This is a genomic window from Shewanella electrodiphila, from assembly GCF_023283985.1.
Taxonomy (GTDB): Bacteria; Pseudomonadota; Gammaproteobacteria; order Enterobacterales; family Shewanellaceae; genus Shewanella; species Shewanella electrodiphila.
Map to the genome: position 1 here is coordinate 288358 of NZ_JAKIKU010000005.1, position 57671 is coordinate 346028.

Annotated in this window: 41 protein-coding genes and 1 tRNA gene (2 of these 42 only partly in view); 27 read left to right on the forward strand and 15 right to left on the reverse strand. The window is 39.6% G+C overall.

What is annotated here, in order from left to right:
• Positions 1 to 791: the beginning of a TonB-dependent receptor gene (locus L2737_RS11705; RefSeq protein ID WP_229369522.1), read on the reverse strand. The gene continues 1930 nt to the left of window position 1, outside the view; only the first 791 of its 2721 coding nucleotides appear in the window; its start codon is at positions 789 to 791; its stop codon lies beyond the left edge, outside the window.
• A gap of 500 nt (positions 792 to 1291) precedes the next feature.
• Between L2737_RS11705 and L2737_RS11710 the strand changes: the two genes are divergently transcribed.
• The 4 genes from L2737_RS11710 to L2737_RS11725 all read left to right on the forward strand — a co-directional run bounded on the left by L2737_RS11710 (position 1292) and on the right by L2737_RS11725 (position 8297).
• Positions 1292 to 2920, forward strand: coding sequence for an alpha-glucosidase family protein (locus L2737_RS11710; protein ID WP_248955816.1), 1629 nt, complete (start codon positions 1292 to 1294; stop codon positions 2918 to 2920).
• A 112-nt stretch (positions 2921 to 3032) separates the two neighbouring features.
• The gene (locus L2737_RS11715; protein WP_102526197.1) at positions 3033 to 4298 is read left to right on the forward strand and encodes a sugar MFS transporter; all 1266 of its coding nucleotides are present in this window, start codon (positions 3033 to 3035) and stop codon (positions 4296 to 4298) included.
• A 183-nt stretch (positions 4299 to 4481) separates the two neighbouring features.
• Positions 4482 to 5699, forward strand: a complete 1218-nt coding sequence (locus L2737_RS11720; protein WP_248955817.1) for an RsmB/NOP family class I SAM-dependent RNA methyltransferase — start codon at positions 4482 to 4484, stop codon at positions 5697 to 5699.
• Positions 5700 to 6044: 345 nt separating this feature from the next.
• The gene (locus tag L2737_RS11725; RefSeq protein WP_248955818.1) at positions 6045 to 8297 is read left to right on the forward strand and encodes a sensor domain-containing phosphodiesterase; all 2253 of its coding nucleotides are present in this window, start codon (positions 6045 to 6047) and stop codon (positions 8295 to 8297) included.
• An 8-nt stretch (positions 8298 to 8305) separates the two neighbouring features.
• Here the strand turns inward: L2737_RS11725 and L2737_RS11730 are convergent, their stop codons facing one another.
• Both L2737_RS11730 and ald read right to left on the reverse strand, forming a co-directional pair.
• The gene (locus L2737_RS11730) at positions 8306 to 8725 is read right to left on the reverse strand and encodes a secondary thiamine-phosphate synthase enzyme YjbQ (protein WP_248955819.1); all 420 of its coding nucleotides are present in this window, start codon (positions 8723 to 8725) and stop codon (positions 8306 to 8308) included.
• Between the two features lie 451 nt (positions 8726 to 9176).
• Complete coding sequence (gene ald / locus L2737_RS11735; RefSeq protein ID WP_248955820.1) at positions 9177 to 10292, reverse strand: alanine dehydrogenase; 1116 nt, start codon at positions 10290 to 10292, stop codon at positions 9177 to 9179.
• A gap of 179 nt (positions 10293 to 10471) precedes the next feature.
• Between ald and lrp the strand changes: the two genes are divergently transcribed.
• The 7 genes from lrp (at position 10472) to L2737_RS11770 (ending at position 18675) form a co-directional block, all read left to right on the forward strand.
• The gene (gene lrp / locus L2737_RS11740) at positions 10472 to 10978 is read left to right on the forward strand and encodes a leucine-responsive transcriptional regulator Lrp (RefSeq protein WP_055026025.1); all 507 of its coding nucleotides are present in this window, start codon (positions 10472 to 10474) and stop codon (positions 10976 to 10978) included.
• Positions 10979 to 11231: 253 nt separating this feature from the next.
• Positions 11232 to 14081, forward strand: coding sequence for a DNA translocase FtsK (locus L2737_RS11745; RefSeq protein WP_248955821.1), 2850 nt, complete (start codon positions 11232 to 11234; stop codon positions 14079 to 14081).
• 104 nt (positions 14082 to 14185) lie between these two features.
• Entirely contained in the window at positions 14186 to 14824 is a 639-nt protein-coding gene (gene lolA, locus L2737_RS11750; RefSeq protein ID WP_248955822.1) for an outer membrane lipoprotein periplasmic chaperone LolA, read from the forward strand.
• Positions 14825 to 14832: 8 nt separating this feature from the next.
• On the forward strand, positions 14833 to 16164 hold the full coding sequence (locus L2737_RS11755; RefSeq protein WP_248955823.1) for a replication-associated recombination protein A: 1332 nt from the start codon (positions 14833 to 14835) through the stop codon (positions 16162 to 16164).
• Positions 16157 to 16543, forward strand: a complete 387-nt coding sequence (crcB, locus tag L2737_RS11760; RefSeq protein WP_371997797.1) for a fluoride efflux transporter CrcB — start codon at positions 16157 to 16159, stop codon at positions 16541 to 16543. Before L2737_RS11755 ends, crcB begins: the two co-directional genes overlap by 8 nt.
• 18 nt (positions 16544 to 16561) lie before the next feature.
• Positions 16562 to 17848 (forward strand): serine--tRNA ligase, encoded by a 1287-nt coding sequence (serS, locus tag L2737_RS11765; protein ID WP_248955824.1) that lies wholly within the window; start codon positions 16562 to 16564, stop codon positions 17846 to 17848.
• Between the two features lie 146 nt (positions 17849 to 17994).
• On the forward strand, positions 17995 to 18675 hold the full coding sequence (locus L2737_RS11770) for a hypothetical protein (protein WP_248955825.1): 681 nt from the start codon (positions 17995 to 17997) through the stop codon (positions 18673 to 18675).
• Positions 18676 to 18859: 184 nt separating this feature from the next.
• Here L2737_RS11770 and L2737_RS11775 read toward each other — a convergent pair whose 3' ends face one another.
• From L2737_RS11775 to punR, 6 genes are all read right to left on the reverse strand, one after another.
• Positions 18860 to 19198, reverse strand: coding sequence for a TusE/DsrC/DsvC family sulfur relay protein (locus L2737_RS11775; RefSeq protein WP_102526187.1), 339 nt, complete (start codon positions 19196 to 19198; stop codon positions 18860 to 18862).
• Entirely contained in the window at positions 19192 to 19482 is a 291-nt protein-coding gene (gene tusB, locus L2737_RS11780) for a sulfurtransferase complex subunit TusB (protein ID WP_248955826.1), read from the reverse strand. The genes L2737_RS11775 and tusB overlap by 7 nt, the downstream gene beginning before the upstream one ends.
• A gap of 2 nt (positions 19483 to 19484) precedes the next feature.
• Positions 19485 to 19841, reverse strand: coding sequence for a sulfurtransferase complex subunit TusC (tusC, locus tag L2737_RS11785; RefSeq protein WP_102526185.1), 357 nt, complete (start codon positions 19839 to 19841; stop codon positions 19485 to 19487).
• A gap of 37 nt (positions 19842 to 19878) precedes the next feature.
• Positions 19879 to 20268, reverse strand: a complete 390-nt coding sequence (gene tusD / locus L2737_RS11790) for a sulfurtransferase complex subunit TusD (RefSeq protein ID WP_102526184.1) — start codon at positions 20266 to 20268, stop codon at positions 19879 to 19881.
• A gap of 97 nt (positions 20269 to 20365) precedes the next feature.
• On the reverse strand, positions 20366 to 21028 hold the full coding sequence (locus tag L2737_RS11795) for a Bax inhibitor-1 family protein (RefSeq protein ID WP_102526183.1): 663 nt from the start codon (positions 21026 to 21028) through the stop codon (positions 20366 to 20368).
• A gap of 354 nt (positions 21029 to 21382) precedes the next feature.
• Positions 21383 to 22285 carry a DNA-binding transcriptional activator PunR gene (gene punR / locus L2737_RS11800; RefSeq protein ID WP_102526182.1) on the reverse strand — a complete coding sequence of 301 codons (903 nt, stop codon included), beginning with the start codon at positions 22283 to 22285 and terminating at the stop codon, positions 21383 to 21385.
• Between the two features lie 126 nt (positions 22286 to 22411).
• On the opposite strand from punR, the gene punC reads away from it, so the two are divergent.
• From punC to L2737_RS11815, 3 genes are all read left to right on the forward strand, one after another.
• A complete protein-coding gene (punC, locus tag L2737_RS11805) occupies positions 22412 to 23689 on the forward strand; it encodes a purine nucleoside transporter PunC (RefSeq protein ID WP_248955827.1) in 1278 nt (425 codons plus the stop codon).
• Between the two features lie 81 nt (positions 23690 to 23770).
• Positions 23771 to 23861: transfer RNA gene (locus tag L2737_RS11810), tRNA-Ser, on the forward strand.
• 1082 nt (positions 23862 to 24943) lie between these two features.
• Positions 24944 to 25270 (forward strand): site-specific integrase, encoded by a 327-nt coding sequence (locus tag L2737_RS11815; protein WP_248955828.1) that lies wholly within the window; start codon positions 24944 to 24946, stop codon positions 25268 to 25270.
• Positions 25271 to 25311: 41 nt separating this feature from the next.
• On the opposite strand, the gene L2737_RS11820 is transcribed toward L2737_RS11815, so the two are convergent.
• Both L2737_RS11820 and L2737_RS11825 read right to left on the reverse strand, forming a co-directional pair.
• Entirely contained in the window at positions 25312 to 26751 is a 1440-nt protein-coding gene (locus L2737_RS11820) for a sulfatase-like hydrolase/transferase (protein WP_248955829.1), read from the reverse strand.
• 111 nt (positions 26752 to 26862) lie between these two features.
• Positions 26863 to 28857 (reverse strand): CRTAC1 family protein, encoded by a 1995-nt coding sequence (locus L2737_RS11825; protein ID WP_248955830.1) that lies wholly within the window; start codon positions 28855 to 28857, stop codon positions 26863 to 26865.
• Positions 28858 to 29095: 238 nt separating this feature from the next.
• Here L2737_RS11825 and L2737_RS11830 point away from each other — a divergent pair, with 238 nt between their 5' ends.
• From L2737_RS11830 to L2737_RS11865, 8 genes are all read left to right on the forward strand, one after another.
• Positions 29096 to 30205, forward strand: a complete 1110-nt coding sequence (locus L2737_RS11830; RefSeq protein WP_248955831.1) for a mandelate racemase/muconate lactonizing enzyme family protein — start codon at positions 29096 to 29098, stop codon at positions 30203 to 30205.
• A gap of 10 nt (positions 30206 to 30215) precedes the next feature.
• Positions 30216 to 31247 carry a zinc-dependent alcohol dehydrogenase gene (locus tag L2737_RS11835; protein ID WP_102435832.1) on the forward strand — a complete coding sequence of 344 codons (1032 nt, stop codon included), beginning with the start codon at positions 30216 to 30218 and terminating at the stop codon, positions 31245 to 31247.
• A 12-nt stretch (positions 31248 to 31259) separates the two neighbouring features.
• Entirely contained in the window at positions 31260 to 32024 is a 765-nt protein-coding gene (locus tag L2737_RS11840; RefSeq protein ID WP_248955832.1) for an SDR family NAD(P)-dependent oxidoreductase, read from the forward strand.
• Positions 32025 to 32028: 4 nt separating this feature from the next.
• On the forward strand, positions 32029 to 33480 hold the full coding sequence (gene aldA / locus L2737_RS11845) for an aldehyde dehydrogenase (RefSeq protein ID WP_248955833.1): 1452 nt from the start codon (positions 32029 to 32031) through the stop codon (positions 33478 to 33480).
• A gap of 222 nt (positions 33481 to 33702) precedes the next feature.
• Entirely contained in the window at positions 33703 to 36123 is a 2421-nt protein-coding gene (locus tag L2737_RS11850; protein ID WP_248955834.1) for an agarase, read from the forward strand.
• A gap of 301 nt (positions 36124 to 36424) precedes the next feature.
• Positions 36425 to 39208, forward strand: coding sequence for a TonB-dependent receptor (locus L2737_RS11855; protein WP_248955868.1), 2784 nt, complete (start codon positions 36425 to 36427; stop codon positions 39206 to 39208).
• A 152-nt stretch (positions 39209 to 39360) separates the two neighbouring features.
• On the forward strand, positions 39361 to 40995 hold the full coding sequence (locus L2737_RS11860; RefSeq protein WP_248955835.1) for a tryptophan halogenase family protein: 1635 nt from the start codon (positions 39361 to 39363) through the stop codon (positions 40993 to 40995).
• Positions 40996 to 41008: 13 nt separating this feature from the next.
• On the forward strand, positions 41009 to 41761 hold the full coding sequence (locus L2737_RS11865) for a SapC family protein (protein WP_248955836.1): 753 nt from the start codon (positions 41009 to 41011) through the stop codon (positions 41759 to 41761).
• Positions 41762 to 42200: 439 nt separating this feature from the next.
• Here the strand turns inward: L2737_RS11865 and L2737_RS11870 are convergent, their stop codons facing one another.
• From L2737_RS11870 to L2737_RS11885, 4 genes are all read right to left on the reverse strand, one after another.
• The gene (locus L2737_RS11870; RefSeq protein ID WP_248955837.1) at positions 42201 to 43574 is read right to left on the reverse strand and encodes an RICIN domain-containing protein; all 1374 of its coding nucleotides are present in this window, start codon (positions 43572 to 43574) and stop codon (positions 42201 to 42203) included.
• A 175-nt stretch (positions 43575 to 43749) separates the two neighbouring features.
• Positions 43750 to 46179, reverse strand: a complete 2430-nt coding sequence (locus L2737_RS11875) for a hypothetical protein (RefSeq protein WP_248955838.1) — start codon at positions 46177 to 46179, stop codon at positions 43750 to 43752.
• 652 nt (positions 46180 to 46831) lie between these two features.
• Positions 46832 to 47449 (reverse strand): GntR family transcriptional regulator, encoded by a 618-nt coding sequence (locus L2737_RS11880; protein WP_102519598.1) that lies wholly within the window; start codon positions 47447 to 47449, stop codon positions 46832 to 46834.
• Positions 47450 to 47785: 336 nt separating this feature from the next.
• Positions 47786 to 50155 carry a beta-galactosidase gene (locus L2737_RS11885; RefSeq protein ID WP_248955839.1) on the reverse strand — a complete coding sequence of 790 codons (2370 nt, stop codon included), beginning with the start codon at positions 50153 to 50155 and terminating at the stop codon, positions 47786 to 47788.
• A gap of 408 nt (positions 50156 to 50563) precedes the next feature.
• Between L2737_RS11885 and L2737_RS11890 the strand changes: the two genes are divergently transcribed.
• The 5 genes from L2737_RS11890 to L2737_RS11910 form a co-directional block, all read left to right on the forward strand.
• Positions 50564 to 52168: a sugar porter family MFS transporter gene (locus L2737_RS11890; protein WP_248955840.1), complete on the forward strand. Its 1605-nt coding sequence runs from the start codon at positions 50564 to 50566 to the stop codon at positions 52166 to 52168.
• A 2-nt stretch (positions 52169 to 52170) separates the two neighbouring features.
• Entirely contained in the window at positions 52171 to 53124 is a 954-nt protein-coding gene (locus tag L2737_RS11895) for a sugar kinase (RefSeq protein WP_248955841.1), read from the forward strand.
• A gap of 122 nt (positions 53125 to 53246) precedes the next feature.
• Positions 53247 to 54365, forward strand: a complete 1119-nt coding sequence (locus L2737_RS11900) for a glycoside hydrolase family 117 protein (RefSeq protein ID WP_102519602.1) — start codon at positions 53247 to 53249, stop codon at positions 54363 to 54365.
• 193 nt (positions 54366 to 54558) lie between these two features.
• Complete coding sequence (locus L2737_RS11905; RefSeq protein WP_248955842.1) at positions 54559 to 56931, forward strand: alkaline phosphatase D family protein; 2373 nt, start codon at positions 54559 to 54561, stop codon at positions 56929 to 56931.
• Positions 56932 to 57446: 515 nt separating this feature from the next.
• Positions 57447 to 57671: the start of a TonB-dependent receptor gene (locus L2737_RS11910; RefSeq protein WP_248955843.1), read on the forward strand. 3237 nt of this gene lie beyond the right edge of the window; the window shows 225 of its 3462 coding nt (coding positions 1-225); it begins with the start codon at positions 57447 to 57449; the stop codon falls past the right edge of the window.

Genomic DNA, 57671 nt, shown 5'->3' on the forward strand with positions numbered 1-57671 from the left:
ACGCCATCACGTTCAAGCTCAGAAGAACGAACAAATGGTTTAGCACCACCTAAAACACTGTCACCAGCATCATTTTCAGGGTAACCCCATGCTTGCCAGCGCTCTTCTTGGTTTGGAGACTGCATACGAGCATAACCAAGTGCAATACCAATTGTGTCATCAGCGAATTGGTCGATATATGAAATGCTGCCACGGTAACCCGTGTCTTCAGAACCACTGTTTAACGCGCCAAGGTCATTCATTTCGCCACGTAAACCAATAGCGAATGTTTGCTCGCCGTGTGCTAAAGGACTAATGGTTTGCATATCAACGGTACCACCAATGGCTTGAGCCATCACTGATGCATCCGGAGTCTTATATACCACGACACGGTTTAATAATTCAGAAGGGTATTGGTCAAATTCAACACCACGGTTGTCGTTAACTGAAGCCTGTTCACGACCATTTAATGTCGCAGTTGTAAAGTCAGGCCCCATGCCTCGAATAGAGATGACGTTTGCACGACCATCTAGACGTTGAGCTGATACACCAGGTAGACGCGCTAGTGATTCTGCAATACTAACATCGGGTAACTTACCGATATCTTCTGCTGAGATAGCTTCGACAATTGATGATGATGACATCTTCAAAGATTGAGACTCTTGCAAGCTACGGCGAATACCGGTGACTTTTAGTACTTCAATTGATTCATCTGCAGTAACAGTATCTTCTGCTTCAGCTGCGTAGCCGTACATGCTTGTACTGGCAGCAACCATTGCTAACGTCAGTAAGCTTGGTTTAAATAGCGACATCCATCTTTCCCCTTCTGAATGGCCAACAGCTCTTATAAGTAAGGTAGAGCTGTTAGATTTCTATTATTTATAATTACAGTCTTTATAGTATTTTTCTTCAGCTTGCTTAATTGACTGCATAAGCGCTGAGGTATATTTCCGTTTTGTTGCGGAACAGTGAAGATACTACTCCTAGCATTCTTTGCTCGACAACGTTATGCATACGTATTCAAAGATTGGATAGGCAAAAAAAGACCTTTTTTTTACTTTTAATTAACATTCGAAAGTCATGTTACCGGCTATTTAAGTATCTGAATTATAGCACTAAACTCTCTAGTGTGTATTTTTGAAAAATGTATTAATTCTTTGCATACGTATGCAGCTCTATTGAACCTCATTTCCATATTCACGTATCCTCGAGTCAATTAAATAATAACGACGACCTGTTACTGGGTCGCAACAAAGAGTTAACTGTAGCAAGGTTGTTTTGTAGTTAATTCGCTTATTACAGAGGGTGTGCGATGAGTCAGTTATCATGGTGGCGTGGCGGAGTGATATATCAGGTATATCCACGAAGCTTAATGGATTCCAATGGAGATGGAGTAGGGGATCTACAAGGGATCATTACTAAACTTGATTACATTGCTAGTTTGAACGTCGATGCTATTTGGATTTCGCCATTCTTTAAATCACCAATGAAAGACTTTGGCTATGACATCAGTGATTACCTCGACGTTGATCCTATGTTTGGCACAATGAAAGACTTTGATGAACTTATTGCTAAAGCACATAAGCTGAATATTAAAGTTGTCATCGATCAGGTGTTAAGCCATACCTCTGACGAGCACGCTTGGTTTAAGCAAAGCAAATTAAGTCGTGATAACGATAAAGCAGATTGGTATGTATGGGCTGATCCGCAAGAAGATGGTACTGCACCAAATAATTGGTTAGCCATATTTGGTGGCTGTGCATGGGAGTGGGAGCCACGTCGTCAACAATACTATTTACACAACTTCTTAAAAAGCCAACCAGATTTAAACTTTCACAATCCTGAAGTAAGGGCTGCGGTATTAGATAACGTTGATTTCTGGCTGAAAAAGGGCGTCGATGGTTTTAGGTTAGATGCGATTACGTTCTGTTACCACGACGAACAGTTACGTGATAACCCAGCGAAACCAAAAGATCAGCGTCAAGGTCGTGGTTTTAGTGAAGATAATCCGTACGCTTACCAATATCACTATTTCAATAATACTCGACCACAAACCGTCGGTTTTATTGAAGATTTACGTGCCTTAATCAATAAATATCCTGGTGCTGTGACGTTAGGTGAAGTGTCATCTGAAGATTCTTTGGCGACGATGGCTGAATATACTCAAGGTGACGAACGCTTACATATGGCTTATAGCTTTGAATTATTAACTAACGATTTTAGCGCTGCTTATATACGTCAAACCGTAGAAGAGCTAGAAGCCAGTATTGGCGACGGCTGGCCATGTTGGGCTATTGGGAACCACGATGTACAGCGGGTTGCAACTCGTTGGGGCAAAGGTGAAACCAATTCAGATCTTGTTAAGATGCTAAATGGCTTACTGTGTTCATTACGTGGCAGTGTTTGTAGCTATCAAGGGGAAGAGCTGGGATTAACAGAAGCCCCGATTGAGTTTGAACAACTACAAGATCCATTCGGTATCGCCTTTTGGCCGATGTTCAAAGGACGTGATGGCTGTAGAACGCCTATTCCTTGGGTAAAAGATCATCTTCAAGCAGGCTTTAGCGAAGCTAATAAACCTTGGCTACCGATACCTGACGAACATAAAGCTTTATCGGTTGATGCTCAGGAAAATGATACTGATTCTACATTAAATGCCTATCGTCACTTTTTGGCATGGCGCAAACAATACCCAGCATTAGTGGCAGGCGACATTAAATTTATCGATACTGATGAACCTGTTTTAGCTTTTACACGTCATTTTGAAACTCAAACTTTGTTAGTGGTGTTTAACCTGGCAAATACCACTAACCAGTTTGATGTTTCAAACCTTAATATTAAACAAGTTATTGATAACCATGGCTTAGCAAGCGCTGAACTCGTTAATGACAGTGTGCTAAATTTTGATGGGTTTAATAGCTTTTTTGCCATCATCGACTAAGTTGATATTACAGCAACCCTCGGGTTGCTGTTTTAGTTTATAAGCTTGACTCATTATTCAAGCCGATAACTCAGTATAAGTTTCTTAATACAATAACAAGAGTACCTAAATTATGGCCTCAACAATTTCAAGCGGAACCGCAACCGTCAGCCATTCAGGCGATGGGAAATATCGTTTTGCACTCGTATCGCTCACATCATTATTTTTTATGTGGGGTTTTATTACTTGCTTAAATGACATCCTTATTCCGCATTTAAAAGCAGTATTTTCGTTAAGTTATACCGAAGCAATGTTGATTCAATTTTGTTTCTTTGGTGCTTACTTTTTAGTGTCTCTCCCTGCTGGAAAACTCGTTAAAAAATTGGGCTATCAGCGCGGGATTGTCACAGGGCTTGTTATTGCTAGTTTTGGTTGCGCGTTGTTTTATCCTGCTGCTGATTTTGCTGTTTACGGATTGTTTTTAGGGGCACTATTTGTGCTGGCGTCGGGTATTACTATTTTACAAGTCGCTGCCAATCCATACGTTAATGCGCTGGGTAGTGAAGAAACGGCATCAAGCCGCCTTAATTTAACCCAGGCTTTTAATGCTTTAGGTACAACAGTTGCGCCATACTTTGGCGCAATCTTAATTCTGTCAGTTGCCACTGGCGCAGTGGGTGAATTAAGCCATGCACAAGCAGAAGCTGAAGTCGTTAAAATGCCGTACTTGTTTCTTGCTGCTACTTTAGCTGTGTTAGCCGTGATATTCGCGAAACTTAAACTGCCGGTGATTGAAGCACATGTTGAACCAGATTCAACAGGTGAAGTGACTTATAAAGGCAAAAGCAGTGCACTACAAAGCACTCATTTAGTCTTGGGAGCTATTGGTATTTTTGTTTATGTTGGCGCAGAAGTATCAATTGGTAGTTTTTTAGTTAACTTTTTAGGCGAAGAGCATATTGTAGGACTTAAAGAAGCCGATGCTGCTAAATATATTACTTATTACTGGGGCGGAGCTATGGTTGGACGCTTTATTGGCTCCGCTGTGATGCAAAAGATTTCTGCTGGTAAAGTGCTGGCTTTTAATGGCCTGATGGCGGCTGCATTAGTGTTAGTTGCAATGTACACCAGCGGTCAAGTAGCGATGTATGCGATTTTGGCAGTTGGTTTATTTAACTCGATTATGTTCCCAACGATTTTCAGTTTAGCATTAAGAGATCTTGGCCCTCACACTTCACAGGGCAGCGGTGTGCTTTGCCTAGCGATTGTTGGCGGTGCAATTATTCCTTTATTGCAAGGTGTGATGGCCGACAGTATGGGAATACAACCTGCATTTATTTTGCCTGTAGTTTGTTACGCATTCATTATATTTTATGGTGCTAAAGGCTCAAGAATCTAATCTTTAGACCCTATAATCATCTGTACTTATACGAAAGCAGCCAGTTGGCTGCTTTTTGTTTTTAGTTTATTGGATTTTAGCGCTGATTTATAAGAATCTACACTTGCGCTAGCGTCCGTTAGCTCCTATGATCCAATCGCTTTTCTGTATTAACTTCTTTTTCTTTACTCTGTGAGATCCCCAATGCTGACTTTCCCACTTTCTGGCAGTTCATCTGAACTGGTAATTGATGTGCTAACCATGGTGTTAACTGATGGTAAACCATTAGACAGAGCATATTCTCACAACTTTTCTGGTATGCAATTTCCGCCTGCAGAACTTGCTCGTATCACTACAGTAACGGGTGATATTCTTCGTCGTTTGAATTTATATTGCTACTTAGTTGATATGAAAGCAGATGATATCGAAAGAATGGGGTCAAAGTTACTCAATGGATGGCATTTATTCCATGAACTTGAAATACCTAAGATGGAATATGCATTACAAGTTGATGCAGACGATTTTGCCGCGCGTATCGCAGAAGCTAAAACGCAGCCAGCATTATGGGACGGTTGTCCTGAGTGGTTAGATACTTTAGGTGCTGAGCAATTAGGTGATAAATGGCCAGCAGAAAGAGCAGCGTTAGCAGCAGTACCTAAACGTTATATCCGAGCTAATTCTTTAAAAGGGACTAGAGAAGAATTAAAGCAACGTTTAACCAAAGAATTAGTCGCAACAGCAGAAGTTGAAGGGGTAGAAAGTGCCCTTGAAGTTCGCTCTGACTCTGCTTTATTTAAAACAAAAGCATTTAAAGAAGGTTACTTTGAGCAGCAAGACGCTGGCTCACAACTTGTCGCAGCCGCTGTTGATGCAAAACCGGGTATGCGAGTTGTAGATGCATGTGCAGGGGCAGGTGGTAAGACATTACATATTGCAGCGCAAATGAAAGGTAAAGGCCGTTTGTTAGCGATGGATGTTGAGCAGTGGAAACTCGACAATTTAAAGACTCGTGCTCGTAGAGCCGGTGCGCATAATGTTGAGACACGCATTATTGCCAGCAGTAAAACCATTAAACGCTTAAAACTTACCGCAGATCGAGTGCTACTTGATGTGCCTTGTTCTGGTCTTGGGGTGCTTAAACGTAATCCAGATTCAAAATGGCGTGACACGCCAGAACGCCTGCCGGTATTAATTGAGCTACAAAAAGATATTTTACAAAGCTACAGCCGTATGGTGAAAGTCGGTGGGATGCTTGTGTACGCAACTTGCTCGATTATGCCGGATGAAAACCGTAACCAAGTTGATGCATTTATTGCTGCAAATCCTCATTTTAAATTAATCGATGATGAAGAAATTTTGGTTTCAGAACATGGTTTTGATGGTTTTTATTTAGCCCGTATGGAACGTGTAAGCGAAGCCTAACTTTTGAGTTAGTTGTTGTTTGAATATTTTCAGTTATCTTGGAGTAAGTACTCAGTAAAATTCTAAAGAATTGTTTCAAATAAAATCTAACGATAAACACATCATTAAAAGCAGTATTGTCAGCAGACAATACTGCTTTTGTTATTTTTAGAGCATAAAAATAGCTAATTCTCATTCAAACCAGATTAATCAAATGTTTGTCCTTTTTGCAAAGAGTACACTTGTTGGTCACTTGTAATGCTTTTGTTGATTTTATCTTTAAATATGCATAATCTTCATAATATATATGATGCAGTCAAACTGTCATAAACAGTTCGCACTAGGTTTTTAAATCGTAGGAGCTCTATGGATAGCGCGCAGTATAAAGTGAATGATTTTGTGAGTAGCGATGTTTTAACACATCGCTCTTCAAGCATTGAGCGTTATAGCACGATTTTATCTATGGTACTGGAAGGCTCACCACTTCGCGAAATACTCCATTCTTTAGTTTTATCCATTGAAGCACAAAAAATAGGTACCAAAGCCTCGGTTTTATTAATCAGTAATGATAAAAAGCGTTTACTTAATGGTGCAGCACCTAGTTTGCCAGAAGAGTACAACCAAGCTATTCATGGGGTTGAAATTGGCCCTGAGATTGGTTCATGTGGCGCAGCAGCTGCCACAGGTAAGCGGGTTATCGTTGAGGATATTGAAACCTCTCCTAATTGGGCAGCCTTTAAAGAATTACCCCTAAAAGCGGGACTAAAGGCCTGTTGGTCAGAGCCTATTATTGATTCAAATGGTGACGTTTTAGGAACGTTTGCCATGTATTATGATACCAAGAAATCTCCCTCAGCATTAGATCTCGAATTAATTCAAGAAGCGGCCAAGTTAGCCAGTTTATCAATAGAGCGTAGCCAGGCTTTACACTTACAACAACTAACCAGTCGAATATTTAGTAAGTTACCTATGGGATTAGTGATCACAACAGATTCCCATTCCTTATTACTTGTAAACCCAATGTTCAAAACCATTACTCGAGATTTTACTGCGGACAAATCTGTATTTGAGCCAGAAGTCTTTTTTGAAAGATCTGATGAAAAAGCATTAAGCTCGATGCTTAAAAATTTAACAAGAGGCAATACGTGGCAAGGGGAGTTGGTTGGTTATAAAAGAAATGGCCAAACATTTGATGCTGAAGTCACGGTGACTACGTTCAGAGATTATCATGGTGAGCAAAATTGTTTCTCTTGGTTAATAACAGATATTAGCGAACATAAAAGTGCGAATAAGCTGATTCACTTTCAAGCTAATAATGATGCATTAACCAGCCTTGCTAACCGAAGATGTTTTTTAGATAAAATATATGATTATGTCTGGCAGCATGAACGCACAAAACAAAATAATATTGCTTGTAGTGTGCTGCTAATGGACATAGATAACTTTAAGTTAATTAACGACAGCTTGGGTCATGAAAATGGTGACTTTTTGCTTAAAGAAGTGTCTGACCGTTTAAGTTTAATTTCGCCATCCAATAGTATGTTAGCAAGAATCGCTGGTGATGAATTTGGTTTGTTTATCCCAGGTCTAATCACCGATAATGAACTTATCGCACTCGCGAAACAGATTAACCAATCAGTTACGGAAGTTGTGGTTATTGAGCAGCAACAAATACATCCATCGATGAGTATCGGTATTGCGCGTTACCCTGAAGACTCAACCATTGTTGAATCACTGATTAATTTTGCTAGTCAAGCAATGTATGACGTTAAATTAAAAGGTCGTAACAGCTATCAATTCTTTAATAAAGAAATGCAAAAAAACGCTGAACGTACGGCTTACCTGCAAATGGAACTCAATAAAGCGTTAAACGAAGAAGCATTTGAACTGTATTTTCAGCCTATTGTTTCAGCCAAAACCTCGAAAATAGAAAAGGCTGAAATTCTATTACGCTGGCAATTAAATGGTGAGTTTATATCTCCTGAAGAGTTTATCCCAATCGCAGAGCAGTCAGGGCTGATTGTTCCTATTGGTAAATGGGTAAGACAACAGGCATTAATGATCATTGCAGAGTGCTGGCGACAGGGTGAACCGATTGCATTATCAGTAAATGTCTCTACTTGTGAATTTTTAACTGACGATTTGCAAAAACAGTTTCTCCAGTGTTTTGAAGAGTTCATGGACCAACAAACAGAATCTGACTTCCCATTATCATTGCTGACGCTTGAAATTACCGAGTCATTGATGATGGATCAGCACCAGAATATTGAGAGTCTATTGAATCAACTCAGAAGTTGCGGGATTAAAATTTCGGTAGATGATTTTGGTACTGGTTACTCATCGTTATCCTACCTTGCCAATTTTCCTGTGGATCAAATTAAGATTGATAAGGCTTTCATTCAAAAAATTGAACAAGGACCCCGTCATAGGGCACTTGTTGAAGCGATTGCAAGCATGAGTAATGCATTAGAACTTGCGGTAACGGCTGAAGGGGTAGAGACCCAAGCACAATTGGATTTCGTAAAAAACAATAAAGTTGATGCTATACAAGGTTACTTTTTTTACAAACCTATGCCGCAGCAAGCATTCTTCGACTTGATTAGCCAGAATAATTTATGACTTAAGCACTACTCACCTTGAATTGTAATCACCATATGTCGCTGACCGCCATGATTACGATGCTCGCCAAGATAGATCCCTTGCCACATTCCTACCGCTAATTGACCATCACTAATTGGAATCGACAGCTCACAACCTAATAGGCTCGATTTTAAATGTGCAGGCATGTCATCACTACCTTCATAGGTGTGCACATAGTAAGGCTCATTTTCAGCCGCAGTTATATTAAAGTAAGACTCAAAATCTTGCCTAACACTGGGATCGGCATTTTCATTAATTGTGATAGACGCTGAGGTGTGTTGTAAGAACACGTGCATTAGCCCGATTGAAAAATTCGATAATTCAGGGATCTGCTTTAATATTTCATCAGTCACTAAATGAAACCCACGTGGTTTAGCCGTTAAGGTTATTTGTTTTTGAAACCACATTTTCTTCTCTTTATTTCGTTAATTTAGGTTCAAATTGTAGAGATTTTTGGTGAAAACGCCAACAGTCAAAAACACTGCTATAAAAAATTTCAGCAGGATAAAACGCTATTGGCTGTTAAATTCTATTTTATAGTCCCTTTTATTGACTTGCATTAGCTGAAAGCCTTGTTGTATATGGGTTGTGAGTGGTGTTTGGGAATTCGTGTCATTTTACGATGATTTTTTTCGAGGTATTAAAAAAGTCCAAATTGACTGTCTGATTGTAGTAAAAAACTCAGCACACAGGTGTAAGCTGTGTGTAAAACGAACGATTGATACAAAGTGTTGCAATTGTTTGTGGTTGATTAATCTCAACTTTAGTTTAAAAGAAAAGAGGGTAGGCACAAAAAAACCGCTCTAAGAGCGGTTTTTAAACTAAAAATGGCGACGTTAATTAACGGCCTATTTAGTATTAACCAAGCATAATTTTTGGTTCAGTAAACTCAAGCTCTAATGCTTCAGCCACTTCTTTACAGACTAGTTTACCGTGAATAACGTTAAGGCCATTCAGTAAGTGCTGGTCAGCAAGTAGTGCTTTTTTATAGCCTAAATTAGCAAGTTTAAGAATGTATGGCAGGGTTGCATTGTTCAGTGCAAACGTTGATGTACGGGCTACAGCGCCCGGCATGTTAGCCACACAATAGTGAACAACATCATCAACAATGTACGTCGGCTCTTGGTGTGTTGTAGCGTAAGATGTTTCAACACAACCACCTTGGTCGATAGCCACATCAACAATAGCACTGCCAGGTTTCATGCGTGAAATCATGTCACGCGTCACCAATTTAGGCGCAGCTGCGCCAGGGACTAATACGCCGCCAATGACTAAGTCAGCATCAATTACATGACGTTCAATCGCATCTGCAGTTGAGTAAATTGCTTTAACTGACGAGCCAAATTGAACGTTTAAACGACGTAATGCATCAATGCTACGGTCAAGTACAACTACGTCTGCGCCCATGCCCACAGCCATTTGTGCAGCATTTGTACCTACCATGCCGCCGCCAATAATAACCACTTTGGCAGGTTCAACACCTGGCACACCGCCAAGCAACATACCACGGCCGCCTAATGACTTTTCAAGGGCGCGAGCACCAGCTTGAATTGACATACGACCAGCCACTTCTGACATTGGTGCAAGTAGTGGTAAGCCACCACGATCATCAGTCACTGTTTCATAAGCGATACATACTGATTTACTTTTAATTAAGTCTTCAGTTTGTGGCATATCAGGGGCTAAATGCAGGTATGTAAATAGGATCTGATCTTCTCGCAACATAGCGCGCTCAATGGCTTGAGGTTCTTTAACTTTTACAATCATGTCTGACTGAGCAAACACTTCTGCGGCAGTTTCTAGAATAGAAGCACCAGCGTCAATATAATCTTGATTGGTAAAACCAATGCCAATACCAGCATCGGATTGTACGAATACATCATGACCTTTAATCGTTAGTTCTCTAACGCTTGAAGGAACCATACCTACGCGATATTCGTGGTTTTTGATTTCAGTAGGGATACCAATAATCATTTTGTGCCTCTATTTAATCAGTTGTCGTTGTTGACAGTTCAATTGTTATTATAATCGTTCGCCTGAACGTGCTTATTTCAGGGAAGTCTAGTATAGTGCCCAAGACGCAGTTTATGCTGCTAAACTTTACACATTAAAAGATGAATATGTTGTTTTTGTGCTAAAGCAAGGTTAATAATATGGCAAATAATAAAAAAAATTCTGTAAAAGATTTAGATCGGATTGACCGTAATATCCTCAATGAACTTCAAGTTGATGGTCGCATATCAAACGTGGAGTTATCGAAACGAGTAGGGCTTAGTCCTACTCCTTGTTTAGAGCGAGTTAAGCGTCTTGAGAAACAAGGTTACATTAATGGCTACACTGCATTAGTTAACCCTCATTATCTTGGTGCATCTTTACTTGTATTTGTGGAAATCACGTTAACACGCGATACGCCTGATATTTTTGAGCGCTTCAACAAAGCGGTTCAATTACTCGATGATATTCAAGAATGTCATTTAGTATCTGGAGACTTTGATTATTTATTGAAGACTCGAGTATCTGATATGTCAGCATATCGTCGTTTATTAGGTGAGACACTACTTAAGTTGCCATCAGTTTCTGATACTCGTACTTATGTGGTCATGGAAGAAGTCAAACAAACTAATAAAGTCGCATTAAATTTATTAGCGGATAGCTACTAAACTTTCTGACCAATAAAAATAAAGGGCATTGCCCTTTATTTTTTTGTCCAAAATTTGTTCACACTTAAAAAATGTCACTTATCGGTGTAAAAGTAACCAAATGATTCATGGATAATTAAATTTTGGTTAAGCATCCATCTATCTGAAAACATTAGGTTGAGCTTGGCTTATTGCCATTGCATAATCACTGCAACATCAATGATATTCTGTTATTGTTATCATTCTTCTTAAATTCTTATTCGGGTGTTTTCGTTTGTCTCAGGGAAAAAGTCTTCAAACACTTAGTGGCCTTCAACGCCTTCTCGAAGGTGGATTGATTATATGTTGCATGACAGCAACCTACATTCTTCTTGCGCTCAGCAGTTTTGATCCTAGTGATCCTGGCTGGAGTCAGTCTCATTTCCAAGGTGAAATCAATAATCTTACAGGCGCAGTAGGGGCTTGGACTGCCGATGTGCTGTTTTATTTCTTTGGTTTTATTGCCTATTTAATTCCGGTCATCATAGCGGCCACTGGTTGGTTTATTTTTAATCGCACTCACAAATTATTTGAAATAGATTACTTTTCTGTGGGATTAAGGATCATTGGTTTTATGTTGATGGTGTTGGCATTAGCAGCGCTTGCGAGTATGAATGCCGATGATATGTACGTTTTTTCTGCAGGTGGTGTTGCTGGTGACGTTATTGGCCAAGCCATGTTGCCGTACTTTAACAACCTGGGGACCACATTACTGTTACTGTGCTTTATTGGTGCTGGTTTTACATTAACCACAGGGATCAGTTGGTTAACTGTGATTGAAGCGACAGGCTATGGCACCATATGGTGCGTGAAGAAACTGATCAGTCTTCCAAGTTATTTCAATGGTTCAAATGAAACTGAAGACACGCGTGGCTTTATGTCTGTGGTTGATAAGTTTAAGCAAGGCCGTGACAAAAATAGTGAAGAAGAGGATGTGATTGATGGTGAAGTGCAATCCTCAAATGAACAGCCTTCAAATAATGAAAAAGCACCGGAACGTCATTATGGCGGTAAGTTAGAACCGCAGTTTGATGTTGTATCTGACAACACTGACAATCACATAGCAGACGATGAGTACGAAGAAGAGCCTGCCAAACAATCTGTTTTTGCACGAATGAAGTCTAAAATCAATCCGCGCCGTGAAGAATCACAAGATGATGATCAAGATGCTGAAATTGATAGCGAAACTCAAACTCAAACTCAAACTCAAACTAGGGTAGAGCCTCAGGTTAGCATTAACAACACCGCAGATGAATCAAGCCAACCATGGGTTGCGTCAGGTGATGCGCCAGCAGTTGATTTAACAAATGCTAATCAATTAGATCCGCAGCAAATTAATGACGAAAGTATCGAGTTTGGCGATGAGTTTGAACGCACGACATCTATTGGTGCAACCGTGATGGCTGCGGCAGTTAAAAATCAGCAAAGTGATGACCAACAAAGTGAAAAGCAATTAACTGAGCAGCAGCAAACGAATGCGGCGCAATCTACAGCGCCAGTAGCTTCAGATAAACCGTATATAGCGGAAGGTATCGTGGTAATTCCAGGACAAGAGCCACAGGTTGTTATGAGTCAGCCACGTGTTGCCATGCCGCCTTTACCGAGTATTACCTTACTTGATGTCCCTGATCGAAAAGAAAACCCAATCACAAAAGATGAGTTAGATATCGTAGCTCGCTTAGTGGAAACCAAGTTAGCTGACTTTAACATCGTAGCCAATGTTGTTGGCGTATTCCCAGGTCCTGTTGTTACCCGGTTTGAGTTAGAGCTTGCTCCAGGTGTTAAAGCGTCAAAAATTTCTAATTTGTCTAAAGATTTAGCGCGTTCTTTGCTGGCTGAAAGTGTCCGTGTCGTAGAGGTCATTCCAGGTAAAGCTTATGTGGGTCTTGAGTTACCTAATAAGTTCCGTGAAACCGTGTTTATGCGCGATGTACTTGACAGCAAAACCTTTGAAGAAAGCCAGTCAAATCTATCAATGGTGTTAGGTGAAGATATTGCAGGCGACCCAGTGGTTGTTGATTTAGGCAAAATGCCGCATTTACTGGTTGCGGGTACGACAGGCTCTGGTAAGTCAGTTGGTGTGAATGTGATGATCACCAGTATTTTGTATAAGTCTGGACCAGAAGACGTACGCTTCATCATGATTGACCCGAAAATGCTTGAGCTGTCTGTTTACGAAGGCATTCCACATTTATTATGTGAAGTGGTGACAGACATGAAAGAAGCGGCCAATGCACTACGTTGGTGTGTCGGTGAAATGGAACGCCGATATAAGTTAATGTCGGCATTAGGTGTGCGTAATCTTAAGGGCTACAACACCAAGATTAAACTTGCAAAAGAAGCGGGAACACCGATTGTAGACCCGTTATGGAAATCATCTGAAAGCATGGATGAACAAGCACCTGAGTTAGATAAATTACCTTCGATAGTTGTAGTGGTCGATGAATTTGCTGACATGATTATGATTGTCGGCAAAAAAGTAGAAGAATTGATTGCCCGTATTGCCCAAAAAGCACGTGCAGCTGGTATCCATTTAATCTTAGCGACTCAGCGTCCTTCGGTCGATGTGATTACTGGTTTGATTAAAGCGAACGTACCTACTCGTATAGCATTCCAGGTATCTTCACGTATCGATTCACGTACCATTTTAGATCAACAAGGCGCTGAAACCTTGCTAGGCATGGGTGATATGCTTTACTTGCCACCAGGTACCAGTGTGCCTATTCGTGTGCATGGTGCATTTATTGATGATCATGAAGTACATAAAGTGGTTGCCGATTGGCATGCCCGTGGTAAACCGCAATATGTCGAAGAAATTCTTAATGGCGTTAGTGATGGTGAGCAAGTGCTGTTACCTGGTGAAACCGCAGAAACCGATGATGATACTGATCAGTTATATGATGAGGCTGTCGCTTTTGTTACTGAAACCCGCAGAGGCTCTATTTCCAGTGTTCAGCGTAAATTCAAAATCGGTTACAACCGCGCAGCCAGAATTATCGAAATGATGGAGACACAAGGTATTGTCAGCACGCAAGGCCATAATGGTAACCGTGAAGTGTTAGCACCGCCACCACCACGTGGTTAATCAGATAATGCCAGCAAACGTTAAACGAAGTTTAATCTTAGTTTGTTAGGCCTAAATGCTACATTGAAATAACGATTACGCTCTTAGAAGTAGTAGGAAAGAATATGAAAAAATGTGTTGGTTTATTATCAATTATCACGGCGCTGTTTATTACGCCGGTTCACGCTGATGATTCAGCAGAACTACGTGAAAAACTGAAAACATTGGCATCTTTAAAAGCTGACTTTAGCCAAGTCGTTACCGACATTAATGATAAAGTCATTCAGTCAGGCCAGGGCGTTTTTGCCCTTGCTTATCCTAATAAATTCTACTGGCATTTAACTCAGCCGGATGAATCTTTAATTGTTGCTGATGGTCAAGACTTGTGGATATTTAACCCATTTGCTGAAGAAGTTACCGTGATGGACTTTGCTGATGCTGTCGAAGCTTCGCCGATTGTTTTACTTGTTCATAGAGATGAAGAAACTTGGGCGCAATACCATGTTGGTCAAGTAGAGCCTGAGTCAGGAAAAGCCTGTTATATGATTAAACCTAAATCACTCGAAAGCAGTGTAGTTACGGTAAAAGTCTGTTTTGATCACACTCAACTAACCGATTTTAATCTATTGGATGAGCAAGGTAATCACAGTCAGTTCATGTTAACCAATCAAGCCAGTGTGACAGAAGACGAGCAATCATTGTTTGAATTTGTCGTACCGGCAAACGTTGATATAGACGATCAACGTAATAGCCCTGCGCAATAAGGTTTACCGTGTCTAACTTAGGCTTTGATTTCTCACCCGACTTTCGTCCTTTAGCTGCAAGAATGCGCCCGAGGGAAATCAGTGAATACGTTGGTCAAAGCCATTTGCTTGGTGAAGGCCAACCGTTAAGACAAGCCCTTGAAGCCAATCGTGCTCATTCAATGCTCTTGTGGGGGCCGCCTGGCACAGGCAAAACCACTCTAGCAGAACTCGTTGCTCATTATGCCAATGCTCACGTTGAGCGGATTTCTGCGGTGACCTCAGGGGTTAAAGAAATTCGCGCTGCGATTGAGCAAGCAAAAGCAGTTGCGCAAAGTCGTGGTCAACGCACATTATTATTTGTTGATGAAGTACATCGATTTAACAAAAGTCAACAAGATGCATTTTTGCCGTTTATTGAAGATGGCACGGTCATTTTTGTTGGTGCAACGACTGAAAACCCATCGTTTGAGCTCAATAACGCATTATTGTCACGAGCAAGGGTGTATCTCATTAATCGCCTAGATGGTGATGATATTGCTCAAATTATAAATCAAGCATTAACTGACACTGAACGTGGTTTTGGCAAGCGACATTTCAACATGCCAGATGATGTTATGCAGCAATTAGCTGCCACATCAGATGGAGATGCCCGCAAAGCACTTAACTTATTAGAGTTAATGAGCGACCTAGTCAGTGACAATGACAGCTTTACCCAAGAGATGCTTACTCAAGTTGCTGGCCATCAGATGGCCGCATACGATAAAAATGGCGATCAATTTTACGATTTAATTTCAGCAGTGCACAAGTCAGTGCGTGGTTCATCGCCAGATGCTGCGCTGTATTGGTATTGCCGCATTTTAGAAGGCGGCGGCGATCCTTTGTATGTTGCAAGGCGACTGCTTGCGATAGCTTCTGAAGACATTGGTAATGCCGATCCAACGGCAATGAATATTGCCCTCAATGCTTGGGATTGTTTCCACCGAGTTGGGCCCGCAGAAGGTGAACGAGCCATTGCGCAAGCGATTGTTTATTTAGCCAGCGCGCCCAAAAGTAATGCTGTCTATACCGCATTTAAAGCGGCTCGAACACTTGCTAGAGAAACTGGCCATGAGTCAGTACCTGATCATTTACGAAACGCACCGACTCAGCTTATGAAAAACATGGGGCTTGGCGCGGAATACCGCTATGCTCATGATGAACCTGGTGCATTTGCACCCGGTGAAAATTATTTTCCTGAGTCACTGCAGCAAAGCCAGTTTTATTATCCAACTGAACGTGGTTTTGAAAAAAGAATTAAGGATAAGTTGGCCCATTTAGCTGAACTTGACAGAACAAGTGAGGTAAAACGCTATGATTAGCTTGACCAATATCATGTTTGTGGCACTTGGCGGCTCAATTGGTGCAGTTTTTCGCTATGTTATTTCAATTTTAATGCTTCAGCTATTTGGAAGCAGTTTCCCTTTTGGTACACTGTTAGTCAATATATTGGGATCATTCTTGATGGGCATCGTTTATGCCATCGGTCTTGAAACAAGTCACCTAAGCCCAGAAATGAAAGCCATGGTTGGTGTTGGGCTATTAGGCGCGTTAACGACTTTTTCAACGTTTTCCAATGAAACATTATTGCTCATGCAAGAAGGACTCTTCTTAAAAGCAATTCTCAACGTGTTGTTGAATGTCACGCTATGTATTTTCATGGTATATGTCGGCCAGCAGCTAGTAATTTCTCGCATTTAACTATTAAGAATATAAAACATGTTAGATCCAAAATTTTTGCGTAACGAACTTGAAGTCACAGCTGAGCTTTTAGCTAAACGTGGCTTTATCCTTGATGTTAGCCGCCTTACTGCCTTAGAAGAAAAACGTAAGTCGCTACAAGTGGAAACAGAAGAATTACAAGCGTCCCGTAATGCAATCTCTAAATCCATCGGTCAAGCTAAGTCTCGTGGCGAAGATGTCAGTGAAATCATGGCGAAAGTAGGGGATTTAGGTTCTCAACTGGATGCGAAGAAAACTGAACTAGCTGAGTTATTAGCTGAGTTAAATGGTATTGCGATGAGCATGCCTAACTTGCCTGATGATGCAGTACCTGCTGGCGCTGATGAAAATGACAATGTTGAAGTGCGCACATGGGGCGAGCCAACTAAATTTGATTTTGAAGTCAAAGATCATTTAGACCTTGGTGAAGGCTTAGATGGCTTAGACTTTAAAAGCGCAGTTAAAATTACCGGCTCACGCTTTATCGTAATGAAAGGTCAAATTGCGCGTTTAACCCGTGCAGTTGGTCAGTATATGTTAGATCTTCATACTGAAAAACACGGCTATACAGAAATGTATGTGCCGTTATTAGTGAACGAAGAAAGCTTACTGGGTACGGGTCAATTACCAAAATTCGGTGAAGACTTATTCCACACCAAACCAGCGACTGAAGAAGGTCAAGGCTTAAGCCTTATCCCTACTGCTGAAGTGCCATTAACCAATATGGTTCGTGATACGATTGTTGAAGAAGCAAATTTGCCTCTTAAAATGACAGCATTAACATCTTGTTTCCGAAGTGAAGCTGGCTCTTACGGTCGTGATACTCGTGGTTTAATTCGTCAACATCAGTTTGATAAAGTAGAACTTGTTCAAATCGTTAAGCCAGAAGATTCAATGGCAGCACTTGAAGAATTAACTGGTCATGCTGAAAAAGTACTACAAGGTTTAGGTCTTCCATACCGTACTATGATCTTATGTACTGGCGACATGGGCTTTGGCGCTGCTAAAACTTATGATTTAGAAGTATGGTTACCTGCGCAAAACACGTACCGTGAAATTTCTTCTTGTTCAAACATGAAAGATTTCCAAGCACGTCGTATGCAAGCGCGCTACCGCGGTGTTAATGATAAAAAGCCAACGCTTTTACATACACTGAATGGTTCTGGTTTGGCAGTAGGGCGCACAGTGGTAGCGATTCTTGAAAACTACCAAAATGCTGATGGCTCAATTACTATTCCTGAAGTGTTACGTCCGTATATGCGTGGACTTGAAAAGATTGCTTAGTAGATAACACTAATAGCGATCGACATTGCCAAAGGTTAACAGTCCCTTTGGTAATGGGATAAACAATAAAACCAAACATCATGTTTGGTTTTTTTATGGCAACAAATCATTTGCTGTTGTCCACCACTTAAAAAGTAAAGATGAAGATGTTAGAAATCGAATATGTCATAGATGGGATGTCGACAAAGATGTATGTCGACAAAACGCATTTCTTTAAGTTATCTGATAACCAATGGGTTTTAGCTGGTGATTTGGCGGTTAGAGCAAGTATCATCGCTAGTAGTGGCACTGCTGCATCTATAGTCACAGTGATTGAAATTGACCCTAGGTACCATTATTGTGATGTTAAATTGAGTCATAATCATCATTTCTTTGTCACCAAAAATCCAAGTTCAGCACTAGATAAAAATTGTGAAATAGCGCCAACCGACCCCCTTGAATTAATCCCCTATGAGTTAGCCAATAAACCTTCTTACCACCCCAATGGTGAACCAACAGGGCACCATAGCGGCCCGTGGGTTGCGGCGAGACATATTAATCATAAGGGTGAACACATCTTTGGTTGGGGCAGAGCAGATGACGTAATGTGTGCTGAAGATGCAGCGGTCAATGATTTGAAAACTAAAGTTGGCGGCGATACATTATTGAACCGTAAAAATGTCACCATATCCCATGCATATATTCGTAAATACACTAAAAAAGGCCGGCTAATCAATAAAATGAGCCCTTGTACATATTGCCGTGAAAACTATGGCTCAGCTTTAAATGATAAAACGGTGGGAGAAAGTGACTTAATTAAACCTGGGCGAGATTACCTGCCAGAGTAGAAGTTAGCTTAAAGGTAACTGTATGATTTTAAAGCTAATTATTGTTAATTTAACTTGCTCTTATCTCAATTTATACAAACCTAATGTCTCTAGGTCGTATTAAACTAAAGTGACCTAAATCGAGTAAAGTAATCCAAATTGTGTAAACTAAGATAAGAGCAGTGTTTCATTTTCTACTGTAAAATCAGATGCATTTAGCTGGTTTTGGTAACCCAGCTATCTTAGTTGCCTGTTTAGCCGGTCCGACAGGGAAAAGGGTATACAAGTATTTAGAGTTACCTTTATCAGCGCCTAATGACTGACCTATAGCCTTAACCAATACACGTATTGCAGGACTGGTTTTAAACTCTAAGTAAAAATTTCGCACAAAATTAATCACTTCCCAATGTTGCTCGGTGAGTTCAATCTCTTCAGTTGCTGCCAATGTTGGCGCCATTTCTGGCGACCAGTCTGTGTAATTTTTTAAATAACCTTTAGCATCAACTTCAATGTGTTGACCGTTAAATTCAAATGATTCTACCAAGTGATCACCTTAGTGTGTTGCAATGTAGCCAGTACAAACTGGTCATAATCAATGATTGAGATATTGGCTGATTGAGGTAAACGCTCGCTTAGGCCTCTGGCTTCAATGTCTTCAATTAACACATACAGTTTGAAGTCAGCCAAGCGTTGTTGCCATTGAGTATTGAGTAAACAATTTAGCGCATCGTCAGCGAGTAAAATGCTGTCTTGAGCATCAATGTAACGTAAACAAGTGCTAAGGGCGTTATCAGCCGTTACTGAGCTTTGAATATGGTGCAATATCATAGTTAGTAGACCACCACTTCATTTGCCTGCTGAATTAATAGCTGTATCTGTTTAACACTCGCCATTTCAGCTTCAAAATTAAATTCACTTTCTTTTAAACCAAATTGTTTAGCTGATTCTTGGCAAACCAAAACAGTGTCAATATCATATAAACTAAGCGCTTTAAAAGTGGCTAAGTAATCCTTACTGCCGACGAGTTCAGGCTGCTGTTCAGGCAATAAATGTAAAACCGCTTCATCAGTAAATACCACACTGACTTCTTGCTCAAAGCTTGCACTTAACATGGCAAAATCGAGTCCTTCGCGACTTGAAGTATTGCCTATTGGGCTATGTCTAAAGATGACACATACTTTTTTCATTAACTGAGTACCTTTGTCTTACCGCTGTATTTAATCATTAGAAACAAATCAATCTATCTGATTGTTCAATACCGGTAACGAGTTCACCGAGTCCGCCCATTGTGAATTTGTCACTGGCGTTGAAAGCATCTTTACGGTTTTCGTTTGCATCCTGTGCCGACAAAACCCCACGCCTTAAGGCAGCAGAAACACAATTAACAAGATGTAGATTATGTTCAGTAGCGAGTTTAGTCCAAGCTCGATGTAAATCATGCTCGTCAGAGGCGGGACAAATTAAAGCGCTACTGTTCATCACACCATCTTGATAAAAGAAAACATGACTGACTTGATGGCCCAAAGACAAAACGCTTTCAGTAAAACGAAGGGCGCGGAAACTGGCGGTAGAGCCATAAACTGTGCCATTAACTTGGATAATAAATTTATTCATAACAATAAAAAATGGCTCCTGTAAGGGAGCCATTTTAGCGTAGTTAGCTGATTAATCACAAGGTCATAAATAAGTGATTAATACCGATACTCACTGATTAATCATCGTTACCCATGCCTAACAAGTGTAGTAGGGCCATGAATAAGTTAATGAAGTTTAAGAATAATGAGATTGTTGCGCGAATATAGTTTGTTTCGCCACCATTTACGATACGGCTTGTATCATAAAGGATTAAACCAACCATAATCATCGCTACAGCTGCTTGCAGTGCCATAAACATCGCGCCGCTGTTTACAAAGAACATGTTGATTAAAGAAAGACCAATAACCACAAGTAAACCAGCAAATAAGAAACCACCCATAAAGTTAAAGTCTTTCTTAGTGGTGATTGCGTATGCTGATAATGAGATAAAGATGACTGAGGTTAAACCAAAGGCTTGCATAATAAGCTCTGGGCCATTCGCCATACCAACATAATGGTTAAGAATGTAACCTAGTGATGCACCTTGCATACCTGTAAATGCGAAAACCCAAGCTAAACCCGAAGCATTATCGGCTTTTTTCAAGGTAACCATCATGACTACGATACTGCCTAGTGATAGACCGATAGACATGAAAGGACCGATGTTCATCGCCATTGCAACACCAGCCATTACAGCTGCGAATGCTAATGTCATGGACAATAACATGTAAGTGTTTTTAATGAGTTTGTTGGTTTCCATCGTCGTAGCTTGTTGGCCCGACAAAGTTTGTTGATTCATAACAGTCTCCAAGACGTTAAAAAAATGATGTTCCTATATTAGAAAGCTTTGGAACATACTGATAAATTACTAATGACTTAAGTTGATGATACCTGAGCTTTACTACAGCTTAAAGTAATCTTCGTAAACGAATTGCATCGGATCAATAAGTATTGTGTAAATCAGAGAGCTAACTCACCTGATTACCTAAAAAAGGCTTATTAAAAGGCTAATTGGATCACGCTAAATCCAATGATCATAATGCCATTGTTAAAAAATTAGCTTAACTGAACATTAAATCTGACATTTGGCTCATTACAATTGAATAACTGGCTTAATTAATTGATAAAAATGAAACATCAGCAATTTCGTCGTTTACGCTAACCACTCTCGATGCAGTTTATCTGTATCACCTAGATAATCTAATACCCATTCCAATGCCGGAGACATCTTTTCTTGGTTCCATGCTAAACAGCAAGGGCTGGCATTCTTTGGGTTCTCAAGTGTTTTAGAAATTAACGAACCTGATTGAATAAACGGTTTAGCAAGGTTCAGCGGCATATAGCCAATACCTGAACCATCCCTGAAACAGTTTATTGCGCGGATCCAGTCTGGCACGACCAAACGTCGCTGATTATCGAGTAACCATGTCGTGCGTTTTGGGATTTCTCGCGACGTATCTTCAAGACAAATAGAAGGGTACTGACGTAGTTCATCATCTGAAAGCGGTGTTTCAATATCGGCCAGAGGATGATTTTTACTGACCAAGAACGCCCATTCAATGTCGCGCATGTCTTTATATTGAAAAACGCCACCGACAGGGATAGCGGTGGTTGCGCCAATGGCAATGTCACTTCGACCAGTTGCCAATGCTTCCCAAACACCATTGAAGACTTCAATGCGGATGATAAGTTCTACATCGCTAAAGTGGCGGTAGAAGTCGGCAATTAATACGCTAATCCTATCTGCACGGACAATATTATCTAGTGCAATGGACAAAGTAGGCTGCCAGCCATTTGCGACACGCTGAGTACTGCGCTTTAAGTCGTTCATTTCAGCTAGTAGTTCTCTTGCATGTTGCACGAAGTGTTTACCTGGTTCAGTTAAGCTTACACTACGATGATGCCTTTCAAACAAAATGACACCAAGTTCGTCTTCTATTTGTTTAACGGCATAACTGACGGCTGATGGAACTTTGTGTAATTGATTGGCCGCAGCGGTGAAACTACCGACACGCGCGACTATATCTATCATTTCCAATGCTTGTTCTGAAAGCATGAAGGGCTATCCTTTGCTATGAAAAATTATGAATGCAGTCATCAAAAGTAAACGTTTCACAAAGTTTTTGCAAGTCATTAGACTGCACGCAGTTTTTAATAGTCTCAACTTGGAATACCTTTTTACATGAACAATGCATCATCCATTACCACTAATTCAAAGTCTGCAAATTTGCAGTACTTTATTTTGTTAGGTTACCTCGCTTTACTGAGTATGCTGGGCTTTATTGCTACAGATATGTATTTACCTGCATTTCAGAATATTGCAGATTCATTTTCTACTAGCTTAAATAATGTGGCCTTTTCATTAACCACCTTTTTGGCAGGCTTAGCGCTAGGGCAATTATTATATGGCCCACTAGTTGAAAAAGTAGGTAAGCAAAAAGCATTAATCATCGGTCTTGCATTGTTTGCAGCGGCCAGCGGCACGATCGTTGCTAGTGAATCAATTGTGATGCTTAATATTGCGCGATTTTTTCAAGCGTTGGGTGCATGTAGTGCTGGCGTGATTTGGCAAGCGATTGTGGTTGAAAAATATGATGCTGAAAAAGCACAGAAAATATTTTCAAACATTATGCCGCTTGTTGCACTTTCACCAGCAGTTGCGCCACTGATAGGTGCATCAATTGTCAGTAATTTTGGCTGGCGTGCTGTCTTTATCACATTGGTGATTATTGCATTGTTATTAATTGTATTAACTAAGTGGTTAGTTGCGGCTGAGACCAAGCAAGCGGAAGTACAAGAGAGCATTAGCTACAAGTCGATTTTAAAAAATACGCATTATCTAGGTAATGTGGTCATTTTTGGCGCTTGTTCCGCTGCTTTCTTCAGTTATTTAACGGTTTGGCCAAGTGTAATGATCAAGTACGGTTATGAAGCGCAGGCCATTGGCTTAAGCTTTATTCCTCAAACCATTATGTTCATTGTAGGTGGCTACATGAGCAAGGTGTTGGTGAAAAAGCTTGGCGCACCGACAGCACTTAAGTATGTATTAGCGCTGTTCTTTGTGTGTGTTGCTGCAATTGCTATCGTGACATTAGTTATGAAAATTGAAAGCATTTACCCATTACTGATCGCTTTTTCAATTTTAGCTGCTGGTAACGGTGCAATTTATCCTATCGTAGTGAACAATGCGCTGCAGCAATTCAGTAAAAATGCGACTAAGGCGGCTGGTTTACAGAACTTTATTCAAATTGGTATGGCATTTGGTGCATCGAGTATTGTGGCTCTGTTAGCCCAATATGCTGAAATGACCATTGGTTTAGGGGTGTCATTAAGTGCTGTAGGCGTGTATTTGGGCTACTTATTATCAAAGCATGATAACTGGACTTCAGTTAAACAATGTTTTGTAAAGCCCGATCCTGCTCGAATTAGCGCCTATGCTGATAAAAATTCAGCAGAGTGATGCCATCTTAAGCAAACGGTAAGTTTTATGTAAAGTTATGCTTTACAGAACACTTCGAGGACATTATTATTCTCGGCGTTCGGAGAGATGGCAGAGTGGTCGAATGCACCGGTCTTGAAAACCGGCATGGGTTTGTAGCCCATCTAGGGTTCAAATCCCTATCTCTCCGCCATATTTAGAAAAGCCCGCTAATTTATTAGCGGGCTTTTTGCTATCTAGAATTTAATATATAAAACAACATAGGTTTGTAGTTCATCAATGTAGGGTTCCTCTTTCAAAAATACGCTATCTCTCCGCCATATTTAGAAAATCCCGTTACTGCAAAGTAACGGGATTTTTGCTTTGTGGAATATGAAGTTTCACTGAAAAGGTTTGTAGCGCATCAGTGTAGGGTTCAACTCCTTATCTCTTCGCCATATTAAAGACGAAAGGCTCATCAGATATGATGAGCCTTTTTTCGTTCTTGCGTATTTATAGTTAAACATGGGTTTGTAGTTCATCAATGTAGGCTTCCTCTTTCAAAAATACGCTATCTCTGCCATATTTAAGAAAATCCCGCTGTTTTATAGCGGACTTTTTACTATCTAGAATTTAGTAAATAACACTGCATAGGTTTGTAGCACATCAATGTAGGGTTCAAACCACCATCTCTACGCTATATTTATAGAAGTCCACTAATTTATAGCGGGCTTTTTGCTATCTAGATATTCGAAAAATAGTTAAGTAATGGTTTGTAGCACATTAATGTAGGGTTCAAATTTCTATCGCTGAGCTATAACAAATGCGAGTAAGGTCGTTGATTATCAGCGGTTTTTTTCTGGCATTTGAGGGGCTTTCTGAGAGGATTGGCTCAGACAATGTACCTACCTTTCACATAAGCAAAGCTCCCAATAGCGTGTACTTCATACGTACCTTTTTAGACAAATCGTTACGCGATAAAGTTTTTCCTTTTGATATTAAAGTTTCTTTGTTGACTCGTAACAGAACACAAGCGGTTATTCGTAATATCGATGTCGCAGGCGCGCTGAAAAAACAATCAATGCCATAGGTCATCAAACCTGTATTAAGGACTTTATTCGTTATGCTGAATTTGTAACGTCAAAAAGAAGTCAGTTTTTAGACCACTATCTATTAAATAACTTGAACAGCGAACCTGTCACTTTATTGAGTTACTGACAACAATCGGTCACCGGTCACCGGTCACCAAAATGCACTCAAACTATTTGCACTAACGATATTACCTCGGTCGATGCGATGAAGTACCGTGATGAGCTACTCACGCAGGGCAGAAGTTATAAAATCAATAAAGAATACTTAGCGGCCAGATTTCAGTTTTTTAAGTGGTGTAAGTTGATGAACTACTGCAGCCAAAATCCATTTGAAAACGTGACTGTAGGGCAAAAGCCCAAAGTTAAAGCCAGCCAAGAAAGAGACCGTTGGAATGCGAGTGATTTAAAAAGGCTAATACATTCAGCAGGATTTAAAGCTTCAGCAGTGGACTTTAAGTGGGTTAGCCGATTGATGCTTTATGGCGGTCTAAGACCATCAGAGTCGTGTCAGTTAAATCCCGTGATTTCGTAACTAGACCATTCATACAACACCTTAGTTTCGATGATTAGTAATCACTGTTTAATTTGATAGGGTTTTATTTGCGTTGCTTGTTGTAGATTACGCCGCTGAAGTTGTTCATAAAAGTTATCCATTTCTTGTTGGTATTCCCAAGATTGTTGCAATAGATTGTTTTGATTTTGCTCATTCCACTCATTCCATAATCTTGCTAGTTCAGATTGTGCTTGGGGCATTTGATCTACTCGATTTTTAGACTCATAAGGATCATTTTTCATATCGAAAAAACTGCGTCCAACATTCGGTAAAGGTTGATTCATATATTTATAATCTACTGTACGAACAGCATAGATATCACTGGCCTCTTCTAAACGCCAAAATAAAGCCTGATGAGGGCTACCTGAATTGTTACCCGTAAGGTAGGGGATAAGATTCACGCCATCAAGTTGTTTGTCTGATGCCTCTGCAATCGCCACAGACGTTGCCGCAATATCTAGAGATGACACTAATCCATCAAATGTTTGTCCTGGTTGAATTCTTTTTGGCCAGTGCGCAATGAAAGGAACGTGTATACCACCTTCTAGTAATGCAACTTTTCCGCGGCGAAAAGGGCCATTACTTGCCCAATTACTCTCTGGTTGCCACTCTTCAGGGTAAACTCCACCATTATCAGATAAAAAAATGATTAAGGTATTATTTAATAGTTCATTTTGACGAAGAGTGTTAACCACTATACCAATACCTTGATCCATTACATCAATCATTGCCGCATAAATTCGTCTGTTGGGATCTTCAATATGACTATATTTTTCTATAACGTGTTCAGGGGCTTCTAGAGGGGTATGAGGTGCATTGTACGATAAATACATGAAAAAAGGCTTTTGTGCATTATCAGTAATAAATTTAGCGGCATCTTTACTTAACGCAGTTGTTAAATACTCATCAAATTCAGCTATACCGGTATTTCGCATAATCGGTAATGTATATCCATCACCTCCAACAGTGACTTTATTTGGCATATAGTGATGGCCACCATCTAAAAAGCCATAAAAATAATCAAATCCTCGATTATTAGGTTGGAATTGTGGTGCACCGCCGAGATGCCACTTTCCAATCACCGCAGTGGTGTATCCTACTGATTGTAATCGTTGAGGAAAGGTTTTTTCACTCAAAGTTAAGCCCATATATTTATCGTTAGGTGCATAACTGACATTATTCTCCATCCCAAAACGGGCTTGATACCGTCCTGTTAGTAGACCAGCACGTGATGGCCCACAATACGGGTGAGTGACATAGCCATTTTTAAATATGATTCCATTTTTAGCCAGATTATCTAAATTGGGTGTTTTTATTTGTGTTGAGCCTGTAAACCCAACATCACCATACCCTAGATCATCTGCAAGAATTACCACGATATTTGTTTTTTCAACATTTGCATTGGTATGAAAACTTATAAACAACAAAGTTATTAAGCTATAAATCAAATGTTTTTTCATTGTTCTAAACTTCCTTATTATGGTTATATTATGGTTTACGCTAGGGAACCATACGGCTCATCGCCTGACCTTCATATTCATGTTTGAGTTGCCATAAAGGTCTCTAAAGAGTTAATTCCCCATACTAATCCATTGACTTGCGGCAACGTCATGTTGTTGTAACTGGCTATTATCTCGCCACGTAACGGTTATTGTTTTTACTTGATTTGCTTCACCCAAACCAAAGTGAGCTATGTTCATCAAGCTTTGAGAGTGTGCCGCGCTAATAGAGCCTACAGTAAATACTTGTTTGTCAATTTTACCTTTCGCTTGAGTGGCGGACTTTTGATGATATTCAATCACTACTTTTGCCCCTAATGGGTCAATACCTGAAGCGCTGTAACCTACATTCACAATAATAAAGTTGGCTTTACTGGCAGCTTGTGCAACACCTCCTAGGTTGTTAAACACCTGCCACTGACCGTTATCATCGTCACCACTAATGATGTCTACAAAACCGTCTTTATCAATATCGAACGCCGTGCCCATATCGCCATGGGCTTGAGAACCTAATGCAGTAGCGCCATGGCCTTCAACCTGAGTAAATTGACCTTGATGATTAAGCAGTAATATATCTTCAACTCGTTTATTAAGTTCACCAAATCGGTAAACAAAAAAGTCTGAATAGGTATTATTGTCAAAGTCTGCGCTGATTACTCCCCAATTGTTATGCTTAGATTGAGGAGGAAGCCTTGAAGATGCGTCTACAAAGCGGCCATTATCATTAACAAGTAATATGTCATCTACCCCTAACGCTTGTGGCTGCCAATCAGGCTGAATGGAGGTCACTCCAGTAATAGAAGCTCTGATATCCCAAGCAAGATTGTCGTTTAGTTTCCAATCCAGTCGCCATTGATGCTGGCCCTTATTTTCTCCTTGTTGAATTTGCCCCACATAATGGATGTACCAGCCAGACTCGGTTATTGTCGGTTTGCCTTTGGCTAATTCAGGCGTCAAGGTAATGGATCTTTTTGGTGGATCGATTCGGGCATGATGTTGGCCAATAAACACCGGTAACTTGATAAGCTTTGGTCCACGAGGGAAATGATAAAAGTCGCCTAATTTAATGGGGCCTTGGCTGGTAAAACTAATACCGTCTTGGCTTTTATTACCTTCATCACGAATATCTAAGCGGGTAGTTTTTTTATCAAAAGAAAGCGCGTTATTAGCTATTTGATAATAAGACTTGCCCCTTGCTAAATATAAGTCTGTATCGCCATCATTTTCTATGTCAGTTTGGGCTATCGCAGTAACAAAGCCAACATCTTGCAAGTGAGCTGGTAAATACTGTTTCGTGGCATTTTCATATTGGCCATTGATTTTTCCTAGCCATATTTGTAGCGCTGAATAAGCATTAAAGGTAATTAAATCTGGATATTGATCATCATTTAATTGGCTTATCAAGATTTTTTCTGCATCAATGTCTTCAAATAATGGACTTGAATGATATTTGAATTTCCCATCCCCCTGATTAATAAATAACAAATTACGCGGTACATCTTCGGTTATCATTTTTTCAGCGTTAATTTGAATTAAGTCTAAATCACCGTCGTTATCGACATCTAACCAACGGGCTGAGCGTCCTCTTGCTCCCATATTTGCTAGCCCACTTTGTACCGTTACATCAACAAATTTACCTCGCTGCTGTTTGAATAAGCGCGGTGGTTTAGGTTGTGTACCATTACCACCACCTAAAGTGATAATGACGTCAACTTCACCATCATTGTCATAATCAGCAGCGGAAATACCATGGACATCAGCTTGCGCTAACAAATGCGGTCCGCTAGTAAAAGCCCCCTTGTTACTGCCATAAAATAACTGAGTTGGCCATTGGTCATGATTAGTTAGCAGCAAGTCATAATTGCCATCTCTATTTAAATCAACAGTTACAGGGCCGCCATATTTCCAAGCTGGAAAAGAACTTAAGCGACTTTCTTGGGTTACCTTGTTAAACATCGGTGTAGGGGGAGTAGCTGCAAGTACATAATGATTATTAAATGCCATCATGCAAATTAGCCCAACAATTGAAATTCCATTCCTATGCTGAGTAAGTCGTCTGTTGTTCATAAAGTACCCCTTTTAAATTTTGTTAACATTAAACAATGCAACTATAAATGTAAATGGCTATTAATCCTTCATGTTTAATTAGTGATGGCTCATTAGTAAGCAGTGTTTTGTTTGAAATGCGACGATTACCGAGTGAATTAATTTGTCCTTTGAAGTTAACTTAAGCTTTACATTAAAATTACATAAGTGTAAATTGTTAACAATAAATCGAAAACATTACCTGGTAGCGAATCTCTATATGACCAACGAAGTGACAAGAATTGAAGCGATAAATGTTGAATACTATCAAGTGCCGTTAGCTGAAGTCCTTTCAGACGCTAAGCATGGTGATCATACCCACTTTGAACTCATTCTAATGCGTATTCGAACCGCTGATGGTTATGAAGGTGTAGGTTATACCTATACAGGTGGTAAAGGCGGAAGGGCTATTTATTCATTACTCAATGATGAAATGAAACCGTTGTTATTAGGTAAAGACGCAGCAGATATCATGGCTATATGGGATGAAATGCAGTGGCATTTTCATTATGTCGGTCGTGGTGGTTTATTGAGTTTCGCTATTTCAGCTGTTGATATCGCATTATGGGACATCAAATGTAAAAACTTAGACTTGCCACTTTGGAAAGTCGCTGGTGGTCATAGTAATACTGTCAATTGTTATGCTGGTGGCATCGACTTAAATTTTGACCAGCCCAAACTGCTTAATAATATTAAAAGTTATTTAGAACGCGGCTTTGAAGCAGTAAAAATCAAGGTAGGTAAAGCCGATTACAAAGAAGACGTAAGGCGCGTTGAAGCTGTTCGAGAGCTAATAGGTCAAGATCGTATCTTCATGGTTGATGCCAATTACTCAATGACGAAAGCGCAAGCAATCAGATTCTCTAATGCTATTACTCATTGCGACATTAAATGGTTTGAAGAGCCGACCATTCCAGATGATTATCAAGGATATGCTGACATTGCTGATGCAACTAGTATCCCCCTCGCAATGGGAGAAAACTTACATACTATTCATGAGTTTACCTATGCAATCCAACAATCAAAATTAGGTTTTTTACAACCAGATGCTTCTAACATTGGCGGCATTACCGGATTTTTGATGGTGGCACAGTTAGCTTATGCCAATAATCTTCCTGTTTGTAGTCATGGCATGCATGAGTTACACGTGAGTTTGTTAGCGTCACAACCCCATTCTGGATATTTAGAAGTCCATTCATTCCCCATCGATGAATACACTACAACACCGCTAAAAATTGTTAACGGCAAAGCTGTTGCGCCGAATATTGCTGGTACCGGTGTTGTCTTTGACGATGCGTTATTAACACCCCATTTAAAAATGAGTTCATAAGGTAAATTATATGCAAGCTGCTCAATATATAGGTAACAAGTCATTCAAAATTATTGAGGCTTCACCAGTTGCTCCTGCAGACGATGAAGTTCGATTGAACGTAGGTTATGTTGGTATTTGTGGTACTGATATGCACATTTATCACGGCGTAATGGATCAACGTGTTAATCCGCCGCATACCATTGGTCATGAAATATCTGGCACCATCGCCGAGTTAGGCAAAAATGTCAGTGGATACAGCGTCGGGGAACGTGTTGTTGTGCGTCCGTTAGATTGGTGTGGTGATTGTCCTGCCTGTGATGCTGGCCATACGCATGTATGTCAAAATCTTAAGTTTATGGGGATTGATACTCCGGGCGCTTTTCAAAATTCATGGACTGTTAAATCGCGCACTTTGCACAAACTGCCCGCTAACGTAAGTTTGAAGCAAGGCGCGTTAATTGAACCATTGTCAGTGGCTTGCCATGATATTTCACGTTCACGTCTTAAAGCAGGTGAAAAAGCGGTTGTCATTGGTGGCGGTCCTATTGGTCAACTTGTTGCGTTAGTGGCTAAATCAGTCGGGGCTGAAGTGATCATTTCAGAGCCTAATGAAAGTCGTCGCAGCTTTTCAAATAAATTTGATATCCCAACGGTTAACCCAATCGAGCAAGACTTAGCAGAATACGTACAAGATTGGACAAATGGAAAGGGCGCAGATGTGGTATTTGAAGTTTCTGGTGTACAACCTGCTGTCGATTCAATGGTGCAAGTAGCGGCAGTTAGAGGCCGTATTTGCATGGTGGCTATTCATGCTCAAAAACCACAAGTTGATTTATTCCAATTCTTCTGGAAAGAACTTGAGCTGCTAGGTGCACGAGTATACGAACATGCTGATTTTGATATGGCGATTGAACTTGTTGCTGCTGGTAAGATAGATTTAGAACCTTTCATCACATCTATCAGTGACTTAGAGAATATTAGTAATGCTTTTGCTAGTATGGATAATAATCCAATAGGTATGAAAGCACTGGTTTCATGCGAAGAAAAACTAAACGGTTAATAAGGTAACAAAATGCTTAATAAATTTGATTTAACAGGTAAAGTTGCCTTAGTAACGGGTTGCAGTCGCGGTATTGGTAAAGCAATGGCAGAAGCGCTCGCTGAAGCTGGCGCTGATATCATTGGTGTATCAGCAAGTCTTGCTGCATCAGGTTCTGATGTGGAAAAAAATGTTCAAGCGGCAGGTAAAAACTTCTATCCATATCAATGTGATTTTTCTGATAGACAAAGTCTTTATCACTTTATCGAAACAGTAAAAACGCAGCATGCAAATATTGATATTCTAGTGAATAATGCGGGTTCTATATTACGCGAGCCAGCAACTGAGCATCGTGATGAATACTGGGATAAAATCATTGAGATAAACCTAAATTCTCAATTTATTTTAAGCCGTGAAATTGGCAAAGAAATGGTTGCACGTGGTGAAGGTAAAATTATTTTCACTGCCTCATTGTTAACATTTCAAGGTGGTATTACTGTCCCTGGCTATGCTGCAAGTAAAGGCGCTATTGGTCAGCTAACAAAAGCACTTGCAAACGAATGGGCTGGTAAAGGCGTTAATGTTAATGCTATTGCACCAGGTTACATTGCCACTGATAATACTGAAGCACTGCGTGATGATCCTGTGCGTTCTAAATCTATTTTAGAGCGTATCCCACAAGGGCGATGGGGAACTCCTGATGATTTTAAAGGACCGACAGTATTTTTAGCTTCCGCAGCTTCTGATTATATGAATGGCGGTATTTTGTTGGTTGATGGCGGTTGGATGGGAAGATAAAGTCATGGAAATTAGAAATAACGTAAATTTCATTAATGGTGAGTACGTACCGTCAAAATCTGATGGCACTATTTCAGTATTTTCACCTAGTACTGGAGAGTTAGTCGGTGTTATTCCGAAAGGATGTGTTGCTGATGCTCAAGATGCATTAGAAGTGGCTCAAAGTGCTCAAAAAGCGTGGGCAAAACTCACTCCTAGAGCGCGAGCAACCATATTACGTAAATTTGCTGCGGGTATTCGCGGCAATTTAGATGGTTTAGCTGAATTGTTAGTAAAAGAACAAGGCAAGCTATTAGAAGTGGCAAAGATGGAAGTGAATGTCACAGCCACATTTGTCGAATATGCCTGTGATAATGCGTTAACACTGCAAGGTGATATTCTGCCATCTGACAATGAAAATGAAAAAATATTCATACATAAAGTACCAAAAGGTGTTGTGGTAGCGATTACCGCGTGGAATTTCCCGTTAGCTTTGGCTGGCCGAAAAATCGGTCCTGCGTTAGTTACAGGTAATAGTATTGTTATTAAGCCGACTCAAGAAACGCCATTAGCCACCTTAGAACTGGGTCGTATTGCTAACGAGGCAGGTATTCCTGCTGGTGTGTTGAATATTGTTAACGGCACCGGCTCACTGGTTGGGCAACACTTATGTGAAAGTGAAATTACTCAGTTGATCACCATGACGGGTAGTACGCGTGCTGGTCAAATTATTTATCAAGCAGCAGGTAAGCATTTAACGCCAGTTATGCTAGAGCTTGGTGGCAAAGCACCCTTTATTGTGATGGAAGATGCTGACCTTGATAAAGCCGTAGATGATGCCATTACAGCACGTTTTGCTAACTGTGGTCAGGTGTGTACTTGTGCTGAGCGTTTATATGTTCATGAGAACATTTACAGCGCCTTTATGGATAAGTTTTTGCCGAAAGTAAAAGCCCTTAAAGTGGGTGATCCAATGGACCCATCAACAGACATGGGCCCTAAAGTGAATGCCAATGAAATCAATAATATCGATACATTAGTTCAGAAAAGTCTTGCTCAAGGAGCAACCTTAGCTACCGGCGGTAAAGTGGCTAATGTAGCAGGCTTTGAAGGCGGGCATTGGTATGAACCAACGGTTATCACCGATGTTAAGCAAGATAACATTCTGGTTCATGAAGAAACGTTTGGGCCGGTTTTACCGATCATTAAAATCAATTCAATTGATGAAGCGATCGCTTATACCAACGACAGTGAATACGGTTTGTCGGCGTATTTATACACCAAAAACTTGGCTTACATTCACCAGTCAATTGCCGAAATGGAAGTGGGTGAAGTGTATGTTAACCGCGGTTTAGGTGAACAACACCAAGGCTTCCATAACGGTTGGAAAATGAGTGGTATGGGCGGTGAAGACGGTAAGTATGGTTTAGAACAATACGTAGAAAAGAAAACCGTTTATATTAACGAAGCTGAATAAAGTGATATTTGTTACCAAGCTTTGAGGGTTCTCCTCAAGGCTTCAATTTTTAAGTTAATTCATCCTGTTGTATTCCATCATTAACCATTTTGCACTGGCAAGCCTGTGCAATAGATTGTTGCAACTGTGATTTAGTATTCGGCAGGTATGAAGTGAAATTTTAAGGCGTTAATTAATCATTATCAGCGTAGTCGTTTTGCTGACTATATTGCAGGAGGCGATATGCCTGAACTATTTTTAAATAATGTTCCAATAAAGGTTTCAAATAACATATCAAATAGATCGCATGCAGTGTGTGGCTTGCTTTTACTAGGGAGCCTAGCGACATTATTGGGCTGCAATGGCCATACTCCAGCAGAAGCCGCAACAGCTAATACGTCTGATACAGCCAAAGATACGGTTTCAAAGGTGGATAATGTCTATCTTGAACGTACGCTGTTCGACTTTGAAAATGCTGACCAATTACAAAACATCATTGGAAAAAATGCCCTGTTTTCCATAGCGAATAGCGGCAGCAATAATGCCCTTGAAGTTACCTTTAAATCTGAAGTTAATTATAAAGCCAATATTAGTTTACAGGCAGCATCACCATGGGATGTAAGCGGTCACCAAGATGTTGCCATTGCGGTGGACATTACTAATCATGCCGACGCATCAACGCCACTCTATGTTAAAGCGTTTGATTTAAACGACCACCAATCACGCAGTACGGTTATTCCGGCGTCTTCCTCCAAAACCTATTACATTGTGTTAAGTGGTGATGAGTTAGACCACAATACCGGAATTCGTTCAAACCCTAAATATTGGCTCACAGACTATGAACAAATTGAATGGCGGGGTGGCAAAAAAGACCTAGATTTACACCACATAACAGCCTTTGAGTTTCAGGTTGGCGGCTCTTTAGTCGATAAACATCTTTCGTTTGATAATGTGCGCTTAATAACGCCTAAAGCGGTAATAAGTGATTATTTAGTCGGCTTGGTTGATCAGTTTGGTCAAAATGCAAAACACTATTTCAACGGCAAGGTGAATTCTGTTGAAGCATTACAACAGCACAGTGCAAAAGAAATCGCCCTACTTGAAAAAGCCCCACGACTTGCCGATCGAAGTCAATTTAACGGCTGGATAAATGGCCCCAAACTAGCTGCAACAGGCTATTTTAGAGTGGATAAGTATCAAGATAAATGGACCTTAGTTGACCCCGAAGGCTATTTGTTCTTTTCAAATGGTATTGCCAATATACGCATGGCTAATACCTCAACTATTACTGGCTATGATTTTGATCCCGCGCTGATAAATATTAAGTTAGCCACTGACTTAACACCTGAAGACTCACTAGGATTGAACCAAGTTGACCATCAAGCCTTACCCAGTCGTAAACTCGTCTCGGCACTACGCAGTGACATGTTTAGCTGGCTGCCAAGTTATGATGAACCCTTAGGGCAGAATTTTGGTTATCGTCGCAGTGTTCATACTGGCCCGGTACTTTCTGGGGAGACTTTTAGTTTTTATCGGACAAACTTACAACGTAAATTTGCTGAAAATGACCCTGAAAAATTATTTGAAAAATGGAAAGATAATACTATTAATCGTATGCACAGCTGGGGCTTTACCTCATTTGGAAACTGGGTAGACCCCGGGTATTACCAAATGAATCGCTTACCATATTTTGCGAATGGTTGGATTATAGGTGACTTCAAAACGGTCAGCAGTGGTAATGATTATTGGAGCCCACTACCAGATCCTTTTGACCCAGTTTTTGCAGTACGTGCTAGAGCCACTATTGCGCAAATAGCCTTAGAAGTCGATAACAACCCTTGGTGTATTGGGGTATTTATTGATAACGAAAAAAGTTGGGGCATGATGGGCAGTACACAAAGCCAGTATGGAATTGTGATCAATACCCTAAGTCGTTCAACTGAAGACAGCCCAGCAAAAGTGGCGTTTGTTGATGCATTAAAGAGCAAGTATTTAACGATTGACTCTTTAAACAAGGCGTGGGAGCAAAAGTTCAGTTGGGATGATCTCATAAAAGGCGTGCGTTTAAAGAATATCAACGATGCTGTTAGCGCTGATTTATCGATGCTACTTACCTTATATGCTGAACAATATTTTAAAACAGTGAGTTCGACCTTGAAGCAATATATGCCCAACCATTTATATATGGGGGCGAGATTTGCCAGTTGGGGTATGACGTCAGAGATCCGCGAGGCAGCGGCTAAATATGCTGATGTGATGAGTTATAACTATTATAACGAAGGCTTAGATAAAGGCTTTTGGGCCTTTTTAGAGGAAGTTAATCGGCCAAGCATTATTGGTGAGTTTCATAATGGTTCACTCGACTCAGGTTTGTTACACCCAGGCCTAGTGCCTGCACAATCTCAAGCTGATAGGGGCCTGATGTATCAAGAGTATATGAAAAGTGTCATCGAGAATCGATACTTTGTCGGTGCGCATTGGTTTCAATATATTGATTCGCCTTTAACCGGCAGAGCTTATGATGGCGAAAACTATAATGTCGGTTTTGTTTCGGTGACAGATAAACCTTATACCGAATTGGTAGATGCCGCGAAAGTTGTTAATAGCACTCTGTATAAAAAGCGTTTTAGTGAAGAAAAAAAGTCAGTAAAAGACGTAAATTAGCCCAGTACGCCCTAAGTTAAATCCAACTAACATTTTCAATCCTAACTATACCAATACCAGTGCTTATTACGGATAAATATGGCTATTTATCCGTTTTTTTCATAGATATAAAAACATTTATCTACGTACTTTTGAGCGTCATTAAAAAGCATTAAAAATTGTCAACAATAGACAAACTTCAAAAAACTATTGACATATTGCTTAATAAGTAGCTAGATTGTTAACAATTCGATCACAATTGTGCGCTAATGCATGCGGTCGGACTAAGGCTTAAAATCCGATAACAAGAAGGTTTTTCATGATGAAAAATAAAAAATTCAGATTTAACTCTGTTTATTGTGCGATGTTGATAGCAGCAAGTGTTGGGGCACAAGCTGAGGAAGTTGACAGCGTTGATGGCAATAGTGCAGAAACCGCAGTGGAAGTTATTCAAGTCAAAGGTATTCGAAGTTCTCTGACTAAATCAGCTCAAACTAAGCGTTATTCTGATGGTGTGGTCGATGCAATCAGTGCTGAAGATATAGGTAAATTGCCTGACACTAATTTAGCGGAGTCGCTGCAACGCATCGCAGGTGTATCCATTGATCGTGCAAATAATGAAGGTAATAAAGTCACAGTGCGTGGTTTTGGACCTGAATTTAACTTGGTGACCTTGAATGGTCGTCAAATGCCAAACTCTTCAGCTTTACAATCTGAAGGCGTATCACGAAGCTTTAACTTTCGTGAAATTGCTGCAGAGAGTGTATCTGGCGTAAATGTGTATAAAACTGGTAAAGCGGATATTACCTCTGGCGGTATCGGTGCAACTATTGATATCACTACAGCCAGACCTTTTGACTATGATGGTTTTAAAGCCTTTGTAAGCGCAAAAGGAATTTACGATACAAGCGTTGAAGAGGGTGACTCTGTTACTCCTGAAGTTTCAGGCATGATTAGCCAAACCTTTGCTGATGACAAAGTGGGCTTCTTATTGTCGGCATCTCATTCAGAACGAGATAGTCACACTGATATCGTTGGAACTGATGGTTGGGTAAGAAATCGTAGTCGTGACAATGTTGATTTATCGGCAATTGACACTAACAAAAATCCAGAACAAGCAATTTGGACGCCTTGGACTGCTAAAACAGAGCATTTAGATACTGAACGAACTCGTCAAAATGCCCAAGCCGTTTTACAGATTCAACCTGTCGACTCAGTAGTTGCGACGGTTGATTATACTATTTCGCGTTTCGAAGAAACGAGTTATACCAATCGCTCAGCATTTTGGTTCGATAATCCAAGTGGATCAGCCAATGCAAATGGCACCTTATGGAACCCACGAGATCAAGATGATGAGTTGAATTTCTGGGCTTGGGAATATTACCAAGAGAAAGAAAACGATTCATTAGGTTTGAATATTGAATGGCAAGCCACAGATACTTTGAGTTTTGAACTTGACGTCCATGATTCAACATCTGAATCAAATCCTGATGGTCAAACCGCTGAAACCTTAGCGAACCTTAAAAACCCATCTGGTTCTGTTGCATTAATCGGTGCAGATTTTATTGGTGATATCCCTAAAATTATTGTTGATGACTCTAATTTACCAGGTGGCGCATACAATAAAGACAATATCGTGTCTGATTTATATCAAAAACGCGGTTACTCAATGGAAAACAATGTTAAGCAATACCGTTTTTCAGGTACTTGGGAAAACGCTGCTGCTGACAGTGCGCTCACTAAAATCAATTTTGGCGTGATGAATACAGATTACACCATTGATACACGCTTGAGCGAAGTATTTTCTTTCGTTGATGTGCCATTAAACGGTTTAGATCTTGGCTTTATTCCATTAGGCGATACAGCGGATCAGTTCCCAGGTGCTAACCAATTATTCCCATATATTTCACAATATGATGTAAATCAGTTTATTGATATCGTTAAAAATGAAGGTTTATTTGCTGAGCCTAACATCAAAACGAATGGTGTAAATGAAGAAACCTTTGCTGCGTATTTATCATTCGATTTTGACACTGACTTTAATGACATGCCAGTGAAAATGAATGTTGGTGTCCGTTACGAAGACACGGATGTTACGGCGTATTCAGTACAAAATGGCATTATTGCAATGAACTACCGTCATGCTCAGGAGTTAAGACCTGTTTATGATGACACAGCAACAGCAGATGAGTTGTCTGGTAGTTACACCCGTATTTTGCCTAATTTTGACTTTAATATGTCAGTAACAGATGAAATTGTGACGCGTTTTTCTTATAGCCGAACTTTATCGAGAGCAGGGGTGAGTGCAATGTTCCCTGCAACGAATGTGTCAGCAAGACCTGGTGGGCCATTTAATGCCTCACAAGGTAATCCGAACCTATTACCAATTACTTCAGATAACTTTGATTTATCACTTGAATGGTACTTTGATGACGGTAGTTTCGCATCTGCAGGTTACTTTAAAAAGTACGTTGAGAACTTTATCGGCGCTGGTACTGAGAACCGCTCAATTAATGACGTTAATGGCCAACCATTGACTGATCCAAGTGTAAATCCTCGTGCTAGTTGTCCTGATGCATCTGATACACCAAATCCAGATTGTCTCGGTACGGCAACTGATCCTGTTATTACTTGGGAAGTTGCGACGCCAGATAACTTACAAAACCGCGAAGTAGATGGTTGGGAATTTAATGCTCAATACATGTTTGGCGACAGTGGGTTCGGTACAGTTGCTAACTATACCCTCGTAAACAGCGATGAATCGTTTGATCCATATAACTTTGATCAAACAATCGCATTAACCGGCTTAAGTGACTCTGGTAACTTAGTTGCATTTTACGAAAACTATGGTTTCCAAGCCCGAGTTGCCTATAACTGGCGTGATGAGTTCTTGCTAGCGCTTGGTAATGAACCAACCTTCACGGAAGCTTATGGTCAGCTTGATATGAGTTTAAGTTATGACATCAACGAAATGCTCACTGTATCACTTGATGGTATTAACTTAACTGATGAAACCGTTCGCCGCTACGGTCGTTTTGAGGAACAGTTACTTGCTGCTGAGCAGTACGGTCCTCGTTACACCATAGGAATTAGTGCTAAGTTCTAATGCTAGTTATCCATGCAAAAGAATTAATAGTTGGCGATAATGCCAATAAAAATATTCACTAAAAAAGAACAGGCTGCTACGTTTTTGTAACAGCCTTTTTTGCTTTGTGCATATTGTGATTAAATTATTTGATAACAAGAATTGGAGAAAATATGACTAATAAGAATGAAAATCATCCAATCGGCAATAAAGTTGTGAGTCAAATTGACAGTAAAAAACTAACTAAGAACATTGTGATTGTTGGTGGCGGAACAGCTGGTTGGATAACTGCTGGCACATTAGCTGCTAAATTAACGAGTCAACATGTAAAGAATTTCAGCGTGACATTAGTCGAGTCATCTAATATACCGCCTATTGGAGTTGGTGAAGGTACTTGGCCTACCATGCGCCGGACGCTTAAAAACATGGGGATCAAAGAAACTGATTTTATTCGTGAATGTAATGTGTCCTTTAAGCAAGGCGCTAAGTTTGCAAAATGGGTGACAGGAAAGCATGACGATTATTATTACCATCCATTAATGCTACCTGAAGGTCCAATAAAAGATAACCTGGCATCTCATTGGTTATCTATACAATTTCCATATAATGAGAATCCAAAGAAACAATATTCTTTTTCAATGTGTTTAAGCCCACAAGAAGCTATTTGTGAAGCGGGTTTAGCGCCCAAATTAATCACTACAGCTGAATATGATGCAATCGCAAACTACGCATACCATCTTGACGCTGGACTATTTTCAGAGTTTTTGAAACAGCACTGTATAAAAGTACTCAATGTGAAGCATGTGGTTGATGATGTCATGGCGGTTACCAATAATGATGATGGTGATATTGCTTGTGTCTCAACAGCTGAACATGGTGATTTATCAGGTGATTTATTTATTGACTGCAGTGGTTTTAAATCTCTTTTGCTTGGTGAACATTATCAAGTGGGATTCAAAAGCTGTAAAGATGTGTTGTTTGTTGATAATGCCATCGCTGTACAAGTGCCATATTCCGATGAAAACAGTCCTATTGCGTCACATACTATTTCTACCGCTCAAACAGCCGGTTGGATATGGGACATTGGATTATCAAGTAGAAGAGGGGTAGGTCATGTCTACTCAAGTCGTTACATCAGTGAACATGCTGCGATTGAGGAGTTAAAGCAATACTTATCGGCTACGGTCAACGATGTTGAGCAACTTACCTTTCGTAAAATTCCAATTAACCCTGGTTATCGAGAAAAATTTTGGCACCGTAATTGTGTTGCTATTGGTCTGTCGGCGGGGTTTCTAGAACCGCTAGAAGCTTCTGCACTACTATTAGTTGAGATTTCGGCCAATATGATAGCTGAGCAATTGCCAGCAAATCGTCAATGTATGGAGATCGTTTCTGAGCGATTTAATCAGACTTTCACTTATCGATGGGAAAGAATCATCGATTTTTTAAAACTGCACTATATGTTAAGTCAGCGTCAAGACAGTGACTTTTGGTGCGATAACCGCAAGCCTGAAAGCATTCCTAGTAGCCTTAAATCGCTATTGTCACTATGGCAATATCAACCACCCAGTGATAATGATTTTATTCATGCCACTGAAGTGTTCCCCGCAGCCAGTTATCAGTATGTGCTTTATGGTATGGGATTCAAAACCGCTTCATCACACTGGGGCTATTCAACAGAGGCAAGTGAAAAAGCCTACGAGAAATTTAAACAAGTGAATCTACAAACGTCTCAGTACAAAGCTAATTTAATGTCTAATCGTGATCTGATTAATTCAATCAAACAATATGGTTTGCAACGAGTATAAATAAGGATTTTTTATGAAAAACGTTATTGTAGATAGTAATACACACAAAAACACCAAAGTTCTCGTTGGTCATGGGCAAGATTTTGGTGAAAATATTCATTTCGTCCCCGTTATCGCAGATGAGCTACGGAGCCTGATTCTAGAATATCCCTGTTGTTTGCTTAAAAACAATCAAACTGGCCAGTTCGGATTACATGCATTACTGGGTTTTGAATCAGGTGAGAACTTATTTCTTGCAGATGCTAATTGGCGAAGCCATTACATTCCATTACACATTAGACGACAGCCGTTTATGGTTGCGCGTAAAGATCATTCTTCTGAGCCAATGAGTGAAACTAATACCGTATTAACCATAGATATGAACAATCGACGTGTTGTTGATGGAAATACAAGCGCCGATTCGCAAGACTTGTTTACATCAGACGGAAAACCAACTGAATACCTTACATCAATGAATAGAATGGTTTTTGAGTTAGCTCAAGGGATTGTTCGTACAGAATCTTTTATCCAATCACTAGTGGATAATGAGTTGGTTGAGGCAATTCAACTTGGGATCTCAATGAATAAAAGACACTCTGCAGATAAAGAACAAGAAAATATCAATTTTGATGGCTTATATGTCATCAATGAAAAAGCATTAGCAAATTTAAGTGCTGATTTATTGCAGGAATATCACCGAAAAGGATATTTACAGGCATGTCATTTAATGATGGCATCAATGGGACAAATTCAAAGCTTAATTCGATTACGCAACCAATCTAGCTAAGCTTATTAAATCACACCTAATCTATAAATTATTACTTTAGCGCTAAGGTAAATTATAACCCTGGAAGTTACTGCTATTTAATGCATAAGGGACAAAAATGTTAGGTAGGGGGAGTTACATCAAAGTAATGGCGACATAAGAATATAGTTTAGTTCATATCTCGCCAGCACTGTTCTTCCAACATCTATTTTTCGTTTGATGGCAAGATAGATTGTGTAAGCGAAGTGTGTAGACAAAATGTGTGAGTGTAAAATAGTTGAAGTGGTTTAAAGATTTTTGAAAAGTAAGCTACATTGCACAAAAATGGTTATGCGGTTGGAACAGTTGAAGCGATACAATATATTGAATTATGTTTCCTAATGAGTTTGCCTGTATTCATCTGATAAAGCACCCAAACTACGTTAAAAATTAACATTGGGTACTGAACAAGCTTACTTATTTACTGCGCTAGTGAGAAGCGTTGATTATCGCCATTATAACAATTCCACTGAGTAAGAACCGCGCCATCGGCATTTGACTTACCTGCTATATCTAGGCATTTATTACTCACTCTGTTTCGGATTTCGTAATAGCCATCCCCCTTATCAATCATATTCCACATTTGATTTTGGTTACTGCTATTACATACCCATTGCTGGATTTTAGCACCGTTATCAATGTTTCCAGCTGACAAGTCTAAACAAAGATTACTGACTTTAGATGTAATAGTATAAAAACCATTAGACAATGCAGTAAATTTAAATTGCTGGTCGCTATTACTGTTATTGCCACTACATGTTAACTGCTGAAAAGTTGAACCATTTGTTGCCGCACTATTGATAACATCAATACATTTATTACTGTGTTTCGCTTTAATTTGATATTGAGTATTGGCCTCAATACCTCCGTCAGAACCTCCACCTGAACCATCACTAACGGGTTGATAAACACGTATCCAATCAACATACATTTTATTTTTACTGGCATCGGCTAAATCTGCATCAGTTGCTACATTTCCAGCTTCACTGCGCCATGAATGATCTTCAGTGTCTAAAATAATGAACATTTCTTCATCCATATTATACTGATCTTTATTCATGATCGCGCCAGTGTAGTCTTTGTCTTTCATTACGACTTCATCCCATGAACCCTGTGGGGTTTCTTGGCCATCAATATAAAAGGTAACATCTGTTGGGCTTTTCCAATATGCACCGAACCGATGAAAACCTTCACGCCAATTGTTACCCCATACCGGTGTATTATGGGTTTGATCATTAAAGTCACTTCTGATGCTATTGTCATTGTTTCTTAAGAAAACATGAAAGTTAGTCGACATATTTTGTGCAAACCAGGTTTCACGTGCTCCGCCATATACTTCTAAAATATCAATTTCGCGCTCATCATTTTCGCTCAGTAGCCAAAAGTTTGATGATAACTCTAGGTTACTCACCTTAATATTAGCTTCTAAGAAAATAGGGTACTTAACTTTAGTTTTTGAGGTAATAACACCTGCATTCACCAAGTCCGGTGCTTTGCGCGATGCGCTAATAATCAAATTACCATCAGACACCCAAGACTCTCCGCTGTTCCAACGTGTTAGTCCAGGTCCTTCCCATGCATTGAAATAGGTGTCATTCCATTTACTGTTAAATGTCGATGTCTTACCGTTATAGTTAAAGGAATCGGAGTACTGCTCATTCAATTGCCAAACGAGACCATTGCCTGCAACTGCTGGCAGTGGAATATCATCCCAATCAGCTGCATAAATTGAACTGGATAAAACACTCGTGCTTATTAACGCTGTTGCGCATACGAGATTTAAATGATGTTTCATATATTTCCCTTTCATTGTGGATCTTTATTATGGGTAAAGTTTGGAGCTAAAGACTATTCCTGCCCCAACAGGAATAGATCTCACCATTGCGATAACGACGTAATATCACAATCGTAAGATGAGTTTGGGTGCAGTTTTCACTGGACCTAAAATATCGTTTAGTCTGTTATGTGTTTTATTCGCGAATGAGTTTTTTTGATTGTTCAAAATATTGCATTGAAACAGAGGTAACAAAGCCACCATCATCATCAAAAGTAATCTCTACTTGATTGTTTTGGTTTACATAGCTGTTGTTAATCGGAATTTCGATTAATCCGAAAAATTGTAGTCGACCATCCCCATTAGCATACTGATCGTAGCCACGGTAATCAGTATTGATAACAACGGGATTACCATTAACGCTAACAGTCGGTTGTAGTGATTTACCGTGTTCGCGTCCTAAGCCAATTCTTAAAGTCGCTTCACCATTGTCGGCAATAACAACATTATTAAGGTTAAAAGTCAGCGGGCTATCGGCAACAATACTTTGCTTATAAATGTCTGCGTAATATTTGGTTTCATTTTGGCTATGCCCTTGAGTAATGAGCTTATTAAATGAGAGTTTAATAATTGTTGTGGCTTCTGCGCCGATAGTGAGTGATGCAATATCTGCGAGTAATTGCGGTTCAGTTTCAGTTAACACAGGGGTTTGATTGTCATGAGATAGCTGTTTAATACTAATTGCGCTTATGGATGTTTCATCAAATCCCAGTAGTGATAAATCAACAAGCTGTGATGTTTGTTCCAAACTATTTATAACAAGGTAAGCATCGCTATTGCCCGCATCATTGGTATTAATGTATGCATCTAACTGAAAATCAGCATCAGTAGCAAAGCTATCAACTCGGGTTCCGTTAACTTCTGACCATAATTGGTAAAACTTCACCATTTCGGTATAAACGTATTCCTCACCAGTTTGACCTGACGCCTCTTTATTTTGACGCATTAACCTAGTGTAATAGGGGACGGTTTCACTTAAGCGTCCCCATTCAGCTTTAACTGGGATAAACGGAATCGCCATTTCAATTTGGTTTGGACGCTCTAAAAACGACATCAATTGCCCGTTAATCGCTTTTAAATGATTCCAGTCACGCTGTGGTAACCAAGGTTGGTTAAACAGAGAATGCATTTGAGCGCCATACTCAGAAATGATAAAGGGTTTAACTTCTCCTAAAGACATCGCCATATATTGCTCGAGCATATCGAAAGTTGCTTCAATATTACTGCCCGTCCTTAACTCTTCTCTGTTTTGAAAAGCAGGGAAGTCATATAGGTGTAGTGAAATAAAATCCATGTCTTCGCCAGCAACATCAATAAAGGCTTTATCCCTTAATTCCCAACGTTCAAAATTTTGTTTCTCAAAATCAGGAAACGCAACTGTATAGCCGCCAATCAGCACATTATCGTTAGCGAATACGTCATCGACTTTTACTGCTTTAATGGCTTTTGCAACGTTACTATGAAATTCAAATACTTTAGTTACTGTGGTTGGTTCTTCTGCATAATCAACCAAGTCGTAAAGTGGCTCGTTCATCACTTCAATGTATTTAGGCTTAGGTTGTCCATAGACATCAATGCCATCATTTTTGTTAAAGTATTTGGCAACAAATTGCCCCATATAATCACCGGTAGCGGTGCCAAAGGGTTCAGAGGCGCTGTCCTTTTGTGAAAATGCCCAACCTTGTCCCGTATCTTTGCCATCTGGCCAATAAGGGTGTTGCTGAGCAGCCACAACCATACTGGCATTTCGATGTGCGTGTTGACGTTGTGATTGAGCTCTGTCATCTTCAGATGAAGTGTAATTCCAGCGGCTACCACCACCGTTACTGGTTGCCATGTCTGCATCTACAAATCCGCTTTTTAAAGCTGACTCTGCTAAAAGGCTCAATTGGTAACGCATACCTCCGGTGTCTCTACCAAAATAGACATCGTATCCTTCCACGAATTCAGTAATGAGATCATCAGAAGCATTAACGCCAACATTAAACCAATCATTTTCAGTATGAGAGGCATGGATGGTAATAAACTTCTCACGTGCAAATTGATTAATACCCGCTACGGTATGGACAGTATCAAGATTGAATATGAGTGTGGTATTTTGTGTTTCAGGCTCAGATTGTAATGTCGTGACTTTAAACGGGGTTGTGTAGTCTCCAATCGTTAATTGAGCGACAACTTCTGAGCTGGCATTATCAGATGACATTAAACGCAATGAGATTGAATCATCTGCGGCGACAGTACCACTCGTATTAGTAAATTCACCGCCATTGATAGCATACTCACCAAGGCTAATGTTGATTTCTACGTTGGTATTAATACCCGTAATGATTATAGGATTTGAAGTAATGTAACGACTTAATTCAACATCTGTTTGCGCTTCAAAAACGAACTCATCCGGTGATGAGTCAAGTTCAGCAGGTGGTTGAACGATGGGTTTATCAGGTTCAGTGATTGGGCTACCTGAAGAGCTACCTCCACAAGCCGTTACCGAGGCGCTAATCATTAATGTAATGATGGATTTTTGTATTATAGATCGACTAAACAATCCTTTGTTATCTTGTATCATAGTGCTCACTTACAGTTGTAATAACTAAAGAGGGACAACAACAACGCCGACAAAAATCTAATCAGTTAAGCATTAGATACAAACATAACTATCCCAGAGGTATTGAACTTAACTTAGCATTGTTTTTATTAAATTGTTAACAAAATAATTTGATGTATTTAATGTTATGCCTTATCGATGAATTTATTTGATACTATAAAGCCTGTTAAGTAGACGTGTATGTACTTGTTTTTAGTTATAGGAAATGCTGGGTGAATATAAATCATTGGTAGCTTTTGTTTTTTATTGCTTCATTAGGTCAGCTATTTATTTGAACCTTAATCCTTTTGTCTTTAGTCTTTTTTCATTTATTATTAATATGAGTGTGAATGAATATTAAAGAAAAGTTTGTTTAATCTAATACGTTTACATTTTTATAAAACCAATAATTGTAAACTACTTAACTGGTATCGCTTGTATTTGATTTGGCGCTATTTTCTGTTAGGAATTATTAGAGAGTAATGTGAAGAGTTTTGCGCATGATGATAAAACTTAGCCACAAAAAAAGACAGCGGCTGACTGTCTTTTTATGAAACAAACATGATCTAGTTCATGTTCATTGTATATCGCTGAATGGGTGGTTGAGCCTGTCAAAAATTAAGTAATAATATCGCTACTTAATATTTTCTTTAATTGCTTTAACTGCGCGAGTAATATCACCTTCACGTAACGCTTGTAGGATCCCTCTGTGCTCTTCTACACATTCTGAGCTAGTGGTAATACGTTTATAGTTAAGGCGCATACGCATGACGTATGGATACCAGATATTAACTAAATCTTCGCCACCTGCTTTATATATTAGGTAGTTATGGAACGAGATATCAACTTTTGTCACTTCAGTAAAATCTTCTCTATCAAAGGCCCCTTGTAACTCATCAAGAATCGTTTCCAATTGGGTTACATCATCTTCAGTTAATGGGTTATTTTTGAAATTTTCGATAGCATAGACTTCAATGTTACGACGGAGGTTAATCATCAGCTTTTGCAGCTTTGGCTCTAGAACACTGTTAACTGATGCACCACAGTTATTTTTAGATATCAGTAAACCTTCTTTGGTTAACTGTAAAATCACATCTCGAATCGGCCCGCGCGATAAACCAAAGCGTTTTGCTAATTCTTGTTCGTTAAGCTTAGTGTTTGGCGCTAAATCACCAGCAATAATATCTGAACGCAGTTGATCTGCAATTTGATCTTTAACTGAAAGAATTTTTGTCGGTTTTGCTGCAGCCATTGTTGTACCCAATTTTCATCATTATATATTAACATTCTAGACACTTAGTGAAATCATTACAATTGTCAAATGTCACATTGTTAATAATATACATAAAAATTTCTTGTAAGTTGTTGATATTAAATGATTCAATAATAGTGCTCAGTTATTAAAATCAAAAAAATGCCCTGAAGCAGTTTATTGTTAACAACAAACATAGTTGTTAAATAACTGACAGGGCAACTCTGGAGACCTAACCAGATTTCAAGCAATCAAAACGAGATTGGATAAAACTGAATGCTTCCTGAGGATAAGAAGCATTCATAAAAAAAGATTAAATTAACGCGGTTACTCTCTTCATTCTTGTTTACCAAACCTTCTTTGATACATATTGCCATTCACGGTTTTAGCCGCTTCAACCATATATGGGTAAGGGGTATCTGTAACTGAAATGAATCCGACATTGTAGTTTTCGCCATCATAAGCGCGACCAGTAATAGGTGAATCGATATACTGGAACCAATGCGCACCGATGAAGTAAGGGTTATCAATAACCGAATTCATATAATCTTGATACATCACGCCGCGATCTTGCTGATCTGCAGCATGAATTAAACCAGGATGATATAAACCAGAATCTTTAGCGCCAATATGAAACTCACCAATAATGCTTGGCATGTCGATATCTTCCAGGAATTTCCAAGATTTTTTAGTCAGTCCTTCTTTATATGAATTAAAGCTCACGACATCAACAAATTTTGCTGAAGATTTGACGACTTCAATAGGCATTCCCCAATCAGGAAAGCGAGAGCCTAAATACATATGGTTTGGCATGTATTTTTGTAATGCTTTTTCTACCGTGCTGAAGTACTTGTCAGCATAGGCTGAAAGTAATACGCCATAATCAGCTATTTGACGTTCGTTATTGATACTTGAATCAATGCCGCGGTCAAATGCTTCCCAACTGGTGAACTCTTTCTCCCACACAGTATTGAGTGCTTGAATCTCACCATATTTTTGCTTCATAACTGCAGTGAATGCAGCTTTTGTTGGTACATCTTTGCCGTCACGTGTGAGTGTATTAACCACAATGCCGTAATGACTTTTGACGCTATCTGAACGGCCAAAACTTTTTTCGTTATCGATGAATACGCCGACACACCAAGGGTTATTTTTAACTTCTTCATAAACGACTTTCGCCGTTTCAAAAGCTCGGGCTTCAAATTCAGGGTCAAATACATCTGGCATAGCACCCCAAAAGTCATCACCACTTGACACTGTTTTGTAGTTACCAATAATCCATCCGTTAGCAAAGTAGGGTATTTTATTGTTGTCGTAATATCGTGGATCAGTCCAGTTCCCCAGAGATGTAAAACCCCAATCTAGCATTCTGTTGATTGTTGTATCTTCCCAAGCTTGCATATAGCCTTGAGGCTGATTGCCGTATTTACGTTCAAGGTTTGCAGAATAGAAGCTGTAAGTTTCACCATGTTTCAATGGTCCAGAATGTGCGCTTCTGCGATATCCGAAATGTTTACCTAAAGGTTCGTCATATGTAGGTAACCAATTGAACATGTTTGCTCGAGTATCTGATGCTTTAATACGACTGGCGATAGCAGCATCGGATACCCGATTTAATTTTTGTGAATCTTCTGGGGTCACGTTATCTTTTGTTGGTTGGATGATGTGCTGTTGATCAAAATCAAACCCCGTCATGGTTGAAGAGTTAGATAAACGAATAATATCAACGCCAGTGGCGAGATACAGGTAACCATCGGGATCAACTAATGACCACTTATCATTAACCTTTTCGGTTCTAAAATAACCCGTTGCGGCTAGTTTAGGACCTGCTAGCCATCCACCATATTGGCTCCTTCCATCAGCGACTTTTCCAGATAAGGTTTTTGCTTCAGCAACGCGTTGGTTTTCTAGTTGAGCTTCATTGTTTACCTTGCCCACAAAATCTTCTGTGTTGTTCTGACCAAATTGATCAACGATGTGAGTTAAGAACTGCTTATTGAACTCTGGATTTTGACGAATTCTAATGTTACTCAATATAATTTCTTTATCATGTAAGTTACTTTGCACACTTAAACTAATTTTCGCGATACCTTTGGTATTGAGGTTCTTCTTGCCCCACATCGAGGTAAACTGTACTTCTTCACTTTCCCAAGTATCTGGGTTTGAGCGTAAACCTGAATTAAAATTTAACTCTACTTTATGATCGCCATCTGGTGTGGCTAAATCATGACCTGCCATTTTCGCATAATAGGTATTTGAGGTGCTGCCGACAGGAATATTGACTGTGCGAGTGTAATTAGCACCGTCAATATCACTGATATCAAGGTAAAGCTGCACACTGTGCTTACCAGTATTGGCAATATCAAATGCGAGGTTAAAGTCTTTTAACGCACTCCAATCCCACGGCGTATCAGGGTTAAAACTGATATTACTGTAACTATTATTTTCAGATTTAAACTTAACACTGATGACACCATCATTAATCTGCGTATCTGCAGCAACGGTATTTATGAATTCAATCTGCTTATCAAAATCGATAAGCTGCATACTTTGGTTAGTTGTTGACTCAACTTCCGGCTCAGGAGTGATCGCAGAATTAAGTGATTCAGACTGACAACCACTCATTGCGACAAGTATTGATGTCACTAATAAAGCACGTTTGGTTGACTCTATCGTTGACAGGCTTGAGCTCAATATATTTTTCATGACCACACACAATGTTAAGTTTATTTTGTTAACAATCTACATTGAGGAATCCGTTGATGCAATAATTTATTACCAGATTGTGATAATTTCTATGTAAGAAGTCGTTTTATTTTCAATTAGAATATTTAACTAACATGTAGATTAAACTAATTTATTAAATCATTTTATACTGAATATTCAGTGTAATACATCATAAATCGCGTTAGATTAATGAATTACATATATTGCAAAAAACAACCTTTATAGTAAATTGTTAACAATAGTTGCTAAATCTTTGTTGTTAATGCTACTGTAATGTTAATAGTCGTTGAGTCACCTTTTATTACTATCTGTGTCCTTGCTAATACGGATAATTTAAAACTCACAAACGGCATCATTACAAATTAATACTAAAAGATGGATACACATATGATTGCTAGAAGTCACAGCGTTTACTATTGTGCGTTGGTTGTTGCTATCGGAGGATTTATCTTCGGGCTTGATGCAGCACTAATATCAGGTACTGTTAGGTTTGTTACCAGTGAATTTGGTTTATCTGATATGCAAATAGGAACCGTCGTAAGTGCTCCAGGTTTCGGCGTTATATTTGCATTACTCGTTACCGGCTTTATTTGTGACAAAATCGGCCGTAAGAAAACCCTCGTGCTTATCTCCTTTATTTATATTATCTCAGCTGTGTTATCTGTTATCGCAACCAGTTTCGAATCACTGGTCATAGCCAGATTTATTGGTGGCTTAGCATTCACATCATTATCCGTAGCTGCCATGTATATTGGTGAAATTGCGCCATCGCATTTGCGTGGCAAGTTGGTATCTATTATTCAGATAAATATTGTTGTGGGCTTATCAATAGCGTATTTCGTCAACTATGGGATATTGTCTTTTTCAGAAAGTGGTCATCCATTGGTGACGTCATTAGGCATAGATACCCATACATGGCGCTGGATGTTGGCTGTTGAAATAATACCGGCAATTATTTGGTTTTTTCTGTTGCTGAATATTCCTCAAAGCCCACGCTGGTTAATCATGAAGCGTAAAGAAGCTAAAGCAAAAGAAATCATTAATCAATTTAACAATACTACTCAATGTGATGATGAAATTGCTCAAATTAAAGAGAGTCTTAGAAGCCATGATGATAAAGCTTCTTTTTTAGTACTGTTTAGAAGTTTGTTTGATACTAAAGTTCGTAGCGTAATGATTATTGCGTTAACCATTGGCATTGTTCAGCAAATTACCGGAATTAACGCCATTATGTTTTATGCACCTACTGTGTTTGAACAGTTAGGTATAGGTACTGACGCCGCTTTTTTCCAAGCTGTTGTTGTGGGTTTAGTGAGCATTGTATTTACGATTGTTGCTATTTTACTTATCGATAAATTAGGGCGAAGACCTTTAGTGATTTGGGGTTTAGCAACCGCTACGGTAAGTTTGTTCGCTTGTTTTTGGGGATTTCACAGCGCGACATATTCATTAACCGATCAAGCTTTAATTACACTAGCTGCTGAAATTAATATTGGCGACTCATCGTCTATGGCTAATGTTATTTATCAAAGTGATGTCGAGTTTAAAGATGCCCTTATTCAAATAATGGGTGAGGCGGATGCCAAGCTCTATGAAAGTCAGATATTACAAAGTGCAGCCTCTATTAATGCAAACTTGATTATTGGCGGCATTATTGGCTTTATTGCTGCGTTTCATTTTTCAATTGGCCCAATAATGTGGGTGCTATTTTCTGAGATATTCCCAACTCACATTCGCGGCGTGGCAATTCCGGTATTTGCTTTCATAACCAGTTTTGTAAGCTACTTAGTTCAACAGTTTTTCCCTTGGCAACTCAGTGTGTTTGGCGCAGATGAAATATTCTTATTCTATGCCATATGCGGTGCGATTGGCTTTGTGCTCCTATATAAAATCATGCCAGAAACCAAGAATAAGACGATTGAAGAAATTGAAATGCTATTAGCAAGAGAATCACAACCTGAGAAAGTGGCTTTGTTAAAAAGAGAAGCGTAACCATGAAATCAATACTTGCTATCGGTGAATGCATGATGGAGTTAATTGAAAAATCAGATTCATTATTAAACCGATCATTTGCTGGTGATACTTATAATGCTTTGGTTTATGCCAAACGCTATAACTCAGAAACCGATTGTCGTTACTTTACTGCTGTAGGTGACGATGCTACGAGTATAACAATGTTGTCCGAGTGGAAGAAACATAACTTGAATACAGACTGCGCTCTGATATCAACATCTGCAACAATTGGGATTTACGCGATATCAACAGATGATACAGGTGAACGCAGTTTCAGTTATTGGCGCTCACAATCAGCAGCGACACAAATGATGCGTTTAAAGCCATTACCAGAATTAATCAACCAAATCGGCCATGCTGATATCGCTTTTTTTAGTGGAATTTCATTGGGTATTTTATCTGATGAAGATAAAGGGCTATTACTTGAATTGACCAAGAGGCTCCAAGAAAATGGCACTAAAATAGCCTTCGACCCTAATTACCGACCCGCAATGTGGAACGGCCCAGAACATGCTATTCATTGGCTTGAGTTAGCATATCAGCACTGTGATATCGCTTTACCAGGAATAGAAGAGCATGAGTTATTACTTGGTCATACTTCACCTATAAAAATCATGCAATATTGTCAGTCATTAGGCGCTAAAGAAATTATCGTTAAGTGTGGTAATGACGGCACATTTGTATATGAATGTGGCGAACTTATTGCGCATCAAGCGTTTGTCGCTGCCCCAGTTCAAATTGATTCTACAGCTGCAGGAGATTCTTTTGCTGGTACTTATTTAGCGGCACGCAATATCGGTTGTGATATTGAGACAGCGCTTATTGATGCTTGCAGTGTTGCAAGGGAAGTTGTCCAACATAAAGGCGCAATATTAGACATTGACGTATATGCAGCAATAAATACATACGCTAAGCGTAATCAGCTATTAATTTAGTGTTCAGTAGAAACATCATCAGTAATGTGTGCAGATGACATAAATTAATTTTGAATAATTTCTAATGATTTTTATCTAATACATAATTTCTAGTTGCTTAAGTTGTAAGGGAAAACCAGTTTATGAGTTTACAGAAACCTTTGAGCCTCGCGAGTCAACGCGCTATCGAACGTGGATATGATGATAACAATGCCGAATGGATGGTCGAGTTTGATGTAAGTCCGCTAAAAGGGGATTTTGCTTTTGAAGAAGGGGTTATTAGACGAGATCCATCATCAGTGATTGACGTCGGTGGCGTGTTGCATTGTTGGTACACCAAAGGCCAAGGAGAAACCGTAGGGTTTGGGTCAGATAACCTTGAGGATAAAGTCTTTCCATGGGATTTGACTGAAGTTTGGCACGCGACATCGAACGATGGCGAAACGTGGAAAGAGCAAGACGTTGCGATTGAACGTGGTCAAGCTGGCGAATATGACGATCGCGCCATTTTTACTCCAGAAGTGCTGGTGCACAATGGGCGCTTTTACCTTGTATACCAAACCGTCACCACGCCTTATACCAATAGGCAGTTTGAAGAAATTGCATTAGCCAGTTCAGACAGCCCTTATGGTCCGTGGCTCAAATCTGCATCGCCAATCCTAAGTCCAAGTAAAGATGGCCAGTGGCGAGGGGATGAAGACAACCGTTTTCATGTGAACAGTAAGGGGAGTTTTGACAGTCACAAAGTGCATGATCCTTGCTTACTGTTTTTTAATGACAAGTTTTACCTTTACTACAAAGGAGAAACCATGGGCGAAGAAATGAACTTTGGTGGCCGCGAAATTAAACACGGCGTAGCGATTGCTGACAACATTGAAGGGCCTTATATCAAGTCTGAGTTAAACCCTATTTCAAACAGTGGTCACGAAGTGGTTGTGTGGAATTTTGAAAGTGGCATTGCTTCACTATTAACAACCGATGGCCCTGAAAAAAATACCATTCAGTTTGCAGATGATGGCCAAAATTTTGAGATTAAAGCCCACATAAAAGGGGCCCCAGAAGCCATTGGTTTGTTTAGACCAACTAAGCCTAATAGTGTTGCAGCAAATAGCTCAAATGTACGTGTAAATGACAGCCAAAGACCAGGCCTAACTTGGGGGCTTTGTCATCAATATGATGCTTCTTGGAACTGGAATTTTATTTGTCGCTTTAGTATCAAACGACAAGTGTTAGATGCTGGAACTTTTCAAAATAGTAACTAGCAAGTGACTAGTACTTAGTGTTTAGGGCATCGAACGCGAATTAATTTTACTGTATATGGTCTCGATCCCTTTATGATTTGGCGTCGTAGCTTTTGCTTTATAACAGTGAATGTTCGGCTAAAGGCTGATGTTGTCATCACTTAATCGCTTTATTGAGTACAAACGGACTCTTGTAAACAAAACTGAGGAAGGTATGGATAGACGCAGTTTTATAAAACTTTCGGCTTTAACTACGGGTGGATTGTTATTCCCATCTCAAGCTGCTAGAGCGGCAGCCAATAGATTGTCTGTTACTGACGTTTCTTTAGTGGAAACATTAGCCAGTAATAGTAAACGTCCTTGGCTTGGTTCTGCCTTTTGGGGTAATCGCCTGCAAGATTGGCAATTGAATGCAGGTAAGATTGAATGCATTCGAAACGGGCGTGGATTTGAAATGCGCACGGTGTCGATATTAACGCGACAACTTAATAACAGTATTAAGCCTGCACGTATTAAAGCAAAAGTTTCGAACTTAACGCCTAACAAAGCTGGCTTTTGTGGTTTTTTATTGGGGGCGGGTTCGGATCGTTTAGATTATCGAGCTAGTGCATTAATCCAAAGGGCATCTGGTGAAAATGGCGGCTTTATGGCTGTCATTAATGAAAAAGGTGAACTTAGTTTTAATGACTTTACTAACAAACAAAAACCATTGGCTTATGAAAAAATCGTGAGAACCAATAGCGTTAATATTGGCGCTGTTCATGATCGTGAGATTATCTTAGATTGCCATATTGATCCGGTATCTAAAGCGTCATTTGATGTCCGTTTAGTTGCCATTGACAGTAAAACTGGAAAAGAGCTTGGGTTTATTGTTAGAACAGGCGTTCCTAATGATGAACTACTAGGTGGGGTAATGTTGTTATCTTCAACACCACCTAAGCAAAGTGGGGCGCGCTGGGCATTTTCAGATATTCAAACGGGTGGTGAAAAACTATCGAAACTTGATCAACAAGCCATTGGGCCTGTTATGGGTTGTATGCACAGTGTCAATAAGTCGGTATTAAAACTCAGTGCCCAGTTTATGCCAGTTGCTGACGATGAGTATCAAACTGCAAAGTTACAATATCAACTCGTCGGCAGTAAAGAGTGGGTCTCTGCGCCTTCATCCCAAATGGAGCCAGGCTACATCATTCAATATCGCGTCGATAACTGGGATAACACCCAAACACACAATTATCGAGTGGTTACCGTTAGCGCATCAGATCAGGTGGACGTGTTATACCAAGGTCAAGTGCTAAAAGATCCAGGTAAAACAAAGCCATTGTCTATTGCTTTGTATTCTTGCCTTGTGGCCACCAATCAGTCATTAGATATTGAACATTTCAAGACCAGATTAAAACAAGAAAAGCAATTAGGTCGTTTTAGTCCTGAGAATATTTTGTTTCCTCATACAGAACTGGTGAATAATTGCGACAAGCACGAACCAGATATGTATGTATTTTGTGGTGATCAATTCTATGAAGCAACGCCAACACAAGTATGGCGTAATCGACCTGACTCACACTTAGACATGCTTTATCGCTGGTATCTTTGGTATTGGACATTTAAAGACTCTATTCGAGATAAACCAGCAATATTGTTAGCGGATGACCATGACGTACTACAAGGTAATTTATGGGGAGTAGGTGGCCGCGATCCCGTTGTATTAGAAGGTGATAAACGCACCGAAGAAGACGGTGGCTATATGCAAACCAAAGCCTTGGTCAAAATGGTTTATCGAATGCAACATGGTCATAATCCTGATGCATACGATCCAACACCAATAGAACACGGTATTCCTGTGACTTATGGTGCCTTTGTTTATGGTGGTGTCAGTTTTGCCATGGTAGAAGATAGAAAGTTTAAATCCCGCCGTAATATCAATATTGATCCGATTTATGCCCAAGGTGAGTTATTGGGTCATAGGCAAGAGCAGTTTTTACGCGAATGGGCAGATATGGATAAAGCGCTGCCTAAAATCTGTATTGCTGCATCCATGTGGGGCTCGCCTCAAACCAAAAGTAATTTAGAACCATTGTTAGATTACGACTCAAACGGCTATCCACCTGACGGTAGAACTCGCGCAGTCAAATTGATTAAAGACGCAGGCGCTGTAGTCATTTGCGGTGATCAACATTTAGCCATGGTGGCTAAACAAGGGTTAGACACCTTTGAAGATGGACCATTATTTTATGCTGGCCCTGCTGGAGCCGCGTTTTGGCAGCGATGGTTTGAAGGAATAAATAAACTTGATAATCAATTTAATAATGATCCTAACACGGGTAATTTTACCGATACATTTGGTAATAAGATGCGGGTACTAGCCGTAGCCAACCCCAAGGTGACCTATGATGATTTTAAACAGCAAACCAATAATTCCTGGAGTAACTATTTAGCTGATAGGAGTTTAAAAAGTGAAGGCTACGGTATTGTAAAAGTAAACCATCATGCCGAACAATTTGAATTCGAATGCTGGGAGTGGGATACCGATCCAACTCAGGGTAAACAATTTGCTGGTTGGCCATATATTCATAAATTTGAATCTTAATCAGTTAAACCCATACTTTGTTTAAAGCCATCCTCGGATGGCTTTTTTATGTTAAGTATCTATTAGATGATTTAATTAACAATTTGCATGCTGTAAAAATAAACCTGTTAACATTTCAAGTGCCACATTTGAACTTTTTTTATAATTAACCTCAGAAATCAGTATATACCTCTAGCTTCTCATTCTTATTAAAGTGTTATCTTCTACCGATTCGGCAATGTCAGATAATTTAACTGTGTAAATAATTGTTGGCGTAAAATTCTTTAAAATCAATGATAAACAATCGAAAGAACAATAGTTAACGGTATGTTAGTTGAGGTACAATGCGACAAAGACGAGAAAGAGTTTCATCGAAATAGTTAAATAAATCGATTTAAGTTTATTGAAGATTGTTAACAAAATTATGTTGACAGTTATTCCCTTGGTTAGTAATGTCTGTAAACAGGATTGCAACATTGTATTAACTTTTGCAATTCAGGTTAGGCAGAAACACAAACGCTCTTGGGGGAGTAGATATGCCAATTAAGACATTAAAATATAAGTACAGCTCTGTATATCTCGCATTGTTAACAGCAATGTCTATGCAGGTCGTTGCTGAAGAAAAGGCAACCGATGAAGCTGCAGAAGAAATTGAAGTAATTCAAGTTAAAGGCTTAAAAAGTAGTTTAAAGAAGTCAATCAACGATAAACGTTTTTCAGAAAACCTGACTGATTCAATTAATGCTGAAGATATCGGTAAA

Coding starts and splice junctions, on each gene's coding strand:
- L2737_RS11880 (WP_102519598.1), bottom strand. CDS start 47,449: ATGGCTGCAGCAAAACCGACAAAAATTCTTTCAGTTAAAGATCAAATT.
- ald (WP_248955820.1), bottom strand. CDS start 10,292: ATGATTATTGGTATCCCTACTGAAATCAAAAACCACGAATATCGCGTA.
- L2737_RS11850 (WP_248955834.1), top strand. CDS start 33,703: ATGCCTGAACTATTTTTAAATAATGTTCCAATAAAGGTTTCAAATAAC.
- L2737_RS11825 (WP_248955830.1), bottom strand. CDS start 28,857: ATGAACAACAGACGACTTACTCAGCATAGGAATGGAATTTCAATTGTT.
- L2737_RS11715 (WP_102526197.1), top strand. CDS start 3,033: ATGGCCTCAACAATTTCAAGCGGAACCGCAACCGTCAGCCATTCAGGC.
- L2737_RS11710 (WP_248955816.1), top strand. CDS start 1,292: ATGAGTCAGTTATCATGGTGGCGTGGCGGAGTGATATATCAGGTATAT.
- tusC (WP_102526185.1), bottom strand. CDS start 19,841: ATGAAAAAAGTATGTGTCATCTTTAGACATAGCCCAATAGGCAATACT.
- aldA (WP_248955833.1), top strand. CDS start 32,029: ATGGAAATTAGAAATAACGTAAATTTCATTAATGGTGAGTACGTACCG.
- L2737_RS11730 (WP_248955819.1), bottom strand. CDS start 8,725: ATGTGGTTTCAAAAACAAATAACCTTAACGGCTAAACCACGTGGGTTT.
- L2737_RS11895 (WP_248955841.1), top strand. CDS start 52,171: ATGAAATCAATACTTGCTATCGGTGAATGCATGATGGAGTTAATTGAA.
- L2737_RS11725 (WP_248955818.1), top strand. CDS start 6,045: ATGGATAGCGCGCAGTATAAAGTGAATGATTTTGTGAGTAGCGATGTT.
- lolA (WP_248955822.1), top strand. CDS start 14,186: ATGAAAAAATGTGTTGGTTTATTATCAATTATCACGGCGCTGTTTATT.
- punR (WP_102526182.1), bottom strand. CDS start 22,285: ATGCTTTCAGAACAAGCATTGGAAATGATAGATATAGTCGCGCGTGTC.
- L2737_RS11795 (WP_102526183.1), bottom strand. CDS start 21,028: ATGAATCAACAAACTTTGTCGGGCCAACAAGCTACGACGATGGAAACC.
- lrp (WP_055026025.1), top strand. CDS start 10,472: ATGGCAAATAATAAAAAAAATTCTGTAAAAGATTTAGATCGGATTGAC.
- L2737_RS11875 (WP_248955838.1), bottom strand. CDS start 46,179: ATGATACAAGATAACAAAGGATTGTTTAGTCGATCTATAATACAAAAA.
- punC (WP_248955827.1), top strand. CDS start 22,412: ATGAACAATGCATCATCCATTACCACTAATTCAAAGTCTGCAAATTTG.
- L2737_RS11840 (WP_248955832.1), top strand. CDS start 31,260: ATGCTTAATAAATTTGATTTAACAGGTAAAGTTGCCTTAGTAACGGGT.
- L2737_RS11890 (WP_248955840.1), top strand. CDS start 50,564: ATGATTGCTAGAAGTCACAGCGTTTACTATTGTGCGTTGGTTGTTGCT.
- L2737_RS11835 (WP_102435832.1), top strand. CDS start 30,216: ATGCAAGCTGCTCAATATATAGGTAACAAGTCATTCAAAATTATTGAG.
- L2737_RS11885 (WP_248955839.1), bottom strand. CDS start 50,155: ATGAAAAATATATTGAGCTCAAGCCTGTCAACGATAGAGTCAACCAAA.
- tusB (WP_248955826.1), bottom strand. CDS start 19,482: ATGATATTGCACCATATTCAAAGCTCAGTAACGGCTGATAACGCCCTT.
- L2737_RS11815 (WP_248955828.1), top strand. CDS start 24,944: ATGAAGTACCGTGATGAGCTACTCACGCAGGGCAGAAGTTATAAAATC.
- serS (WP_248955824.1), top strand. CDS start 16,562: ATGTTAGATCCAAAATTTTTGCGTAACGAACTTGAAGTCACAGCTGAG.
- L2737_RS11820 (WP_248955829.1), bottom strand. CDS start 26,751: ATGAAAAAACATTTGATTTATAGCTTAATAACTTTGTTGTTTATAAGT.
- L2737_RS11870 (WP_248955837.1), bottom strand. CDS start 43,574: ATGAAACATCATTTAAATCTCGTATGCGCAACAGCGTTAATAAGCACG.
- L2737_RS11900 (WP_102519602.1), top strand. CDS start 53,247: ATGAGTTTACAGAAACCTTTGAGCCTCGCGAGTCAACGCGCTATCGAA.
- L2737_RS11865 (WP_248955836.1), top strand. CDS start 41,009: ATGAAAAACGTTATTGTAGATAGTAATACACACAAAAACACCAAAGTT.
- tusD (WP_102526184.1), bottom strand. CDS start 20,268: ATGAATAAATTTATTATCCAAGTTAATGGCACAGTTTATGGCTCTACC.
- L2737_RS11770 (WP_248955825.1), top strand. CDS start 17,995: ATGTTAGAAATCGAATATGTCATAGATGGGATGTCGACAAAGATGTAT.
- L2737_RS11905 (WP_248955842.1), top strand. CDS start 54,559: ATGGATAGACGCAGTTTTATAAAACTTTCGGCTTTAACTACGGGTGGA.
- L2737_RS11855 (WP_248955868.1), top strand. CDS start 36,425: ATGAAAAATAAAAAATTCAGATTTAACTCTGTTTATTGTGCGATGTTG.
- L2737_RS11830 (WP_248955831.1), top strand. CDS start 29,096: ATGACCAACGAAGTGACAAGAATTGAAGCGATAAATGTTGAATACTAT.
- L2737_RS11860 (WP_248955835.1), top strand. CDS start 39,361: ATGACTAATAAGAATGAAAATCATCCAATCGGCAATAAAGTTGTGAGT.
- L2737_RS11720 (WP_248955817.1), top strand. CDS start 4,482: ATGCTGACTTTCCCACTTTCTGGCAGTTCATCTGAACTGGTAATTGAT.
- crcB (WP_371997797.1), top strand. CDS start 16,157: ATGATTAGCTTGACCAATATCATGTTTGTGGCACTTGGCGGCTCAATT.